The following is a 57,671-nucleotide window of genomic DNA, read 5'->3' as shown; positions in this document are numbered from 1 at the left end:
TCCCGAACACGTCGGGGACGCGACGGGCCATGTCGCGCGAGCGGGGCAGCATCGGGGTCAGCATCAGCAGCGCGGCCGCCAGACCGGCGCTGGGCAGGAACAGCCCGCGCCAGCCGTACTCGGAGACCAGGAGCCCGCCGCCGGCCTGCAGCGTCAGCGCGCCGATCCCGGACGACGCGCTCCACAGAGCCACGGCACCGGCCCGCTTGTTCGCGGGAAGTTCGCCCAGCAGCAGGCCGAGCGAGGCGGGGAACATCAGCGCCGCGCCGACGCCCTGGGCCAGCCGCCCGCCGAGCAGCAGCGGCCACGACGTGGTCGCGATGACCGCCGCGGCGCCGAGCCCGTACAGGGCCAGCCCGAAGGCCAGGACGGTGCGCCTGCCGAGCAGGTCGGCGAAGCGGCCGGCGGTGGCCAGCAGCGCGGCGACGGCGGCGAAGTTGACCGTGCTCACCCAGGTGACCTCGGTCATCGGCAGGGAGGCGGCGATGGGGTCGCCGCTGAGCACGGGGATGGCCAGCGTCGTCGCCGTGCTGTCCGCCATGATCGCGATGACCACGCCACAGGCGATCAGGCGGAGCACGGCGAAGCGTCCCCGGACCCGGGCCCGTGGCCGCGCCACGGGGCCCATGAACGGTCCGGCGACCCGCTCGCCGACGGGGGACAGCGTCATCGCGGCGTCTCCGCGAGGTCCCTGCGGGCGACGGTGACGGGGTCAGGACGGGGGATCTCGGGACGGTTGGGCACGCTGGCCGCGACCATCCGCTCCGTGAGCCCGGTGTAGCGGCCGGGCACCCGCGTGCCGGGCTGTGCCCTGCCGCCGACCAGCGACATGACGACCTGCGAGGCCAGCGTCAGGTGCTCCGCGCAGCGGCGGCTCACCTTGGCCTCCAGCCCGGCGACCTGGGCCAGGCGCAGCCGCAGCGGCTCCAGCGAGGCGGTCCGCTCCAGGCCGTCCAGCTCGGCGAGCCGGTCGGGCCAGCGCAGCTCGCGGCCCAGCCGGGTGCGGACCTCGGTGGCGATCTGGTCGTCGGGGTAGTTCTCCTGGCGCAGCCGCGTGCCGATGGCGAAGGCCGTACGGGCCGTGCGGCCGTAGTCGGCGAGCCGGCCGGACAGCGCCGTGTCGAGCACGCGCACCCGGTGGACCAGTAGTTCGGCGCTCCAGCCGAGCACCATGAGGCGCTCGGGGCTGACCTCGGTGTGCCAGCCGGCCAGCCGCAGCTCGCGGGCCATCCGGTGGTAGTGCACCCAGCGGTCGCCGTTGCCGTCCACCCACACCTCCACGCCGCCGAGCGGCAGGTTGGCGACGTGGACACGCTTGGTGTCGGGAACCACGCGGGCGCAGATGCGCTGGATCACCCGGTCCGGTGCCAGGACGGCCCTGGGCCGCCTGGCGAACCAGGAACCGTTCTGGGTTTCGACGGTCACCTCCGGCCACCTCCTCGCCGGCGACTCTCCAGAACCGTCCGGCTGTCAAGTCTCACTTTCCACGTGTCGCACTGATAGTGACGTCGTGCCGGAAGATGTGTCAACTGGTACTTTTCAATGGGTATGGACAAGAGGCGGGCGGACGCCCGCCGGACCGGGCGCGACACGCTCGCGCCCGGCCTCCCCTACGCTGGGGGCCCTGACGGGCGCGGCAGGAGGTGCGGGGTGGCGAACTTCGCCGAGCGGCTGGACCTGGCGCTGCGCAGGCGCGGCTTCAGTGGCGCCCAGGTGGCCGCCGAGCTGACCAGGGCGGGCATCCCGATCACCCGCGCCTACGTCAGCCAGCTCCGCACGGGCAAGCAGACCAACCCGACGCTCCAGGTGCTGCGCGCCCTCGCCTCCTGTCTCCAGGTCAGCGTGGGCTGGCTGGTGGGGGAGGAGCGTCTGGAGTCGGGCGCCGCCGACGACCCGCGGCTGGGAGGTCTCGCCGGACTGTCCGAGGGCTCACAGGACGTGGTGCGCGGCGTGATCGAGCTGGCCCGCCGGGCCGAGGGCCTGTCCGAGCCGGCCGCCCCGGAGCCCGCGGCGGAGACCCTCGTGCCGGCCCCCGCGCTCGCCGCGCCCCAACTGGCCGCGCTCGGTGATCGGCTGCGCGGGCTCCGGCTGGCCGCCGGCCTGTCGGCCGAGCGGGCCGAGGCCGCCCTCGGCCGGGGCGCCGTCCGGATCGAGGCCGTCGAGGCGGGCCGTGCAGCCCCGCCGCCCGCCCTCGTGGAGCGCCTGCTCGACCTGTACGGCGTGGCCGCGCTGCCGGTCCGCGAACACGTCCTCTCGCTGGCCCGGGGCGAGCGGGAGCCCGCCTGGTGGGACGCCGGCTCGGTCCCCGTCTGGCTGGCCACCACCTACGCCCTGGAGCAGCGGGCCTCGGTCATCCGCACCTACCACCCGCAGACGGTGCCGCCGCTGCTGCAGACCGAGGACTACGCGCGGGCCGCGATCACCGTGGCCGGCCTCGACACGCTCGGCCAGGACTCCCTCGACGCGGCCGTGGGGCTCGTCCTGGCCCGCCAGGAGATGGTGGCCGAGGGTCGCGGCCCGGTCGTGTGGGCGATCATCGACGAGGGCGTGCTGCTGCGCGTGATCGCCGAGCCGCGCGTCCATCTCGCCCAGCTCGACGCCCTCATCGGCCACGCCAAGCGGCCCAACGTCTCGCTGCACGTCGTCCCCATGCAGGATCCCGCCTATCTGCCGCGCACGGGGCCGTTCACGCTGTGGCGTTTTCCGGAGGCGTTCGAGCCCGACATCGCCTGCGCCCACGCCGTCGAGGCCGACGAGCTGATCACCGATCCGGCCGCCGTCGAGGCCTATCACCAGGCGTTCGCCAAGCTCTCGGTCACCACGACCACGCGCGACGAAACGCTCGAGGTGCTGAACACATACCGTGACCGCCTCACCCGGTGAAGATCAGCAATAACCTGGAAACGGATATTTCCTCATTCCGTTTCGCTCCAATGGGTTGTTTTGTTGGGACATTTGGCTCATTTTTAACTTGGTCTTCCGAGTAGGGGTCGAGGCCGGAACTTCCCGATAGAGGTTGTCGAGGGGAAGGGGCGATACGCAAATGCGTCAACGTGCCATCCGAAATTTGGCCAAGCTGAACACGACCCAGGCGCGTATCACCCGTATGCTCGACGCCGCCGCGGGAGGCAAGAACAATTTCGTCGCCGACCGCGAGGCGGTGCGCCGCTACGACGAGGCCGCCCCCGTCACCACCGCAGCGGCGCGGGCCGTGCTCGACTTCCTGGCGCGCGTGGTCAGGCACCTCGCGGCCTGCGGCGTCGACCAGTTCGTCGTCATCGGCAGCGGCGTGCCCAGCGGCCTGCCCACCGGCCGCCAGCTCCACGACCTGGCCCGCCAGGCGCCCGGCCGTCCCGACGCCCGCGTGCTGTACGTGGAGAACGACCCGATGGTGCTGGTCAACGCCCAGGCCACCATCGAGCCGGTCACCGACCTCGTGCGGGTGGTCGACGGGGACGCCGCCCAGATCGAGGACCTGCTCGCCGACCGCGTCGTGCGGACCTTCATCGACTGGGACCGGCCCGTGGGCATGCTGCTGGTCTCCACGCACGGCCTGGACGACGAGGAGGCACGGCACGCCGTCAAGTGCCTGGCCCACGCCGCCGCCCCCGGCAGCTACCTCGCGCTGCTGCAGACCACCTTCGACGGGATCCCGCCGGAGCTGCTGCCCGCCATCGAGGACCTGCTGGCGATGACCCTGCCCGGCCACGTCGTCCGCGGCCGGGACGAGGTCGCGGCACTGCTGGAGGGCATGGAACTGGTGGAGCCGGGGCTGGTGTGGGTCAGCCGGTGGCGGCCCGCCGGCACCACGCCGCCCGCCGACGCCACCCCGCCCGCCGTCTCGGGCAACTACGGCGCCGTCGCCCGCATCGTCTGACCGCCGCGCCCCGCGGCCCGGCGAGGCGTCAGTCCCACCAGAACGACCAGGTGTGCCCCCCGATGATCTGCTCGGCGTAACCCCGCAGGTCGCCCGGCCCCTGCACGACGTTGTCCGGGCAGAACGCCCAGTGCTCGGCCGCCACGTGCAGCGCGTGCTCGGTGTCCACCGGCGGCGCGGCCACGCTCAGCTCCAGCGTGTTGAAGCCCACGCACACCACCCGCGCGCCGAACCTCTCCTCCCAGCTCCGCACCACCGCCGCCAGCGGCACCATCCACTCGTTGTGGTGCAGCGCCCCCTGCCAGCCCATCACGGCCAGCGCGTCGGCGCCGCGGCGGGCCGCCACCAGCCCGAGCGGCATCCCCCGGGCGGCGAGCCGGTCGGCGTACCAGTCGGCCACCTCGCCGGGGTCGGCCTTCGGCACCCCCGGGGCGGCCAGGCCGGGACAGAACGCGCCGTAGGGGTCGAGCTCCTCCAGCGCCCCGGCCGGCATCTGCGCCACCCACTCCTGCCACACCTCGGTCATGAACCCCTCGGCCGTGAAATGGTCGATCTGCGCCGCCTCGTCGGGCACCACCTGCCCGATCGACCAGGGCTGCGCCGACTCGTCGAGCAGCACCGGCCACAGGCCGCTGCCGGCGTGCTCGGCGCGGAAGCCCGCCCACTCCCGGCCGGTCACCGGGACGTCGCTCATCCAGAACGCGGGCCGGACCGGCTCGCCCTGCCCGGTGTAGCCGGCGTCGGGCCAGACGACGTCGCCCGGCGGGAGAGCGGCCGTGAGCGCCCGCCCCCTGCCGCCGTCGGCGAACAGCTGGCACAGCTCCTGCGGCAGCCGGTGATCGTTCATGCCCTACCGTTCCGATCTGGACCCGTCGGGGAGATGGTAATGCCGAGCACCGACACGCCCTCGGGGGCCGGGACATTTGTCCCGCGCGATCCCGGATCGATGAACCTTCTGCGGGAGGGAGGGGGTCCGCGACCGTGGAGTCATGAGAATTCTGCTGGCTACGGCCGTGCTGCTCACCGGATGCGCCACCGGCGCCGGGAGCGCGGTCGCTCGTACGGACACCGCCGATCCCGCGGTCGTCAGGACGGACCGGGGCGCGGTGCGCGGCACCGTGACCGGAGACCACCGCCTGTTCCAGGGCATCCGCTACGCCACCGCGGGCCGCTGGGAGTCGCCCCGCCCCGCTCCCGCCTGGCAGGGCGTCAAGGACGCCACCAAGCCGGGCGCCATGTGCCCGCAGGTCGGCACCGACTACGCCGACACCCGCAGCGAGGAGGAGGACTGCCTCTTCCTCAACGTGACCACCCCAGGCGGGACCCGCCCGGCCGCCGGCGCGCGGCGGCCGGTGATGGTGTGGGTGCACGGCGACGGCGCGGTGGGCGGCGGCCACTTCTCCGACGCCCGCGCGCTGGCCGACAGGGGGGTGGTGGTCGTCACGATCAACTACCGGCTCGGCGTCTTCAACGGCTTCGGGTATCCCGGCCTGCGCGACGCCGGCGCGTACGGCCTGCAGGACCAGCAGGAGGCGCTGCGCTGGGTGCGCCGCAACGCGGCGGCCTTCGGCGGCGACCCCGGCAACGTGACCCTCTTCGGCGTCTCCTTCGGCGGCCTGGCCGTCAACGCCCACCTCACCGCGCCCGCCTCCAAGGGGCTGTTCCACCGGGCGATCCTGCAGAGCTCCCCCGCCATGCTCGACATGCCGGCGGGCAGCATGGTGCCCGGCCTGGAGGCCGTCGAGTCGTTCGGGTACCGGACGCAGGAGGAGGTCACCGCCATGGGGCGGCTGTTCGCCCCGCAACTCGGCTGCTCCGACCTGGCCTGCCTGCGCGCCCTGCCGGTGAAGAAGATCCTGGACGTCCCGCAGATCATGAACGCCTTCCAGGTGTACGCCCACGGCGGCGCCACGCTGCCCACCAGGCCGGACCGGGCGCTGCGGGCCGGGCGCTTCCACCGGGTGCCGGTGCTGGCCGGCGCCACCAAGGACGAGCACCGCATCTTCGTCGGGATGAACTACAACGTGCAGGACAAGACGCCCGACTACCCGGCGCTGGTGCGCACGGCGTTCGGCCGCAGGGCCCCGGCCGTGCTCCGGGCCTACCCCGTCAAGGCGTACGGGTCGCCGAGCCTCGCCTGGGCCGCCGTGCTGACCGACCGCATGTGGGCCCGCGGCACCCACGAGCAGAACACCCTGCTCGCCCGGCACGTCCCCGTCTACGGCTACGAGTTCGCCGACCGGAAGGCGCCGATGTTCCTGCCGTTCGAGACCGACTTCGACTGGGGCGCCTACCACGCGGGCGACCTGCCGTACCTCTTCCCCGAGCGGAAGGTCCGCTTCACACCGGCACAGCGCGGCCTCGCCGACCGGATGGCCGGCTACTGGACGAACTTCGCCCGCACCGGCGACCCGAACGGCGCCGGCCTGCCCGCCTGGCCGCGGGTGAAGGACGGCACGCTGTCGCTGGCCCCGGACGCGGTCCGGCCGATCGACTACGCTGCCGAGCACCGGCTGGGCTTCTGGAAGTAGGCGCACACCCCGTGATCAGGATCATGATCGCCGAGGACCAGGGCATGATGCGCGACGCCCTGGCCCTCCTCCTCGGGCTGGAGGACGACCTGGAGATCGTCGCCCGGGTGCCGTCGGGCGACGCCGTCGTGCCGGCCGCGCTGGAGCACCGGCCCGACGCGGCGCTCCTCGACATCGAGCTGCCCGGCCGCAGCGGTCTCGACGCGCTGCCCGAGCTGCGGGCGGCGCTGCCGGAGTGCGCGGTGCTGATCCTGACGACGTTCGCCAGGCCCGGCTACCTCCGGCGGGCGATGGAGGCCGGCGCCGCCGGGTTCCTGGTCAAGGACGGGCCGGTGGAGGAGCTGGCGGCGGCCGTTCGCCGGGCAGTGGCGGGGGAACGGGTCGTCGATCCGGCCCTGGCCGCCGCCGCGCTCAACGCGGGCCCCAGCCCGCTGACCGCCCGCGAGCGCGACGTGCTCGCGGCGGCGCTCGACGGGTCCACGATCGCCGACGTGGCGGCCCGGCTGCACCTGTCGGAGAGCACGGTGCGCAACCACCTCTCCTCCGCCATCGGCAAGACCCACACCCGCAACCGGATCGAAGCGGCGCGCCTGGCGCGTCACAACGGATGGCTGTAACCCCTTTCGACGCGGTGCTCCGCGACCTCCACGGCGTCCTGCGCCAGGTCGAGCACACTGTCCAGGCCGACATCGAGGCCCGCTACGGGCTGCCCCTGACGGCGACCGGCTCTCCGGCCCGGCCCGCCGCCTAGCCGGCGGCCATGTCGAAGAAGCGCCGCTCCAGCTCGACCGCGCGGGCGAACACGTCGAGCACCCGGCGGCGGCGCGGCTCGTCCATGCCCGCGCCCAGCCGGTCCAGCTCGCCGCGCAGGAACCGCACCCAGCCCCGGAACTCCACCCCGTCGTGCAGCTCGATCCACTCGCGGTGCACGAACCTCTCCGGCAGCGGCGCCACGGCGCGTGACGCCCATCCGAGATACGTCCACTCGGCCACGCACAGCACCGCGACGATCAGCGCGTAGTCCTGCGAGGTGCGGGCCTGGTCCATGAGCCGCCGGAACTCCTCCGTCACCGGCTCCGGCGCCGCCTCCGTGCGCCCGCCCAGCTCGGCCAGCGCCCGATGGAAGTACGTCTTCTCCTCCGTCGTCGCCACCTGCCCCAGGAAACGGCCGTACGGGACCCGCGCCTCGAACGAGTCGGCGCAGGCCACCGCCGCCCCGAGCAGGGCGGTGAAGGAGTCGACGAACTGGAAGTCCTGCTCCAGGTAGCGCCGCATGGCGTCGTCGGCGACGGTGCCGGCGTTGATCGCCATCGCGAAGGGGTGCGTCACCACGGTGGTCCACTCGTCCGCGCACTGCTCGCGCAGCCAGTCGCTGAAGGATCGCTCGCTCACGCGGCCACTGTAGAGGATCACCGCGCGCCGCCGCCGATGGGCGCGCTCCGGCCCGGCCGCCTGTGAGCTCGTTCCCGGCACGATCGCGCCCGGGCGTGTTTCCGGCACGACCGCGCCGACCGTGCCGGAAACGTCAGCGGCCCGGACCGTCAGTAGCCGCCGTACGGCGACCCGCCCGACGACTTCGTGGGGGAGGGGTGCGTGCCCGAGTGCGTCGGCGACGAGGAGGGCGTGGCCCCCTGCGAACCGCCCGAACCGGCCGGCCGGATCAGCCCCAGCAGACCGTGCTTGCCGCCGTCGCTGCCGGCCGCGAACCACAACGCGTTCTCGCCGCCGTTCTCCGCGGTGCCGGTCTCCAGGTCCCACAGGCCGGGCAGCGCGATCGGGCGGCCGTCGGAGCCGCGCAGCGCGCCCAGATGGCGCCCCTGCCGGTAGGCGTGGATGGTGCCGTCGCCGAAGTTGCCGACCAGCAGCGCCCCGGCGTACGCGCCGCGCGGGGCGGCGGTGATCGCCCACGGGGCGTTGAGCCCGGTGCGCGCGATGCGGCCGGTCAGGCGGCCCTCGCCGTTGAAGCGGCTGACGAAGCCCTTGCCGGCGCCGGGGACGGACTTGCCGGTCGCCGGGTCGCGCAGCGCGTACGCCACCCAGATGTTGCCGTTGGCGACGGCGACGTTGAACGGCGAGTAGTTCGACGGGATGTCCGGGTCACGGAACTGCCAGCGCTTCAGCGGGATGCGCCGGAACTCGGAGTTCCAGGCATGGATGCGGCCGCCCGCGAAGTCGGCGGCGAGCAGGTAGTCCTGGTCCTCCGTCTGCACGAGGGCCAGGCCCTTGTAGTCGGCGCCCCGGGTGAACGCCGCGATGACCGCGTTCTTGGGGTCGGCCTCGGCGTTCCAGCCGGTGATCGCGCCGCTGGGGCTGGCGAAGATGAACGTGGCCGGCTTGCCCTTGACGGTGAACCCCTCGGTGGGATTGTGCACCTGCCCGGTCGGCGCGCCGCCCGGGATGGCGACCTCCGTCTGCTCCTTCCGTCCTGTGCCGGAGTACACGGTGGCGGTGCCGGTGCCCGTGCCCGACACCCACAGCGTCTTGCCCATGGCCAGCCCCCACGGGTTGACCAGCTTGGGATCGGTGACGGGGGCTTTGCCCCGGACGTCGGACACGAGGTTCACGACCTCGTACCGTGGCCGGGGGGTGGCGTGTGCGGGGGTGGTGGCGAGAGTGGCGCCCAGAACGACCGCAACAGCGCAGAGTGTGATGATGCGTGGCCGCATCCTTGCCTCCTTGTTAGCGCTTGTGACGCGAGATACGCGGGAGCCGGGTCGCCAGGTTCAGTTATGGTCCGGAAATATCGGCAGATACGTTTCTTACGGGCCGTATGCGGGAGAGGAATGGATATGAACGTGCTGGGAATTGACATCGGCGGCTCCGGCATCAAAGGGGCGCCCGTCGACACGACGGCGGGGAAGCTGATCGAGGAACGTCACCGCATTCCCACCCCGAACCCGGCCAAGCCGGGCCCCGTCGCCGAGGTGGTGCGCGAGCTGGTCGGCCACTTCTCCTGGACGGGCCCCGTGGGAGTGACCTTTCCCGGTGTGGTGCGCGACGGCGTGATCAAGACGGCGGCGAACGTCCACGACTCGTGGATCGGCGTGGACGCGGGCGAGCTGTTCGACGGCGCGGCGGTGCTCAACGACGCCGACGCGGCCGGCATCGCCGAGATGACGTTCGGCGAGGGGCGGGAGCGGCCTGGCACGGTCCTCGTGCTGACGTTCGGCACGGGCATCGGCAGCGCCCTGTTCGTGGACGGCGTCCTCGTGCCCAACACCGAGTTCGGTCACCTGGAACTGCACGGCAAGGAGGCCGAGCGCCGCGCCTCCGACCGCGCCCGCGAGGAGCACGACCTGAGCTGGCAGAAGTGGGCCGAGCGGGTGGAGGAATACCTCAAGCACATGGAGATGCTGCTGTCGCCCTCGCTGATCGTGGTCGGCGGCGGCGTCAGCAAGAAAGCGGACAAGTGGTTGCCGCACGTCCGCCTCGACACGCCCGTCGTGCCGGCCGCGCTGCAGAACGAGGCCGGCATCGTCGGCGCCGCCCAGATGGCCGCCCTGGCGGACTCGGCCGCCCCGCACGGCGCGGACGTGCCGCCGCGCGACCGCTGACCTGCAAGATCGAAAAAGTCGTCCCGGGAAGGCAACCATCGGGCCTCCGCGGGAGTCCAACCTGTGACCGCGACCGTCCACGACGACGACTCTGGGGAGAGTGGGCCCGCCGTGGGCGGTCGCGGTGCAGGGACGACCGTTTGTGCCCCGGCCGGGCCTACTCCCGCCGTCGTAGTACGGCGCATGGTCATCCCTGTGTCGTACGTCAGGTATCTCCCCCAGGGTGACGACCCGGGGGCGGTGCGCGGAGGACGATCTCGTCCATGACTGCCACCGACAAGTCCCCTACGTTCCTGCGTGTCGCGCTCCTCCTGCAGACCCTGGCGCTCCTCCTCCAGGCGGTCACCGCCGGGCTGCTGCTGTCCTCGCCCGGCGGGCGCACGACGCACGCCGCCTCGGCGGTCGCCGTGCTGGTCACGGTGCTGCTGCACCTGGTCGCCGCGCTGCTCGCCCGGCGGTCGGACGTCATCCTGCCCGCCGTCGGCATGCTGGTGATGACGCTGGCGCAGATGGCGCTGGGCGTGCTGCACCTGAAGACGCTGCACGTCCCGCTCGGCGTGCTGATGTTCGGCGGGAGCATGCTGCAGCTCGGCAGGGTCTGGGCGGGCCGCCGCGTCACCGTGGCCACGGCGTGACGATGACCAGGCGGGGGGCGCTGCGCCTGTTCGGCCTGGGCGCGGCGGCGGCGGTCTCGGGCTGCTCGCTGCTGGGCCGCACCCCGCTGCCCCTGCTGCTGACGAGCAGCGCGCCGCCGCCCAAGCCGTACACGGTGCCGCTGCCGTTGCCCGCGGTGGCCAAGCCGCACCGGACCGACGCCACGACCGACTACTACGAACTGGTGCAGCGCGCGGCCGAGGTGGAGATCCTGCCCGGCCTGCGCACCCCCGTCTGGGGGTACGACGGGAGCTTCCCCGGGCCGACCATCCGGGCGCGCAGCGGCCGCCGGACGGTCGTGCGCGTCTCCAACGGGCTCACCGTGCCGACGGTGACCCATCTGCACGGCGGGCACACCCCGCCGGAGTCGGACGGGTATCCCACCGACCTGGTCCAGCCGGGCGCCCGCCGCGACTACGTCTTCCCGCTGGAGCAGCGGGCGGCCACCCTGTGGTACCACGACCACCGCATGGATTACACGGGCCCGCAGGTGTGGCGCGGACTGGCCGGGTTCTTCCTGGTCGGCGACGACGAGGAGGCGGCCCTGCCGCTGCCGGCCGGGGAGCGGGACCTGCCGCTGCTGATCTGCGACCGCTCGTTCGACGCCGACGGCGCCATGCCCTATCCCGCCCGCCCCGACGGGCCCGGTGCCCGCGAGGCGTTCATGGGCGGCGTGCTGGGAGACGTCATCCTCGTCAACGGCGCCCCCTGGCCGCGGCTGGGGGTGGACCGGGCCCGCTACCGGCTGCGGCTGCTCAACGCCTCCAACGCCCGTACCTACGAGCTGGCCCTGTCGCCGGGCGGGAGGCTGGTGCGGATCGGCGGCGACGGCGGGCTGCTCACGGCCCCGGTGGCCGTCGAGCGGGTACGGCTGGCGCCGGGCGAGCGCGCGGACGTGGTCGTCGACTTCGCGGCCCATCGCGTGGGCGACCACGTCGAGCTGCGCAACCTCCTGGGGGAGGGCGCCCAGTCGAGGGTGATGCGCTTCACCGTCGAACGCGACGCCCGCGACGACTCGGCGATCCCGCCGGCGCTGTCCCGCGTCGAGCGACTCGACCCCGCCCAGGCCGCGGTGACCCGCGACTTCGCGTTCACCAGCGGCGACCTGCACGGTCACACCGGCTGGCTGATCAACGGCAAGCCCTTCGACGTCCGCCGCGTCGACGCCCGGCCGAAGCTCGGCCAGGTCGAGATCTGGCGGCTGACCAGCGACGTCGCCCACCCCGTCCATCTCCATCTGGACCACTTCCAGGTGCTGTCCGTCGGCGGCGAACGCCCCGCCGGGCCGCCGGAGTGGAAGGACACCGTCGAGCTGAGGGAGACGCAGACCGTGGAGATCATCACCCGTTTCACCGGCTACCGCGGCCGGTACGTCATGCACTGCCACAACCTCGAACACGAGGACATGGCCATGATGAGCACCTTCGAGGTGGTCTGAGGCCCGACTTCCACGCCTTCCTGACCCGGCTGCCGCACGAGCCGGCCTTCGGCGAGGAGGACACACCGGGCCGGTTCGCAGGAACACCCGCAAGGACAGGACGCTGCGGATCGAGGTCTTCCTGTTCGCGCTGCCGGTCGGCGACGGAAGGGTCCGCCGGGTGGAGTCCGTCACCCGGACGGTGACCGGCGGGGGTGATCGCCGCCTCGCCGGTTTATTGGGATGCGGCCGGGCGGGTGGTCGGGCAGCATGGTGCGTTGGCTCCGGCCGCGCGGGGCTCAAATATCCTGAAAGCAGTATGGGAACCTCTGCGTTGTCCTCTCCACTCACCGAGCTCCAGTCCCGCCTGCCCGAGCTCATGCCCCGTGACCAGCGCCGGCTGCGCCGCCGGCTCGACGGCGCGCGCCGCGTGCGCTCCCGTGAGGCGCGCGAGAAGATCGCGGCGGAGATCCTCGCCGAGGTTGAGCGGGCCGAGCAACGACTGGTACGGCGCCGTGAAGCCGTACCAGTGGTGAAATATCCGGAGAATCTGCCGGTCTCGCAGCGCAAGGACGACATCCTCGAGGCCATCCGCGACCACCAGGTCGTGATCATCGCCGGTGAGACCGGCTCCGGCAAGACCACCCAGATCCCCAAGATCTGCCTGGAGCTGGGCCGCGGCGTGCGCGGTCTGATCGGCCACACCCAGCCGCGCCGCATCGCCGCCCGCACGGTCGCCGAGCGCATCGCCGAGGAGCTCGGCACCGGGCTGGGCGAGGTCGTCGGCTACAAGGTGCGCTTCACCGACCAGGGGAGCGACCGCACGCTGGTCAAGCTCATGACCGACGGCATCCTGCTCGCCGAGCTGCAGCACGACCGGCTGCTGGAGCAGTACGACACCCTCATCATCGACGAGGCGCACGAGCGCAGCCTCAACATCGACTTCATCCTCGGCTATGTCAAGCAGCTCCTGCCCAAGCGCCCCGACCTCAAGGTCATCATCACCAGCGCCACGATCGACCCCGAGCGGTTCTCCCGTCACTTCGGCGACGCCCCGATCATCGAGGTCTCCGGCCGCACCTACCCCGTCGAGGTCCGCTACCGGCCGCTCGGCGACGACGACGACCAGACGCAGGGCATCGTCGAGGCGTGCCGCGAGCTGACCGCCGAGGGGCCGGGCGACGTCCTCGTCTTCCTCAGCGGCGAGCGGGAGATCCGCGACGCCGCCGACGCGCTGGTCAAGGCCGACTTCCGCAACACCGAGGTGCTGCCGCTGTACGCCCGGCTCAGCGCCGCCGAGCAGCACCGCGTCTTCCAGAGCCACACCGGCCGGCGCATCGTGCTGGCCACCAACGTGGCCGAGACGTCGCTGACCGTCCCCGGCATCAAATACGTCGTCGACCCCGGCTACGCCCGCATCTCCCGCTACAGCCACCGCACCAAGGTGCAGCGCCTGCCCATCGAGGCGATCTCGCAGGCCAGCGCCAACCAGCGCAAGGGCCGTTCGGGCCGCACCTCCGACGGCATCTGCATCCGGCTGTACGAGGAGGACGACTTCCTCGGCCGGCCGGAGTTCACCGACCCGGAGATCCTGCGCACCAATCTCGCGTCGGTCATCCTGCAGATGACCTCGATCGGGCTGGGCGACATCGAGGCGTTCCCGTTCGTCGAGCCGCCCGACCGCCGCCAGGTGCGCGACGGCGTCAACCTGCTGCACGAGCTGGGCGCGTTCGACGCGCAGGGCAGGCTGACCCCCGTCGGCCGCAGGCTCGCCGCCCTGCCCGTCGACCCGCGCCTGGGCCGCATGGTGCTGGAGGCCGAGAAGAACGGCTGCCTGCGCGAGGTGATGGTGATCGCCGCCGCGCTGTCCATCCAGGACCCGCGCGAGCGCCCCTCCGACAAGCAGCAGCAGGCCGACGAGAAGCACCGCCGCTTCGCCGACCCCGACTCCGACTTCCTGAGCTACGTCAACCTCTGGCACTACCTGCAGGACAAGCAGAAGGAGCTGTCCTCCAGCGCCTTCCGCAGGCTGTGCAAGGCGGACTTCCTCAACTACCTGCGCGTGCGCGAGTGGCAGGACATCTACAGCCAGCTCCGCCAGGCGCTCGGCGCCCACCCCGGCAGCGCGCCCGCCGACCCCCACAGCGTCCACGTGTCCCTGCTGGCCGGGCTGCTGTCGCACATCGGCGTCAAGGACGTCGTCGACAAGCAGCGCCCCTCCGACGGGCGCCGCCCGATCCAGGAGTACCTCGGCGCGCGGGGCGCCCGCTTCGCCGTCTTCCCCGGGTCGGCGCTGGCCAGGAAGCAGCCGCAGTGGGTGATGTCCGCCGAGCTCGTCGAGACCTCGCGGCTGTGGGCCAGGGTCAACGCCAAGATCGAGCCGGGCTGGGTCGAGCCGCTCGCCCAGCACCTCGTCAAACGCTCCTACTCCGAGCCCCACTGGGAGAAGGACCAGGGCGCGGTCATCGCGCTGGAGAAGGTCACCCTGTACGGGGTCCCGCTCGTGGTCGGCCGCAAGGTCAACTACGGCCGCATCGACCCGGAGCTGTCCCGCGAGCTGTTCATCAGGCACGCCCTCGTCCAGGGCGAGTGGGACAGCCACCACACCTTCCTCCGCGAGAACCGCAGGCTCCTCGAGGAGGTCGAGGAGCTCGAGAACCGCGCCCGCCGCCGCGACATCATGGTCGACGACGAGGCCCTGTTCGACTTCTACGACCAGCGGGTGCCCGCCGACGTCGTCTCCGCCCGCCACTTCGACTCCTGGTGGAAGAAGGCCCAGGCCGCCGACCCCGGGCTGCTGACGTTCTCGCCCGAGATGCTCGTCAACGAGGGCGCCGACGTCAGCACCCGCGACTACCCCGACGCCTGGCGGCAGCTCGGCCAGCGGATGAAGCTGACCTACCAGTTCGAGCCCGGCACCGACGCCGACGGCGTGACCGTCCACGTGCCGCTCCAGGTGCTCAACCAGGTCCGCTCCGACGGGTTCGACTGGCAGATCCCCGGGCTGCGCGAGGAGCTGATCACCGAGCTGATCCGGTCGCTGCCCAAGCACCTGCGCCGCAACTTCGTGCCCGCCCCCGACCACGCCCGCCGGGTGCTGGCCAACGTCCGCCAGGGCGGCGAGCCCCTGCTGGAGGCCGTCGAACGCGAGCTGCTGCGGCTGACCGGCATCCGGGTGCCGCGTGACGCCTGGCGGCTCGACCAGGTGCCCGACCACCTGCGCATCACCTACCGGGTGATCGACGAGCGCCGCCGCACGGTCGCCGAGGACAAGGACCTCGACGCGCTCAAGCGCCGCCTGGCCCCCCGGCTGCGGCAGACGCTGTCGGCCGCGGGCGACGACCTGGAGCAGTCGGGCCTGCACACGTGGAGCTTCGGCACCCTGCCCAAGGTGTTCGAGCAGGGCCGCATGAAGGGCTACCCGGCCCTGGTCGACGACGGCGACGCGGTCTCCGTCAAGATCTTCGAGACGGAGGTGGAGCAGCGCCGCTCCCACTGGCCGGGCACCCGGCGCCTGCTGCTGCTGGGCGTCACCAACCCGGCCAGATCGCTGCTCGGCGGCCTGTCCAACCAGGCCAAGCTGGCGCTGTCGCGCAGCCCCCACGGCGGCGCGGTGGCGCTCTTCGAGGACGTGGTCAACGCCGCCGTCGACAAGCTCATGCTCGACAAGGGCGGGCCCGCCTGGGACCCGGCCGGGTTCGACCGGCTGCACCAGTACGTCCGCGCCGAGCTGCACGACACGGCGGCCGAGGTGCTGGCCAGGGTGGAGCAGATCCTCGGCGTGTGGCACACGGTCGGCACCCGCCTGGGCTCGCTGCGGTCCAGCGCCTCGACCGACGACGTCCGCGACCAGCTCGGCAGGCTCGTCCACCCGGGGTTCGTGACCGCGACCGGCCATCGCCGCCTGCCCGACCTGCTGCGCTACCTTCGCGCGATCGAGCGGCGCCTGGTCAAGCTGCCCGAGGAGCCGTGGCGCGACGAGGAGTGGATGGACCGGGTGCACAAGGTCGAGGACGACTATCACGATGTGCTCGAACGCCTGCACCCCGCCCGGCGCTCGGACCCCGACGTGGTGGAGATCCGCTGGATGATCGAGGAACTGCGGGTCAGCTTCTTCGCCCAGACGCTCGGCACGCCGACGCCGATCTCGGAGAAGCGCATCGCCAAGGCGATGGACAAGCTCACTCCCTGACGGCGCCGGCGTCCCGGTCGAGCCGCTGCGCCGGTCAGCGGACCTCGCCGTACCACTGCCAGCGCCCGCGCGGCAGCCGCGGGACTCCCGGCAGGGCGACGCGGCCGCACGCCCACAGCAGAGTCAGCCCCGGCGGGTGCCCCGCCGGCGCCCCCGGGAACAGCCGCTCGACCGCCTGTTCCGCGAGGTGGTCGGGCGGGGTCCAGTCGAAGCCCAGGGTGCGCGTCAGGTCGTGGGCGTGCACGAGGATCTCCACGGCCCCCATCGCGGCGAAGCCGGTCCGGTCCGAGGCGCCCCACGGGTGGTACGCCCGCACCTCGGGCGCCGTGGCACGCACGGTGTGCGACAGCAGGGTCGCCGCGATGGTGATCGACTCCAGGCGTTCGGCGGCCGGGGCGTGCGGATCGTTGCCCGTGCGCAGCGCGATGTAGCGGTCGGCGGGCCGCGCGACGAGCAGGCCGGCGTACCCCGTCACCCCCAGGGTGACGTGGTCGAGCAGCTCCAGCAGGCTCCAGTCGGTCTCGCCGGCCGGCCGCGACCAGTCCTGGTGCAGCCCCTTCTCCAGTAGCGGGAGCACGTGGGCCGCGGCTTCGGCCGGCAGGTCCGGCCAGGGGGTCGTCACAGCGGGGAACTCCTTCGTCGAGACGTCGTCAGACATGGTCACCGGCCAGGGCCATGGGCAGGCCGAAGGTGCCGAACAGCGCCCGGTCCTCCAGCACCTCGATGCGCTCCAGGCCCGAACCGGTGATCGTCAGCACGTCGATGGTGTAGGCCCGGTACTGGCCGCCGGGCGAGCGGCGGTAGACGCCGAAGCCGGGCCGGCCGTTGACGGAGATCGGCAGCATGCGGCACTCGCCCACGGCCGGGCAGTGCTCCAGGAAGCCCGCGATCGCGCCGCGCCCGCCGAGGACCGTGCCGGCGGGCCGCCGCTCGCACACGGCGTCCTCGGTCAGCAGCCGCACCAGCACGTCGACGTCACCGGTCTCGAACGCCGCGGCGTACTCGCCGAGGAGCCGCCGCAGGCGCAGTTCGTCCACCCCGGCGTCGGCCGGCCCGGCGGGGGCGGCCGGGGTGGCCTGCGCGAGCTGGGCGCGGGCGCGTCGCAGCATGCTGTGCACCGCGCTGCCCGAGGTGCCGAGCAGCTCGGCGATCTCGTTGGCGTGCCAGCTCAGCACGTCGCGCAGGATCAGCACCGCCCGCTGGCGCGGCGACAGGCGCCGCCACACCAGGGTGAGCGCCCGCCGGCGGTCGTCGCGGGTGACCACGATCTCGGCCGGGTCGGCCCACTCGCCGGGCGGGGCGTCCGGGCCCGGCCGCCGTCCGGCTCCGCCGTCGAGGGGGCCGGGCGCGGAGTCGTCGTGCTCGCGGCGCGACCCGGGCAGGCCGGCGGGCACGGGAATCCGCTGCCTGCCGTCCAGCGCGGTCAGGCACACGTTGGTGGCGATCCGGTGGAGCCAGGTCCGGATCGACGAGCGGCCCTCGAAGTCGGCGTACGAGCGCCACGCCCGCAGGTAGGTCTCCTGGACCAGGTCCTCCGCGTCGTGCGCCGACCCCGTCATGCGGTGGCAGTGGGCGAGCAGCTCGGCGCGGAACGGGTTCACGAGCCTGGCGAAGTCCTGGCGGCGCACGGCCTCGGCGGCCGTGGCGGCCCCAGTGGCGGCCCCAGTGGGGGCCTCATCGTCACGAACCCGCACGCCGTCCCCCTGATGACATCTCGATTTCTCTCACCCTTGGTTAGACCATCCTGGCCTCGCCGATTCGTCGCGGGGACCGCGCCCACCCCTGACGTCCGCGCACCGGGACAGATCCGTACAGTTGGGGGCGAACGAGAAGGGGGTCCGATGGCCGGTCCGGTGGTCAAGGCAGTGGTGTTCGACGTCGGCGAGACGCTCATCGACGAGACGCGCATCTGGTCGCGCTGGGCCGAGCGGCTCGGGGTGAGCCGGTTCGTGCTGATGGGGGCGCTCGGCGGGATGGCGGCGCTGGACCGCTCGCACCAGGAGGCGTTCGAGCTGGTCAGCCCCGGCCTGGACATCGAGGCCGAGCTGGCGGCGTGGGAGCGCGACGAGCCGGACGGCCTGCGCAACCACTTCGACGCCGACGACCTCTACCCCGACGTCCGCGACGCGCTCGGCGCCCTGCGGGAGGCCGGATACCAGGTCATCGTCGCGGGCAACCAGCCCGCGCGGGCCTACGACGCGCTGGTCGCGATGGAACTGCCGGCCGACTCGGTGCACACCTCCGAGGGGTGGGGGGTGGCCAAGCCCGCGCCCGAGTTCTTCGCCAAGGTGGCCGCGGTGGCCGGGCGTGAACCCGGTGAGATCCTCTACGTGGGCGACCGGCTCGACAACGACGTGCTGCCGGCCGGCCGGGCCGGCATGCGGACGGCGCTGCTGCGCCGCGGCCCGTGGGGTTACCTGCACGCCGAGCGGCCGCAGGCGAAGGCCGCCGACCTGGTGGCCGACGACCTGCACGCCCTGCTGCCCGCCCTGGAGCGGCTCGGCTGAGTCCGCTCCACGGCCCCGGCCGGTGCGGACCGGGCCGCCGGCGTCACCTGAGCGGCTCGTCCGGCTCGACGCGGACGGCGCGTTCCTCGGCCGACAGGTCGCCGCTGTCGTCGCCCCAGTCCTCACCCACCTCATCCTTCTCCAGGTCCGGGGCCAGGCCCTCGTCGGGCTGGGTGAGGCGGTGCTCCGGCCGCCGGCCGCGCTCCGGGCGGTCGGGCTTCTCCCGCCACAGCCGCTCGTCGAGGGTGTCCTCGTGCTGAGGGTCGTCCTCCTCGATCCGGTGGTTCAGGCCGAGGTCGTCGGTAGCGGCCTCGACCTCGATCTGCTGTTCGTCGGCCAGGCCGTGCCTGTCCGGAGGTAGTTCGCTCATACGCGCCCCCTTACCCAGGAACCTGTCCGAAACGCTGGGATCCGGCCCTCTCCAGCTCGTCCCCGCTCATCTGGGAGCGGCCGGGGGTCGGCTTCCTGGGCCTTCTGGTACAGCCAAGCCTTGGTGGGGCCGCTCGGCCTGGCCGAGCCGTTCTCGTCACCGACCGATCGCCGCGCCGACGAGGGACCGCGGGTCGGCCGCGCCGGCGAGCATCCCGCCGGGCCGCACGTCGATCACGTGGGCGTGGCCGAACATGCTCCCGTACGGCCGGGCGGACACGGGATGGCCGAGCGCCGCCAGCCCGTTCGTCCAGGGCGCGCCCTCCTCGACGTCCACCACCGTGTCGTCGGGGGCGTCCCAGGTGTCGAACCCGGTGCCGCCGGTGCCGAGCCGCCAGCGGGGCGCGGCGACGGCCGGGCCCGGCTCCTCGCCGTGGCGGAGCAGGCGGGCGATGACCTGGAGCAGGATCTGCGGCTGCGCGTCGCCGCCCATCGTGCCGAGGACCGAGCGCAGCGCACCGTCGGGGCGGGTGATCAGCGCGGGCGTCAGCGTGTGCGGCGGGCGGCGGCCGGGGCCGTACTCCGCCGGATGTCCGGGCCGCAGCGAGAAGCCGATGCCGCGGTTGTGCAGGTTGATACCAGTACGTGGCTCGAAGAGCATGCTGCCGAACCCCGAGGCGTTCGACTGGATGAGCGAGACGCCCATGCCGTCGCCGTCGACCACGCACAGGTAGGTGGTGTCGCCCGGCTCGGCCGGCGCCCGCAGGCGCAGCCGCGCGGCCGGGTCGATCAGCGCCCGCCGCCGCGCGATCTCCTCAGGGGCGAGCAGGTCCTTGGCGTCCTCGTGCAGCACGGACAGCCGGTCGTGGCCGCTGACGCGGGCGGCCTCGGCGAGCAGGTGGGCCCAGGACGGATGCGCGGGCGAGGCGGGCAGCTCCAGCCCGTCGGCGATGCCGAGCGCCATCAGCAGCAGGTAGCCCTGGGAGTTGGGCGGCATGGACCACACGTCGTGCCCGAACGCCCGCACCCGCAGCGGGTCCACCCAGTCGGCGGCCGGTGCGGCCAGATCGTCGCGGGTGTACTCGCCGGCGCCCAGCTCCAGCAGGCCCGCGCCGAACTCGCCCAGGTAGAAGCCGTCGCGCCCGGCCACGCCGACGGCCCGCAGGGCGCGGGCCACGCCGGGCCGGCTGACGCGGTCGCCGGGGGCGCGGGCCGCGGTGAAGTCGCCGCCGCCGGGGCGCTGCGCGGCGACGCGGGCGCCGGGGACCATCAGCGGCGAGGCGGGGAAGCCGTCACGGGCCAGCCGGACCGCCGGGGCGAGCAGGTCGGCCAGCGGGAGGCGGCCGTAGCGGGCGTGCAGCGCAGCCCACCCGTCGACGCAGCCGGGCACCGGCACGGACCTGATGTCGTGCAGGTGCGGCATCCGCTCGTGCCCCTCGGCGCGCAGCCCGTCGGGGTCGGCGCCTGACCCGGCTCGCCCGGAGGCGTTGAGCGCCCGGACCGTCCCGCTCCCGCCGTCCCGGCCGGGCGGCTCGTACACCAGGGCGAACAGGTCGCCGCCGAGGCCGCACATGTGCGGGGCGGTGACCGCGAGGACGGCGTTCACGGCGATGGCCGCGTCGGCGGCCGAGCCGCCGCGGTCGAGCACCGCCGCTCCCGCCGCGGAGGCGAGGTGGTCGACGCTGCACACCATGCCGGAGGGGGCGTATCGGGTGTTGTGCACCCCCTGAGGGTACGACCGGCGACCACCGCCCCGGCAGTGGTGCCAGCCAGTTGTCAGACGGGCCGGATGGCCGGTCGCACGTCCTGACGGGTGCGGTCGGCCGGTCGGGTGTCAGACGGGTTCGAGGGGGCGGTCGCGGCTCACCAGCGCCGCGTAGTGGCCGTCGAGGGCCAGCAGCTCGTCGTGGGTGCCGCGCTCGACCACCCGCCCCCCGTCCAGGACGACGATCTGGTCGGCGTCGCGGATCGTGGACAGGCGGTGCGCGATGGTGATCGTGGTGCGCCCCTCGGCGAGCGTGTCCAGCGCCTCCTGCACGGCCCGCTCGGTCTGCGTGTCGAGGGCGCTGGTGGCCTCGTCCAGCACGAGCACCGGAGGGTTGCGCAACAGCGTGCGGGCGATGGCCAGCCGCTGCTTCTCGCCGCCCGAGAACCGGTAGCCCCGCTCGCCGACCAGCGTGTCGTACCCGTCGGGCAGCGCGGCGACGTGGTCGTGGATGCGGGCGGCCCGGGCCGCGGCCTCCACCTCCTCGTCGGTGGCGTCGGGCCTGGCGAAGCGCAGGTTGTCGGCGATCGAGGCGTGGAACAGGTAGGTCTCCTGGGACACCACGCCGACCGTGGCCGCCAGCGCCTCGAACGTCAGCTCCCGCACGTCCACCCCGTCGATGGTGACGCGCCCGCCGGTCACGTCGTACAGGCGGGGCAGCAGGTAGCTGAGCGTGGTCTTGCCCGAGCCGGTCTCGCCGACGACGGCCAGGCTGGTGCCCGCCGGCACGGTGAGGTCCACGCCGGTGAGGGTGGGGGCGTCGCCGTAGGAGAAGTCGACGTGCTCGTAGCGCACCTCGCCGCGCACCCGGGGCAGCGTGCGCGTGCCCGGATGGATGTCGACCGGCAGGTCCAGGTACTCGAAGATGCGGCCGAACAACGCCAGCGAGCTCTGCACCTCCACGCCGAGCCGCAGCAGCGACACGGCCGGCCTGAACAGGCCCACCTGCAGCGTCGTGAACGCCACCAGGGTGCCGACGGAGATGACGCCGGTGTGGCCCACCGCCCAGTAGGTCATCGCGGGCATGGCGGCCATGACGATCTGGATGGACGACTGCCGCCACCGGCCCGCCATGCTGGAGCGCACGCCCAGCTCCGCCAGCTCGTCCGAGGCGCCGGTGAATCGGCGGGTCAGCTCGGGGGAACGGCCCATCGTGCGGCCCAGCAGGATGCCGCTGATCGACAGCGACTCCTGCACCATGGAGGCGAGCACGGCGAGCTTGCGCTGGCGCTCGGCGGTGATGCGGCGGCGCTCGGCCCCGACCTTGCGGCTGATCCACACGAACACCGGCAGCAGCGCCAGCGAGACCACGGTCAGCCGCCAGTCGAGCGCGACCATGGCGACGATCGTGGCGACCACGGTGGTGAGGTTGGAGACGATCGAGGTGGCCGTGGAGGTGACGACCGACTGCATGCCGCCGATGTCGTTGGCGATGCGCGACTGCACCTCGCCGGTCCTGGTGCGGGTGAAGAACGCCATCGACATGCGCTGCAGGTGCTCGTACACGGTGGTGCGCAGGTCGTGCATCACCCGCTGGCCGACCGTGGTGGACACGAAGGTCTGCACGACGTCGAACACGCTCGTCATGACCGCGACCAGGATCATGCCCAGCGCGAGCAGCGCGAGGAGGGTGGCGTCACGCTGCGGGATCGCCACGTCCAGGACCTCGCGCAGCAGGAACGGCGAGGCCAGCGACACCAGCGACGACAACAGGATGAGGGCGCCCACCAGGGCCAGCCGGCCGCGGTAGGCGCGGAAGAGCTTCACGATGCGCCGCAGTGGCGCGCGGGGTTCGTCTGCCAAGCGGGTCCCCTTTCAGATGCCTGCTCAAACGGAGGTTAGCTCATATTTGTTCCCGGCTCTAAGCTGGGGCCATGAACGACCCGGAGCTGTCCGAGCTCCTGCACCTGGTGAGCCGCCGGCTGCGGCACGGCTGGCTGCACCGGCTGGAGCCGCTCGGGCTGAGCCCCGGCCAGGCGCGGGCGCTACGCGTGCTCATCGACGCCGGCCGGCCGCTCAGGATGGTGCAGCTCGCCGACGAGCTGCGGATCGTGCCGCGGTCGGTCACGCCGGTCATCGACGCCCTGGAGGAGGCGGGTCACGTGCGCAGGGAGGTCGATCCGGCCAACCGGCGCTCGACGCTGGTCGTCATCACGCCCTCGGGCCGGGAGGTCTACGAACGGGCCCGCGAGGCACGCAGACAGGCCGGGCAGGACCTGTTCGCGGTGTTGTCGGAGGAGCAGCGCGACCAGCTCAAGGGGCTGCTCGGCGCGGTGGACGCGCAGTTCAGGTAGCACCCGCGCGGTGGACCCGCCCGCCGACGACCGTGGCCAGGCGGTCCGGGCCGGCCAGCAGGGCGCTGTACGGGTAGCGGCCGCGCGCGTCGAACACCGCGAAGTCGGCCCGGCTGCCGGGGCCGAGACAGCCGATCCGGCCGGCGCCGTGGTGCATGCCCAGGGCCCGCGCCCCGCCCAGCGTGGCCGCCTCCACGAGCCGGCGGTCCAGCCCGCGGGTGCGCGACCCGAGCGCCCGCGCCCGCTCCCGGATGCGGCGCGCCTGCTCCAGCAGCCCGTTCACGGCTCCCGGCCCGCCTCCCGCAGCTCCGGGCCCGCCTCCCGTACCCCCCGGCCCGCCTCCCCGCTCCGGTCCGCCCTTCGCGTGCTCCGGTCCGCCTCCCGTGCACAGGGCGACGAGGTTGCCCTCGTCCAGCAGGGCCGGCACGTCGTCCTCCAGGGCCGGCGCGTCGCCGGGCCGGGCAGGGGCGCCGACGGCCACCACGGTCTCGCGCAGTCTGAGCAGCTTGCGCTCGCCGGGATCCAGCGGCCGGGCGCAGGTGGCGTGGCAGTGCGGCCCGAGGGCGCCCGCCTCGTCGAGCGCCACAGCGGAGCGCGCCCCGAGGTCCACCAGCAGGCGCAGCCCGAACGTCCTGGCCAGCACCGCGATGTCCTCCAGGACCACCGGATCCGGTGTGCGGGCGGCGATCCCCACGGCGTGCGGCCGCTCCATCTCCCGCATCGCCGTGATGACGGCGTCGCGCCCGCGCGCCTCCCAGACGTCCTCGTCCTCGCACGTCACCTCGACGTAGCTGACGTCGGTCAGCGCCGCGTGGTCGGCCGCGTCGGCGGGCGCGCCGCGTGCCGGCCCGCCGGGCGTCACGCAGGCGCGGGCGGTGACCCCGCCGGCGAGCGCCTCGGCGGCGGAGGTCGCGGCGGCGGCGTCCACGAGGCCGGGCACGATCATGCCGGGCCAGCGCCGTTCCTCGGTGACGGGGAAGTAGGTCAGCAGGTCGTCCCTCGCGCCCACCTGGAGCACCCGGTCGCCCCGCACGGCCACGGCGCCGTCGCGGACGGGGTCGCCGGTGACGGGCAGCACGAGCGGGGCCGAGTGGAGGACGATCGGCGCGGGCGCGCGCCTGCCGAGGGTCGGCCTGACACGCTTAGCGGGCATCCGCGCTCCTGTAGAAATGTCCCTTTTGGTATTAAACGTGACCCTGACCTGAGCGCGCAATCAGTCGCCCGGCCGCGTCTCCCTGGGCCGGTACCGGCCCGACAGCCGCGCCAGCTTGAGGCTGAGGTGCAGGGCGAGCCGCTCGCCGCCGTCCTTCAGGTCCGTACGCGCCAGCTCCTCCACGCGCTGCAGCCGGTAGTACAGCGAGGTGCGGTGCAGCCGCAGCGCCCGTGACGTGGCGCCCGCGCTGCCCGCCAGATCCAGGTACGTCTCCAGCGTCTCCAGCAGCGGCAGGTGCTGCTCGTCGGCGAGCAGGGGTTCCAGGCCGGGATGCAGATCGTGGTGCGGCAGGTGGGTGAGCATCCGGTACACGCCGAGCCGCGCCCACGCGACCGACCGGCCGAGGCCGGGCACGCGGGCGGCCACCTCGGCGGCGTGCCGTGCCTCCGCGTACGACTCGGCCGCCGCGGCCAGCGCCGGCCGGGACCGCCCGATCCCGACGGCCACCGGCACGGACATCGCCGCGTGCACCTCCTCGGCCAGCGCGCTCCCGGCGGCCGGCGCGCCGGCGGGCGGTGCGGCCAGCAGCACGGCATGGTCGTAGCGCACCAGGTGCAGCGGATGGTGGCCGCTCAGCCGCCGCCGCAGGGCGAGCAGGCCCTGCTCCAGCGCCAGCCGCAGCGCGTCGTCCGGCTCGGCCGCCAGCGGCCTGGCCACGAGCACGGTCACCGGCTGCGCCTGGGGGAAGGCCCCCGCCTCGATGAGCTGGCGGGCCGCGTCGTGTTCGCCCAGCATCAGCCCCGTCACCGCCTCCAGCTCCCGGTGCGAGGCCAGCCCCGTGGCCAGGCTCTCGTGGAACAGCGCCAGGGCCAGCGCGGGGGCCGCGGCGGCGGCCTCGGCGACCTGAGCCCGCGACATGGCCGGGCCGGTGTCGATGAACCACAGGAAGCCGAGCAGCCCGGCCTCGTGCCGTACCGGGACGCAGACCCGCGGCAGCAGGCCCAGGTGGGTCGCTCCGGGCGTCCGCAGCGGGGCGACGGCCTCGTGGATGCCGGCGGCGCCCAGCCACTGGCGCACCTCCTGCGTGGTGCGCCTGCGCAGGATCGAGTCGCGGCGGATGTCGTCCATCGCGCCGCTCTGCTCGCTGTAGACCACGACCCGCTGCAGCCGGTCCTCCAGGAGCAGCGGCCGGCCGAGGCGCGCCGCGAGCTCGTCCACGAGCCGCTGAAGGTCCGCCACCACTCACCTGGATATTTCGACACATGTCGGAAGAAGCACTACAGGTCTTCCCTACAACTGATCGGTGATCTCTGTCAACGCTCGGCTATAGCGTCCGATCCGTGACTGCCCCGACGAAGCTGCTAAAGGGCCTCCTGACGGCCTTAGTGCTGATCCCGGTGAGCCTGGTGGCGACCCCCGCTTCCGCCGCACCCCCCAGCGACCCCGAGCATCCCTGGCGCCAGGACCACTGGCCGCAGACCCAGCCGTGGCAGCGGGACGCGCCCGACGCGCGCGCGTTGCGCGGCCGCCCCACCGGCGGCATCGAGCCGATCGACCCGCAGAACTGGGAGAACCCCGACCACATGACGTGGGCGGACTACAAGAAGATCCCCGGCACCAAGTGGAACGACCCTGCCGCCAAGGGCTCCCAGCGCACCTTCAAGGGCGCGCTCGTGCTGCTCGACTATCCCAACCAGCCGTTCGTGGTGACCCAGCCCAAGGGCTCGACGATCTTCAAGAACCCGAGCGCCGAGGCCCACGACGTCCCGCGCGACCAGGTGGCGAAGTTCTACCAGGACTTCCTCAACACCCCGAACGACCTCAACAAGGGGCACACCATCCACGAGTACTGGATGGAGGACTCCGGTGGCCGCATCGGCGTGGAGCTGACCGGCTTCGGCCCCTACACGATGCCGGGCAAGGACCACGAGTACGCCATGGAGTACCAGGCGGACGCCTGCCCGGCCGGCGACACCTGCAACCGCAACCTGCGCACCGACGGCAACGCCGCCTGGGTCGGCGCGGTGGGGGAGGAGACGGCGGGGCAGTTCGACTTCGTCTTCTACCTCAGCGCCGGCCAGGACGAGTCGTCCACCTGGCAGGAGTTCGGAATGATGAAATTTCCGAACAAGGAGGACGTGACCGACGACTTCGGCCCGCCGGACCCCAGCCTGCCCAACTGGTCCAGGACCCGTTACGTCGACTGGACCTCCTGGCAGGCCGGCTCCACCTTCTGGCCCAACGCCCGCTTCGGCGTCGACTCGGTGCAGGCCGAGAGCTCCGGCATGTCCGTCTACGCCCACGAGCTGAGCCACATCATGGGCGTCGCCGACAACTACAACAACCCGTACGGCACCCCGCTGCGCCGGGCGTACTCCGGCATCTGGGAGATGCTGAGCCGCGGCACGTTCAACGGCCCCGGCGGCCCGCACAGCCGCTGGCTGATCCCGCCCACCTCCGGCTCCTCGATGGGCGCCCAGCACATGCTCCGCAACAAGATCAAGCTGCAGATGGTCGACCAGGCCAACGTGCTGAACCTGTCCCGCGACGCGCTGGACGAGTCGGGCGTGGTCACCGCCAGGGTCACCGCCCGCGCCGTGCAACCCGGCCCGGCCGGCCTGTCCGGTGTGAACATCGCCTTCGGCAGCGGCGACCGCGCCCCCGCCTGCGATCCGCGCACCGAACCGCTGTGCGACGGCGGCGGCTACGACAACTACACCGTCGAGGTCGTGGACCGCATGGGCACCGACTCCTTCACCCCCGACTCCGGCGTCCTGCTGGCCAAGACCAAGGACCAGGACCGCGCCCCGTTCATCTGGGTGGTCGACGCCAACCCGCAGGACATCGGCATGACGGACTACGTGCTGCCCGACGGCACCCGGGTGCCCATCACGATGGGCGACTACCGCCAGCTCTCCGACGCCCTCTTCCACGCGGGTACGGACTCCGGCAGCGAGTACGAGTACGTCGACGAGGCCAACCGCCTGCACTTCTACGTCACCGACATCAAGCGTGACCGCGTGGGCGTGCTCTCCTACACCGTGGCCGTCCGCTCCCTCGACGGGGCCGGCCCGCACCGGCGCGGCGTCAAGGTGCTGCCCGGTGCCGGCGTCCCCGCGGGCAAGGGCGTGTCCACCTGCACCTTCCCGCTGCTCAACACCGGGAGGGCCGCCACCGCGCAGGCCGCCCACCCCGAGGACGTCAGCGCCTACCTCGGCACCGACGTCTACCGGCTCAAGGCCGAGGTGCAGGGCAAGGGCTGGGCCGCCCAGGTGCCCAACGCCCTGGCCGCCGTCGCCTTCGGCAAGCACGCGCCGGTGAAGGTCAACGCCGTGCGCGAGGCCGGCGGTGACCGGTTCGCCACGATCAAGCTCACCGCCGCCTCCGAGAGCGACCCCGGCAGGACGGCGACCGCCACGTGTCGCGTGGTCGGCCTGTAGCCGAACGGGCGGGGTACGGCCTGGCGCGGCCGTACCCCATCGGCTTGAATACGGCGGTAGGGGGTGATCATTGTCCGAGCGGTCATCTGACGAACTGGAGCCCCGGCGCCGCAGGGTGCCCCTCGCCGCCCCGGTGGCGGCCGGACTCGCGGCCGCCGCCGCCAGCGCGCTGGCCGCCTCCCTGGAGTGGGAGCTCCCGCCCGCGGTCAAGATCGGCGCCGCCGTCGCGGCCGCGCTCCTCGTCGGCCTGGCGACCTGGGCGAGCACCAGGCACCATCCGCGCCGCATCGCGCCGCGGGAGCGGTTCCCCCGCGCGCCCGACCAGTGGCCGCCCGTCCCCGAGCACTTCACCGGGCGCACCGAGGCGCTCGCCGAGCTGCGCGGGATCTTCACCGCGCGCCGCCGGGCCAGGGACGTCGCACCGCCGCTGGTCGTCTCCGTGTACGGCCGGGGCGGCGTCGGCAAGTCCGCGTTGATCGCCAGGTTCGGCCAGGAGATCGCCGGCTCGTTCCCCCACGGCCGGCTGCACGCCGACCTGCGCGGCGGCGCCGGCACCCCGGTGCGGCCCGAGGAGGTGCTGATCGGGTTCCTGCGCGCGCTGGGCGTCCGCCTGACCACCGACCCCGGCGGGCTGGAGGAGCTGCGCAGGCTCTGGCTCACCTGGACCAAGGACCACAAGATCCTCATCGGCCTGGACAACGCGCACAACGCCGACCAGGTCAAACCGCTCATCCCCGCCGAACCCGGCTGCGCCGTCCTGGTCACCTCCCGCCAGCCGCTGTTCCTGAACGGCACGCACGACAGCCGCCTCGGGGTCCTCAGCGAGGCGCAGGGGGTGGAGCTGCTGGCCCGGCTGGCCGGCAGCGCCCGCGTCGTCGACGACCTCGACGCCGCCAAGGAGATCGTCCGGCTGTGCGACCACCTGCCGCTCGCGATCAGCATCTGCGGCGGCCGGCTCGCCACCCGGGAGCAGTGGACGCTGCGCGAGATGGCCGGCCGGCTCGCCGACGAGCGCCGCCGCCTCGACCAGCTCGAACTCGCGCCCACCACCGACAAGAGCGTCCGCGCGTCCGTACAGCTCAGCTACGACGACTGCACCGGCATGCAGCGCCGCCTGCTGCGCCTGCTGTCCTCGCTCACCTCGCCCGACGTGCCCGGCTGGGTGGCGGGCGAACTGCTCGACATCTCCGGCCTCGACGGCGCCGACCAGTTGGAGGCGCTGATCGACGCCCAGCTCGCCGAGTGCTCGGGCACCGACCAGACCGGCGCCATGCGCTACCGGCTGCACGACCTGGTCAGGGTGTTCGCCGCCGAGCTGGCCGCCGAGGACGGGGAGGAGCGCCGGCGGGCCGCCGTCGAACGGACGCTGTCCGGGTACCGCCGCCGCGCCGAGCAGGCCGCGCAGGACCGCTGGCCGCAGGACTGGAGCAAGGGCGGCCGCCGCGCCGACGTCGAGGGCCAGGTGCACGCCGGCGACTGGCTCAACGCCGAGCGGCTCTCCCTCGTCGCCATGGTCCACCTGGCCAGGCAGGAGGAGCTGTGGGAGCTGACCTGGGGGCTGGCCCGGGCGTTCTGCTCGCTGTGCCACTCGCTGCGCGCCTACTGGTCCGACTGGCAGGCGATCGCCGAGCTGGGCTGCGAGGCCGCGCTGCGGATGGGCGACCGGCGCGCCCAGGCCATCTCGCTGCTCGACCGCGCCGCCGTCCAGGGCGGGCTCGGCGCGCACGAGCTGGGGCGCGCGGACGCCGAACAGGCGCTGGAGCTCTTCACCGAGCTGGGCGAGTCGTGGTGGGCCGCCAGGGCCCGGCGCGCCGTCGGCATGACGCTGTTCTCCGACGGCCACCTCGACCAGGCCCAGGACCACCTCGTCGGCGCGATCGCCGCCTTCCAGGCCCAGGACGACCTGTGGTGGATGGCCCGCACCCAGCGCAACCTGGCCGAACTGCGCCTGGCCGAGCGGCGCCCCGAGGAGGCCAGGGAACTGCTGGAAGACGCCCTGGCGGTGTTCAAGGACGCGGGCAACCGCTACTCCGAGGCGCAGACGCTGCGCGCGTACGGCGAAGTGCTCGCGGCCCGGGCCCGCGGCCTGCGGCGCGACGGCGACCAGCGGGCCGCGCACGACGGCTTCGTCAAGGCGCACCTCAGCCTCGACCGGGCCGGCGCGATGTTCCGGCAGCGCGGCGAACTGTGGGAGCAGGCGCGCTGCCTGCGCGCGGCGGGCGAGGTCGGCGACCCGTCCAGCGGGCTGCGCGAGCTCGACTTCGTCCGGCGGGCCGAGGAGATCCTCGCCGCCCTCGGCGACTCGTGGGGCGTGGCCCGCACCGCCCTGTCCGCCGGGCGGGCGCTGGCCCGGCTGGGCCGCATCGAGGAGTCCGAACGGGAGCTGCGCCGGGCCGTCCAGGCGTTCGAGGAGCTGGACGACGAGTGGTGGATGGCGCTCAGCCTGCGCCACCTCGGCGAGGCCCACCTCGACGCGGGCGGCGCCAAGGCCGCCCTGGAGCCGCTGCGGCAGGCCAGGGAGATCTACCGCAGCCTCGGCAACGAGGCCGGCATGCGGCGGACCCTCGAACTGCTCAGGAAGGCCGAAACCTAGACGACCGTTTCAGGACCGTGGCTCAGGGCCGTGTCTCAGGACCGTGGCCGGCGCCGGGCGGGCGGCGGTGGCCTGAACGGGTTACGCACCGGCGGAGGCGGCGCGGCGGCGCCCTTCCCCCGGGGCAGCTTGAGCGGGACCGTGGGCGTGGCCGACTCGTCGGCAGGCCACCTCCCGGCCACCTCACCGGCGGGCGGCTGGATGGTCGGCCTGGCAGGGGGCGGGGGCCGGAGCGGGACCCCCGGCCCGGACACGGAGGGCGGCGGGGACACAGAGGACGGCCCAGAGGACGGCCCAGGGGACGGCCCAGGGGACGGCGGGGAAACGGAGGGCGGCCGGGACGGGATCGGGTCGGTGACAGACAGCGGCGACCTCAGCAACTCGCCCGCGGTCCGCCGCGCCTCGTGGATGCTCTCCTCGAACAGCCTGCGCACGTGCTGCGCCTGCTCGCCCAGCCGCCTGATGTGCTCGTGCGCCAGCTCGTCGCGCACGGTGTCGGCGATCAGCCGCTGGTAGTCGGGCGTCCGCGCCGCCAGCGCCTCCAGCCGCTGGTGGGCGTGGAACACCTTGTCGGCACGCAGCACCTGCTTGGCGTACTCCTCCAGGTGGCGCACCCGCTTCGACAGCGACGTCCAGGCCGCGTCCAGGGCCGTCGAGTACGGCTTGACCGCGTCCTCCAGGCCCGGCGGCAGGTCACGCGGCACCAGCCTGCGGTGCTCGGCGTGCATGGCCGACAGCCGCGACAGGCGCTGGGCGATCTGCCACACCTCCTCCGGCAGCGTCACCTGGTTGTCGATCGTGTCGATCAGCCCCGCCTGGTGCACCCGCGACCCCAGGACCGCGTCCACCGCGTTCTGGGCGCGCCGCAGCAGCCGCTGGCAGGGGTAGTCCAGATCCTCCGGCAGCACGAAGTGGGCGGCGTGCTCCTGGGCGACGCGCAGGCTCCTGCGCACCGTCCGGTTGGCGGAGCCCACGACCATCCAGCGCATGAGCCCGATGACGCTCATGGCGAACACGCCGCCGACCACCCCCGGCAGCCCCATCGTGATGAGGACCAGGACGAGCATGAACACGGCGAGGAGCAGCAGCATCGGATCGGCCGGCCGCTCGGGGCGCGCGCCGGTGCGGGCCATGCGGAGCAGGTGCGGGTTGGCGCGGAGCTGGATCGAGATCTCCCGGGGCAGCGATGGATCAATCACCAGCCGTGGGGGCAGAGCGCGCGGATCCATATGTTCATGCTGCGTTATGAGCGACGAATTCGCTCAAAGTTGGCGGACATATAAGGTCAGATCTGATGAACGCGATGACGAGATGGATCGAGCTCGAAGGCGCCGTCAACGTCCGCGACCTGGGCGGGCTGCCCACCCGCGACGGCGGCGTCACCCGTGCCGGCCGGATCTTCCGGGCCGACAACCTCCAGGGGCTGACCGAAGACGACGTCGCCCGGCTGGTCGGCGAGCTGAAGCTGCGCCACGTCGTGGACCTCCGCTCGACGGCCGAGGTCGTCCTCGAAGGCCCCGGGCCGCTCACCCGGGTGCCGGAGGTGACCCACCACCATCTGACGCTGTTCGCCGAGGGCGGCAGGCACACCGACGTCGAGGCCGAGACCATCGACGCCGACCGGGTGCTGCCCTGGCAGACGCGCCAGATGGACGAGGACCTGCGGGTGACCGGGTTCTACTACGGCTACCTGCGTGACAGGCCGGAGGCCGTGGTGGCGGCGCTGCGCGCCATGTCGCTGAACGACGGCGCGGCCGTGGTCCACTGCGCGGCGGGCAAGGACCGCACCGGGGTGCTGACGGCGCTCGCGCTGGAGGCGGTCGACGTCACGCGGGAGGCGATCGTCGAGGACTACGCCGCGACGGGGGAGCGGCTGGAGCTGGTGCTGCGGCGGCTGCGCGGCAGCGCCACGTACCGCGACGACCTCGACTCGCGCCCCGCCGACGACCACATGCCGAGGCCCCGCTACATCGAGCAGTTCCTGTCGGTGCTCGACGACCGCTTCGACGGGCCGATGGGCTGGCTGCGGCGCTACGGCTGGACCTCCGCCGACACGGACGCCCTCCGCACCCGCCTGCTCGACTGACGGCCGGGGGCCGCTCAGCCGAGGGGGACGACGGTGCGCTCCGCCGCCGACAGCCGGGCCGCCTCCAGGACCGTCAGCGTGTCCACCACGCTCTCCGCGCTCACCGGAGGCGGCGCGCCGTCGCGCAGGCACGCCGCCACACCCCGGTAGAAGTCGAGGTAGCGGCCGGCCCGGGTGGGCACCTCGGCGTGCCGCTCGCCGGCGCCGAGCGTGCCCCACCGCTCCTCGGGCTCCTCACCGAACCCGGGCGCGTCGGGCGGCGTCCCGGCGCGCAGCCGCTCCTCCTGCACGTCCAAGCCGTACTTCTCGTACGCCGCCGCCGAGCCGAGGACCCGGAACCGGGGCCCCAGCCGCGCGGCCACGGCGCTGACCCACAGGTGCGACCGGGCGCCGCCGTCATGGACGAGCGCGACGAACGTGTCGTCGTCGGACAGCACGCCCGCGCGGCGCACGTCGCTCTCCGCGTAGACCTCCCGCACCGGCCCCAGCAGCTGGATCGCCTGGTCGACGAGGTGGCTGCCGAGGTCGTAGAGCAGGCCGCCCACCTCGTCGGGGCCGCCGCTCTCCCGCCAGCCGCCCTTGGGCACCGGACGCCACCGCTCGAAGCGCGACTCCAGCCTGAACACCTCGCCCAGCGCGCCGCCGTCCATCAGCTCGCGCACGGTGAGGAAGTCGCCGTCCCAGCGCCGGTTCTGGAACACGGTCAGCATGAGCCCGCCTCCGGCCGCCAGCCGCGCCAGCGCTCGCGCCTCCTCGGCGGTGCGGGCCATCGGCTTGTCGATGACGACAGGCCTGCCCCGTTCGAGCGCCTCGGTGGCGAGGGGCACGTGGGTGCGGTTGGGTGAGGCGACCACCACCAGGTCACACAGGTCCCACAACCCCGCCACGTCCGGCACGACCGCCGCGCCGTACCGGCCGGCGGCGTCCTCGGCCCGCGCGGCGTCACGCGTGACCACCGCCGACAGCTTCAGGCCCGGCGTGGCGTGGACGAGCGGCGCGTGGAAGTACGCGCCCGCGACGCCGTACCCGACCAGACCGACCCGCACCTCGCCGGCGACAGCCTCGCTCATCCCCGACGCTCCCGTCAGTCCTCGTCGCGCTCGGCCAGGAACCGCTCGAACTGGGCGGCCAGCTCGTCACCCGTCGGCATCTGGACGGGCTCGGCGATCAGGTTCTCCCGCTCGGCGCCGCCCGCGAAGGCGTCGTACTGCTGCTCCAGCCCGTTGATCGCCGTCAGCAGCTCGGCCGACGCCTGGATCTGCTCCTCGACCTCCGCGTTGGTGCGCAGCGCCGCCTCGCGCAGCGCGTCCATGGGGAAGACCAGCCCGGTGGCGCGGGTGACCGACTCCAGGGCGGCCACGGCGGCGTGCGGGTACTCGGCCTGCGCCAGGTAGTGCGGCACGTGCACCGCGAAGCCCAGCGCGTCACGGCCCTCGGCGCCCAGGCGGTACTCGATGAGGGAGGAGACGCTGCCCGGCACCTGGACCCGGCCGAACGAGCTGCTCTGGCCGCTGATCAGCTCCGGACGGCTGGCGTGCGGGGTGACGCCCAGCGGGCGGGTGTGCGGGGCCGCCATCGGGATGCCGTGCACGGTGACCAGCCTGCTCACGCCCAGCCGCTCTGCGAGCGTGCCGACGGCACGGGTGAACAACTCCCACTCGCGGTCGGGCTCCGGGCCGGTCATCACGAGGAACGGGGTGCCGGTGGTGTCCTCCGTGACGTGGACGGCGATGCGCGGGCTGTCGTAGTCGGTCCACCTGTCGGTGTCGAAGGTCATGATGGGGCGGCGCGATCGGTAGTCGAGCAGCCGGTCGACGTCGAACGTCGCCACGACCCGGTGCTCCAGCTCGGCCAGCACGTGACCCAACGCGAGGCGCCCGGCCCCGCCCGCGTCGACGAAGCCGTCGAAGTGGTAGAGCAGCACCGGATCGGACAGCTCGGGCACATCTTCGGCGAGCTCGTAGAGATCCGTCGGGTCGAACACGGTTGCACAGCCTTTCCCTAGGTACTTCACTGCTGAAACCCACGGCGAGCCGGAACGATTCCGTTCAGGGCACACTATCGAGGCACAATGGAGAACATGGACGGGGACCCGGAGCTCGAGGAGTTCGCCCCCAGGATGTTCGACCTGGCCAGGACGGGCGAGACCGAGACCCTGCGCGCCTACGTGGAGGCGGGCATCCCGGCCAACCTCACCAACGGCAAAGGTGACACTTTGCTGATGCTCGCGGCATATCACGGTCACGCCGAGACCGTCCGCATGCTCGCCGACCATGGGGCCGACCCCAGCCGGGCCAACGACCGCGGCCGGACGCCACTCGCCGGCGCCGTCTTCAACAAGGAACACACCGTGGTGAGAGCGCTACTCGACGCAGGCGCCGACCCCTACGAGGGCACGCCCTCCGCGATCGACGCCGCGCGCATGTTCGGCGTCGAGGAATGGTTCGACGACTGAAACGCCGGATGCGGGAGAGAAAACTCGCCTGACGCCCTATAGGCATCATCGGCGATCAGCGCGATCATCGGGAGATGGCTAGCTCTACGCATCTGTTCGACGCCACGCCCATCCGCATCCCCCCACTGCGCTGCCCGTTCCCCAGCAGGGTGAACCCGCACGTCTCCGAGGCCAGCGAGGACAGCTTCGCCTGGCTGCTCGAATCGGGCATGCTCAACGAGCCGGACATGCTGGAAAGGTATCGGAGCGCCAGGTTCGGCTGGCTCACCGCCCGCGCCTACCCGCTGGTCGAGCGCGACATGCTGAAGCTGCTCATGGACTGGTGCATCTGGCTGTTCGCCTTCGACGACGGCTTCTGCGAGTCCGAGGACCTCAGCAGGCACACCGCGCTCATCGCCCGAGCCTTACCGCAGATGTTCCGCGTCTTACACGACATCGAAACCGACGAGCCGGTGACCAACGTGTTCGCCCGGTCCCTGCGGGACGTGAAGGCCCGGATCGCCGTCCACGCCAAGCCCGACCAGCTCGACCGGTGGTCCACGGCCACCAAGGAGTACATCTTCGCCCAGGTGTGGGAGGCGGCCAACCGCGAGTCCGACGTGGTGCCCACCCCCGAGGACTACGTGTTCATGCGCCGCCGGACCGGGGCCATGTACCCGGTCTACGCACTCATCGACATCGCCGCCGGCCACCGGCTCACCCCGGACGAATGGCACCACCCCGACATCCGCGCGCTCACCGAACACGCCAACGACCTGGTCGTCTGGGACAACGACCTGTTCTCGTACGCCAAGGAGCGCCAGCACGACAAGGCCCGGCACAACCTCGTCAACGTCCTGATCACCCATCGCGGATGCTCGCTGCAGGAGGCCCTCGACGAGGTGGCCCAGATGCACGACGGCGCCGTGGCGGAGATGGTACGGCTGCGCCGGTCCGTCGAGACCTGGGCGGGCGGCTCGGTGCTGGCGTACGTGGAGGGCCTGGAGCACTGGGTACGCGGCCACATCGAGTATTCCCTCAGCAGCGCCCGCTACGTCCACGCCTGGCCGAGCGACACCAAGTGGACGCAGGCCGACTGACCGCCGGGACGGCCGGCAGGTCTAGGACTGGAGATCCTGCTCGCCCAGCGCCAGCGCGGACGCCTCCTCGAGGTCCAGCCGCATGCCCTCCTCGAACGTCCGCCGGTAGCGGTCGACGCCCAGTGTCCGCTCGCACTCCTTGACGCACTTCTCGTGCTCGACCGTGAGGAACGGCGCCCCCAACTGAGGCAGGCCGGCCGTCCGCCAGTTGGGCTGCAGCGCGCCCAGCAGCCGCGCCGCGAGCTCCACCTCGTCGAGCGCGATGTAGATCCGGGCCGTGGTCTCCAGTGCGATCAGAATGCCCAGCGTGTCGTGGAAATGCCGCTTGATGCGCAGGCTCTCCTGCGCGTTCTCCAACGCCTCCCGCGGGCGGCCGGCCGCCAGGCGCGGAAGGGAGAGCGCCCAGTGCGCGTACGAGCTGACGAACAGCTCACCGCGCTCCCTGCAGACCTGCAAACAGTCCTTGAGCAGCGACTCGGCCTCGTACAGCTCGCCCTGGGACGACAACACCATCGACAGTTCGACGATCGCGGGCAGCAGGCCCGGGTTGAGCTCCTTGTTGTCGGTGTTGAACTCGATCGCCACGCCGAGCAGCGCGCTGGCCTTCTGCAGGTCGCCCTGCAGCAGCGCGGCCGTGCCCTGCATCTTGGAGGCCAGGATCACCGCCTTGGAGTCGCCCACCCGGACCGCCTCGGTGCTGCACTGCTCGGCCGCCTCCAGCGCGCCGACGCTGTCGCCCTGGGCGCTGCGCACGTACGACAGCACCCACAGCGCCTTGCAGCGGTCCTTGCTCGCGCTCGGATTGGCGTCGAGGGCGCGCTCCAGGTACAGGCGGCCCTCACGGGCGAAACCACAGCAGACCCACATGAACCACAGCGACGACAGCAGCGTGAGCGCCAGGGGCGTCTCGCCGGGCGTGCGCAGCGCGTGTTCGAGGGCGGCGCGGACGTTGTCGTGCTCCTGCCGCATCCTGATGAACCAGTAGATCTGCCGAGGCCCCGACCAGGCGTCCTCGCTGCGACGGGCCAGGCTCAGGTAGTACTCCAGGTGCTTGTGGCGCATCCGCTGGCGCTGGCCGAGCTTGTCCAGCCACTCCTCGCCGTACTCGGCGAGCGTGTCGATCAGCTTGTAGCGCACCCCGGCGTGGTTGCTGGTGATCAGCAGCACGGACTTCTCCACGAGCCCGGTCACCAGGTCGGTGATCCGCTCGGCCGGAAGCTGCTCGTCGGCGCAGACGGCCCGGGCCGCGTCGAGCTCGAAGTCGCCGGCGAACACCGACAACCGTGCCCACAGCAGCCGCTCCGCCGGATCGCACAGCTCGTGGCTCCAGCCGATCGCCGCCCGCAGCGTCTGATGCCTCGGCAACGCCGTCCGGCTGGCTCCCGCCAGCAGGCTGAACCGGTCGGTCAGCAGCCCGAGGATCTGCTCGACCGACAGGGCCCGCAGCCGCACCGCCGCCAGCTCCAGGGCCAGCGGAATGCCGTCGAGCCGGCGGCACAGCTCGGCCACCGTGCCGATGTTGTGCTCGTCCAGCACGAAGTCGGGCACCACCGCGCCCGCCCGCGCCGCGAACAACTGGACCGACTCGTTGGTGAACAGGCTCTCGGCCGGATCGTCACCGGGCACCTGCAGCGGCGGCACCGGCACCACGTGCTCGTACGGCAGGTGCAGCGACTGGCGGCTGGTGGCCAGCACCTTGAGGTTGGGGTTGCTGTTGAGTAGTTCCTCGACCAGCTCGGCGCAGCCCTGCACCAGGTGCTCACACGTGTCGATGATGAGCAGCATCTGCCGGTCGGCGACCCAATCCGACAGCGTCTCGGACGCGGCCCGCGACGACTGGTCGGCGATGCCCAGCGCGGAGGCGATCGTGTGCTTGACCATGCCCGCGTCCTGCAGCCTCGCCAGGTCGGCGAACCAGACGCCGTCGGCGTACTGGGCGCGGACCTGGTGGGCGAACCTCAGCACCGTGCGTGACTTGCCGACGCCGCCGATCCCCGTGACGGTCACCAGCCGTGACTCGCCGAGGTGACGCTTGAGGTTGGCGAGAAGACGCGTCCTGCCGACGAAGCTGGTGAGCTCGGCCGGCAGATTGCCTTCTCGTCGCCAGCCTGACGGAGTGGCCATGGGCAAGCCTCACGGGGGTTAGGCGACACCTGCCTTCGCATCGTACCCCTGGAGATCCCGCCTGTCCGGCTGCTCGTGTGGCGGCCGGGTCAGGTTTGTCCTTCTCGGTAGCATGTATGCCGTGAGTGATTTCTTCCCTGAGCAGACTGCCGACGACACGGACCTCGGCTGGGGCGACTGGCGCGAGGCCGACCCCGACGGCTTCTACCTGGAGAACAAGCCCCCACACTGGTCCTGACCAGCCCGCACGTCTCCGGTCGGTGACCCGGCCGTCTGGTGGGCGCCCCGAGCCGGGGCGGCCCGGGGCGGCGGGGGTCAGCTGACCACGTCCTTCTTCCGGAAGCGGCGGAAGGCGATGGCGATGAGGATGGCCGCGTACGTCACCGAGACCGAGGCGCCCTTGATCATCCCGCTCCAGTCGAGCTCGGGCGCGAGCGCGTCCAGCCAGGCCGTGTTCCAGAACGTCGGCAGGAACTCCCGGAGCGACCCCAGTGCCTCCACCGCCTGCAGGATGGTGCTCACGATCCACAGCCCCACGGCCCCGCCCACCGCGCCCAGGGGCGAGTCGGTGGCGGTGGAGATGAGGAACGCCAGCGCGGCGACCACGAGCTGGCTCACCAGCGCGTAGCCGATCACGATGCCGAACCGGGGCAGCACGTCGAGCGCCGCGATCGTCTCGCCGGTGCCGGGCACCTGGATGTCGTGCCAGCCGAACGCCAGGGTGCCCGCGACCAATGCCATCAGCGGCAGGCAGATGATCGCCGTGGCGGAGTACCCGAGGGCGACGATCAGCTTCTGGCGCAGCAGCCGGTCCCGTGGCACCGGCGCGGCCAGCAGGTAGCGCAGCGACGACCAGCTCGCCTCGCTGGCCACCGTGTCACCGCAGAACAGCGCCACGGCGACGACCAGCAGGAAGTTCGCCGACACCGACAGCACGAACGCGCCGAAGTTGAGGCCGCTCGCCGACGCCAGGTCGGAGATGCGCAGTGACGTCTGCCGGTCCCCGCTGGCCTGCGGTCCGAACTGGAACGCCACCACGAGGATCCACGGCAGCGCCATCAGCAGCCCGAACATGACGAGCGTGCGACGGCGCTTGAACTGCCTGACGATCTCGACCTTGAGCGGGAGCGTCCGGCGGGGCGCGTAGCCGTTCGCGGCGGTCACGATTTCTCTCCGATGAGGTCGAGGAACACGTCTTCGAGCCGGGGCCCGTGGCCGTTGGTGGAGATGGCGCCGCTCAGCAGCACCGACACCGGGCCGGCCGAGACCAGCCGCCCTCTGTGCATGACGACGACGTGGCTGCAGGTCTGCTCCACCTCGGACAGCAGGTGACTGGACACGATCACCGTCCGGCCGTCGCGCGCGTAGCGCTTGAGCACCTCGCGCATCTCCCTGATCTGGGGCGGGTCGAGCCCGTTGGTGGGTTCGTCGAGCACCAGCAGGTCGGGCAGGCCGAGCATGGCCTGGGCGATGGCCAGCCGCTGCCGCATTCCCTGCGAGTAGGTGCGCACGGCCCGATCCAGCGCCTTGCCCAGACCGGCGATCTCGAGCGCCTCCTCGACGTGGGCGTCCGCGACCGGCCGGCCGGTGGCGGCCCAGTAGAGCTCGATGTTCTCGCGCCCGGACAGGTGCGGCAGGAACCCGGCTCCCTCGACGAACGACCCGAGCCGCGACAGCACGGGCGCCCCCGGCACCACCCGGTCGCCGAAGATGCGGATCTCGCCGGCATCCGGCTGGATGAGGCCCATCATCATGCGCATCGTGGTGGTCTTGCCGGCGCCGTTGGGCCCGAGCAGCCCGAGGACCTGGCCCCGCTCGACGCGGAACGACAGCCCGTCGACGGCCAGCTCACCGTTGCGGTAGGCCTTGGTCAGCCCGCTGATGTCCAGCGGTACGTCCGGGTCGCCGAGCACGCCGCCCGCGCTCTCCGCGCTCTTGCCCGCGAGCACCTCGCTGCCGGTGTCCGGACGGGAGCCCGCGAGGGCGGGCCGGAGGCGGGAGCGGCGGGCCGGGTTGCGGCCCGTCGCCAGCAGGACGCCCGCGAGGACGACGGCGGCGAACGGCAGGGCCCACACCCACCAGTCCACCCCGGCGGCGGGCGCCGCGAGGGCGGCGACCGTGGGGACGGTCAGCGCCGGTGCGACCAGGCCGACCTGGTAGGACGCCGCCTCGGCAGGCGTGGCGTAGCCCATGTCCGTGGTCGCCACCGTGAGCCGCAGCCGGTGCCCGACGGCGAAGGCGTGGTCGACGGCGGGCAGGGTGACCGTGGCCTCGACGCTGTCGGCGCCCTCTGGGATCGTCACCCGGAACGGCGCCACGAGCCCGGCCGGCAGTGTGGGCGGCTGGAAGCTGTCGGAGACGTCGAAGAGCTTGGCGAACAGCGTCACCTGCCCCTTGCCCGACACCCTGAGCCTGACGGTCGGGCTGCCCGTGAGCTGGAGCGGAGCGGTCAGCGTGGGTGAGTCGAAGGAGGCGCTCTGGCCGGGCATGTCGAGCGAGAAGCTCGTGTTGCCCTGGCCGCCGCCGAGCAGGCCGCTCACCCCGGGCACGGTGGAGATGGACGCGGGGGAGCCGCCGGGCGGGTTGACGATGTTCTGCTGCGGGCCGGCGAGCGTGACCTGGGTCGTGGCGGTGCCGCCCAGGCCCGGGTAGGCGCCGGCCTCCGGGTGCAGGCGGATGCGCTGGCGGGTGCCCGGGTCGCGGCCGCCGTCACGGGTCACCGTGAACGGCTTGGCGACGGGGGAGCCGTCACGCTTGAGGTGGTGGCCGAACCAGGCGCTCGTCTGCTCGTGGAGCCAGTCGGCCTCGCCGTTGCCGCCGTCGTGGCCGCCGTCGAACCACGTGATGCTCACCGGGGTGCCGGCGGCGGCGATGGCCCTGGCGTTGGCGTCGGCCTGGCCCAGCGGGAACAGCGAGTCGCGCTGCCCCTGGACGAGCAGCGTCGGCGCCTTGATCCGCCCCGCCACCGTCACCGGGCTGGACTTGCGCAGCAGCGTGACCGCTTCGGGCGTGGCCCGCCCGGTCTCGGCGACCTTCTGGTAGATGTCGCAGATCTCGGGCAGGAACCGGCCGCACCGCGCCTCCTCGACCGACAGCGGTTGCGGCTGCTGCGTGAGGGCGCCGAGGCCCTGGGTCTCCAGGCCCTGGACCGCGCCGCCGCCCCGGCCGAAGAAGAAACCGGCCCACATGCGCTTGAACACGCCGTTCTCGGGGCCCGAGCCGGTGGCGTCGGGAAAGAGCGAGTCGGCCAGGTCGGCCCACGTGATGGAGGGGACGATCGCGTCCACGCGTTGGTCATGAGCCGCGGTCATCAGCGCGATCGATCCGCCGTAGGAGCCGCCCGCGATGCCCACGCGCGGATCGCCCGTGGCGTCGAGCTGCACCTCCGGCCGCTTGGCCAGCCAGTCGATCAGCTGCTTGACGTCCTTGACCTCGTAGTCGGGGGAGTTGAGCGCGATCTGACCGCTCGACCGCCCGAACCCGCGCGCGGACCAGGTCAGCACGGCGTAGCCGTCCTGCGCCAGCCGGGCCGCCTGGCCGCGGACGCTCTGCTTGCTGCCACCGAAACCGTGGGCGAGCAGCACGGCGGGCGCCTTCTCACCGCCCGGCGGCGCGAAGAAGGTGGCGTCTATCTCCACACGCTGGTCGTCGGCGGGACCGTCGACCACGGTGATTCTCTGGTCCTGACCCCGCACCTCGGGCGCCGACGGCCAGACGAACCAGCCGGCCACGGCGACGAGGGCGAGCACCGCGACGATCGCGGCCACACGTTTCATGGCGGTGAGCCTACTTTCCGCACCTGAGAGATCGCTGAGACGGACGACGGGGCAGCCCGGCGGACGTGCAGGCGGTCGTCACGGGACGCGGGCGCTTCACGGGACGTGCAGGCGGTCGTCACGGGACGCGGGCGCTTCACGGGACGTGCAGGCGGTCGTCACGGGACGCGGGCGCTTCACGGGACGTGCAGGCGGTCGTCACGGGACGCGGGCGGTTCACGGGACGTGCGGGCGGTCGTCGTCACGAGACGTGCGGGGGATCGTCACGGGGCCTGCGGACGATCGTCACAGGAAGCGCTTGGGTGGTTACAGGGCGCGTTGAGGTCGTCGCTGGTGAGGGGAGGGAACCAGGGGTGGCCGGGACCGTGGGCGGCGGGGGAGAGGCGGGGGTGGCCGGGCGATGGTGGGCGGTGGGGGAGAGACGCGGCCCGGCCAGGGATCGTGGGTGGTGGGGAGAGGCGCGCATCTCCGTCGCCGGGGTCAGGCGAGGATGGCGTAGACCGTGGACGCCTGCGCCGCGGGCTCGGTCGCGCCGTCCGGGGTGAGCGTGATCTCGGAGAAGGCCAGCGTCCGGCCGAGCTTCGTGATCCGCACCTCGATCAGCACGTCCTTGCCGATCACCGGTCTCTGGAACGTCGTGGACTGCTGCACGGTGGTCATCGGCACGAAACCACCCCTGGCCGAGGAGACCGCGATCACGGTGGCGGTGTCGGCGGCGGCCATCATGGCCTGGCCGCACAGCCCGCCGCCCTCTCTGGCCAGGGCGTCGGACCAGGGCAGCCGCACCACCGCGTGCCGCTCGCCGGTCTCCTCGACCCGCAGCCCGAGCTGCTGGATCCACGGCGCGAAGTAGTCATGGAGGATGGCGTCGCCTTCTTCTGGAGTCACGCGCTCATGATGCACGGTGGAGGCCACGAGCGAGGAGGGGGCGCGACTTCCTGTGGACGACTTCCGGCCCGAGGAGCCCGCTGTGGACGACCTGTCCCCGCCACCAGAGGTGGCGGACGTCTTCCTGCCCGCCACGTACGCCCGGGGCGTCCCGTACGAGCTGTTCGCGCGGCTCAGACGGGAGGCGCCCGTCTGCCGCGTGCCGGAGCCGGCCGTCGGGCCGTGGAAGGAGGGGCCGGGTTACTGGGCGGTCTTCCGGCACGCCGACGTCAAGCACGTCCTGCGCACCCCCGGCGACTTCTCCTCCCACCTCGGCGCCACCCAGATCCGCGACCCGGACATCCCGGCCGACCTGGCGTTCGTCCAGGCGATGATGCTCAACACCGACCCGCCCGGCCACTCCAGGCTGCGCCGGATCGTGGCCGCCGCCTTCACGCCGCGCGCCGTCCGGGCCCTGGAACGGACGATCGCGGATCGGGCCGCGTCGCTGTTCGCCGCGGGCGAGTGCGACTTCGTGGAGGTCGCCGCCGATCTGCCGGTGTGGACGCTCGCGCATGTCATGGGCGTCCCCGGCCGGGACCGGCGGCTGCTGTACGACTGGGCGTCGCGGGTGATCGGCTACCAGGACGACGAGTACGCCGGCCTGTCCACGGCCGACGTCGCGAAGCTCACCCCGATGGGCCGCCTGGCCGTCGCCTCCCGGCCCCGGCCGAGCCCCGGAGCGAACCCCCGGTCGCGGGCGGCGCTGCGCGACATGTTCGCCTACGCTCACGCGCTCGCCCAGGCGCCGCCGGATCGCGAGTCGGTCATGTCGGCCATGCTGCGGGGCGGCCTCACCGAGGCGGAGTTCGAGAACATGTTCTTCCTGTTCGCCGTCGCGGGCAATGAGACCCTGCGCAACGGCATCCCCGGCGGCCTGCTCACGCTGCTGGAGCACCCCGGCGAGCTCGCCAGGCTGCGCCGCGACCCGTCGCTGCTCGGCCCGGCCGTGGAGGAGATGCTGCGGTTCTGGCCGCCGGTGATGGACTTCAGGCGCACGGCGACGCGCGAGCTGACCCTGGGCGGGCGGCTCATCCGGGCGGGGGAGAAGGTCGTCGTCTACCACGCCTCCGCCAACCGGGACCCGTCCGTCTTCCCCGATCCCGACCGGTTCGACATCGCCCGCACTCCCAACGACCACGTCAGCTTCGGATTCGGCCCGCATTTCTGCCTGGGCGCCCACCTGGCCCGCGTGCAGCTGCGCGCGGTGTTCGCCGAGCTGCTGACCTGGGACGTCACGCTCGCGGGCGAGCCCGTCCGGCTGACCTCCAACTTCCAGAACGGGCTGAAACACCTCCCCGTACGTCTCCGGCGGCGCCCCTGAGCGGGAGCTCCAGATCCGGACAAGTGTCCGATTCCTCCAAAAGCGCACTCTTCTCCCGTGGACGGCGCGGCGGATGACCGTAAGATGCTCGCCGTGAAGGCACCAGCATTCGTCAAAGACGCCGCCACCTGGGCCCAGCCCCACTGGACCAGAGGGCCGGCGGGGCGTGAGACGCCGCACGACCTGTTCCGGGTCCTTTACTACGGCTGGCTGGTCGCGCTCACGCTCAAGCTGCTCGGCTCGGCGTGGGACGTCTCGTGGCACTTCAAGTGGCTGCGCGACGACCTCGCGCCGCCCCACCTGCTCAACTCGGCGGGCACGGCCCTGGCGCTCGCGCTGACCGTCATCCACGGCTACACCGGCTTCGGCGTCGACCGGGCGGCCCTCAGGCTGATCCAGTGGGGCACCGGCATCTTCCTGGTGGCGGTGCCGCTCGACCTGATCAACCACCGGGTCAACGGCCTCGACATCACCTCGTGGAGCCCGTCGCACATCATGCTCTACGTTGGAACGTTCTTCATGATCGCCGGCGTGATCCGCGGCTGGTTCATGAGTGCTCCGCCGGGCAGGGAGCGCACGGTGGTGCTGGGTGCGTTCTTCGCGTTGTTCCTGGAGAACGTCCACTTCCCGGAGCAGCACCAGGAGTACGGCATCCTGTCGATCGGCGCCTGGGACAACAACGCCACCTACGCCGAGCCGATCCTGCTGCGGTTCGCCGCCGAGCAGATGGGCCGCCCCATCGACCGGGTGATGATGACCGGGTTCGCGCTGCCGGTGCCCGACGTGCTCTACCCGGTCTACGCGGTCGTCGCCACCGTGTCGGTGCTGGTGGTGGCGCGGATGATGATCGGCAGGTTCGGCGCGGCGACGCTGGTGGCCGCCGGCTACGTGGGCTTCCGCACGCTGGCCTGGCCGCTGCTCACGTTCACCGGGTTCCCGCCGTCGGCCGTGCCGTTCTTCCTCGTGGTGGCCGGGCTCTGCGTGGACCTGGCGTTCGCGGTGCGGATGCCGGTGGCGCGGGCCGTGCTGGGGTCCGCCGGGGTGACCGCCGCCGCCTATGGCGCCCTGGTCGCCCAGAGCGCGCTCATGGGCCCGGTGTACGGCCTGCTCACGGGCCACGAGGACCTGGCGGGCACCCCGCCCCTGGCGACGGCGTCGGCCGTCTGGGCGGGGGCCGGGCTGCTGGCGGTGTGGCTGGCCTGCGAGTGGTGGTCGCGCCGTCAGCCGATCGAGGCGCGGGTGATCGCGACCGCCACGCCGTAGGACAGGCCCATCACGGCCAGTTCGGCGCTCGCCCAGGCCACGACGGCCGTGGTGGCGCCCCGGCGGACGGCGGGCAGCAGCCGAAACCTGATGTGCGCGGCCAGCGGCACCAGGAGCGCCACCAGGGCCAGCTTGGCCACCACCAGCAGGCCGTACTCACTGGTCACGATCGCGCCCGGCAGCTCCACGCCGGGGGTGAGGGCCATCGTGCCCAGACCCGTGATCAGCCCCGACAGGCCGACGAGCAGCAGGCAGACGGTGGCGATCCTGGAGAAACGGGGCAGCACGACGGAGAGGAGGTCGCCGCGCGGCGCGACGAACACCATGATCGCGGCCAGCCCGCCGGTCCAGGCCGCCGCGCCCATCACGTGGATCTCCATCGAGATCATGATGGGGTCGTGCCAGACCGAGTTGACGGCGTGCCCGGTCACCGGGATGGGCAGCAGCCCGAAGAGGGCGACGATGATCCGCAGCTCGGCGGGCACTTTCTCGCCGAACCGCACCGCCATCAGGCCGATGCCCGCCGCGGCGAGCGCGCAGGCGGCGCTGAACAGCAGGCCCTGCCCGGTGCCGACGGTGTCGACGTAGCCGGCGATCATGCCGAGCGTCGGCACCCCGCCGGGGTTGAGCTCCGCCGTCTGGAACACGATCGTCAGCAGCGCGCTGACGGCCCACGCCCACGCGGCGGTGACGGTCAGGGGACGCACCCGGCGCATGACGGGCTCGGTGCGCTCGGGAGCGTCGAAGCCGAGCAGCTTGGGCAGCAGGCTCAGGCCGACGACCGCCACGGCGGCGATGTCGAGCGCCACCCGGACGACGGGCAGCCCGAGGTCCACGACGGGGCCGGGCATGGGGATGCCGGGAACGGCCTCCTGGGCGGTCAGCGTGCTGGCGACCACGGCGGCGACGACCGCGCACACCGCGAACACGCCCGCGGGGAGCCGGCCCCCGGAGCGTTGCCGCACGGGGACGGTGACGGTCACGCGCCCGCCCCCTCACCAGGCGGGGTGGCGGTCCTGGCGGCGCCCTCCGGCCGAGCGTCGGCTTGCGGCTCGGTGGGGTGCGGCCCGGTGGTGTCCGGCGCAGCTGTGGAAGGGGCGGCGGGCTGCGACGCGGTGTCCGGGGTGGGGACGTCGTGGGGGCCGGGGGAGGGGCGTGCGCGGCGCAGGGCCACGGCGGTGCCCGCGGCCAGCAGCAGGAGCGCTCCGACGATCCAGACCACGGCCATGCCCGCTCCGCCGTTGGCCGCCGCCTCGTAGACCTCGGCCCGCTGTGCGTCGTCGGCCGGCAGGGGAGCGGCGGTCTGGGGGTCGGGTGCGGGGCGTCCCGAGGGGGCGGCCGTCGCGGCGGTGTCCTGGGGACGGTCCGTGGCCTGGGGATCGGCCGCGCCGGACGGGGGCGCGACGGCGGCCCGCAGGGTGAAGGTGATCTTGCCGGTGACCGGGTGGCCGTCGGCCGACAGGATGCGGTAGCCCACCGTGTACGCGCCGTTCGCCGGCAGCGGCCGCACCTTGACCGACACCTTCTCGGCCGCCACGACCGCCTCACCGTCAGCCCACGCCGCCCCGTCGGGACCGGTGACGCCGACCTGGGCGTAACCCTGGCGTACCGGCTGGTCGAACACCAGCGTGATGCGGGTGGGCGCGGACGACAGCGTCGCCCCGTCCTTCGGGTCGCTGCCGACCAGCACGTTGTGCGCCAGAGCCGGGGCCGGGAGCCCCGCCGCGGCGCACGCCAGCACCAGGACCGTGAGTAGCCGCCTCACCGATCACTACCTTCCGTCAACACATCGCAAACCCGTCTATGGTCGCATCCGCGCAGGACCCGTTCGGCGGTGCGGCCCCCTCCCGCGCCCGATCACGGCGAGGCGGCGGCCGTCGCCCACCTCACCCGGGAGCCCGGTGACGGGCGTACGGTGCTCGACCCGGGCCGCGGCCCCGGAACGGTGGCGATCCCGCCGGCCCGCGCACGCGCGCCGGATGCCGGCCGGTCACAGGTCAGCCGGTCACAGGTCGGCCGGTCTCACCCCCACCTCCGCGGCGGCGGCCGTGCGGACGAGCTGGTCGGCTCGGCGTCGCGACAGCGCCTGCGGGTGCACGTGGATCTGGATCGCCAGCCCGTCGATCAACGCGAAGATCCGCCAGCTCGACGCCTCGGGGTCGGCGCAGGCGAAGTCGCCGGTGCGCACCCCGTCGTCGATGATCGACCGCATCAGCAGCCGGCCCTGCTGGTCGAGGCGGCGGGAGATCTGCTCCAGGTCGTGGCTGCGGATCGACTCCGCCCAGGCGTCGATCCACAGCCGCCAGCCGTCCGGCGCCGCGCCCGGCGAGCAGCGCCGCAGCAGCGTGCGCAGGCGGTCGAGCGGCGGCCGTTCGAGCCGCTCGATCGACTCCAGCGCGGTGCGGTGGATCTGGGCCGCGTAGGCGAACGCCTGGGCGAAGAGCTGTTCCTTGGTCTCGAAGTGGTAGAACAGCAGCGCCTGGCTCACTCCGGCGGCACGGGCGATGTCCAGGGTCCTGGTGTGCCCGAACCCCCGCTCCGCGATCACCTCACATGCCGCCTTGAGCAAGTCCTCACGCCGTAATCGACTGAAACCTGATGTCACAGCGGGCCACTCTAACTAGTGGCCAGAGGAGGAGTAAGGACAAAACGGGCGGGGCTATGGGAGCGTTACCACCGAGTTCGGTCAGTTGTCCCTCGCCGGTAGCCGCAGCATGAACCGGGCGCCGCTGTCGCTGTCCTCCAGCGTGAGGGTGCCGTGGTGGGCCTGGGCGATGTCCCGGGCGATGGACAGGCCCAGCCCGGTGCCCCCGGCGTCGCGGTTGCGCGAGGCGTCGAGGCGGGTGAAGCGCTGGAAGACGAGCTCGCGCTGCTCGGGCGCGATGCCGCCGCCGTCGTCGAGGACCTCCAGGATGGCGTGGCTGTCGATGCGCCGGACCGTGACGATGACCGTGGACTCGGCGTGCCGCTCGGCGTTGTCGAGGAGGTTCGTCAGCAGCCGGGCGAGCTGCAGCCGGTCACCGGTGACGCGCACGCCCGGCTGCAGGGTGGCGATGACCTTCTTGGAGCGCGACCGCGCCGTCTCGGCGGACACCAGTTCGGCCAGGTCGAGGGGCTCGCGGGTCATCGGGGCGCCGGCGTCGAGCTTGGTCAGGGTCAGCAGGTCGGTCACGATGGCCTGCAGCCGGTCCAGGCTGGCCAGCAGGGCCTTGCCGATCTCCGTCCAGTCGGCGTCGCCGGGATGCAGCATGGCCTCCTCGACCTGGGCGCGCATCGCGGTGATGGGGCTGCGCAGGTCGTGCGAGGCGTCGGAGGCGAACCTGCGCTGCTGCTCCACCGCCGCCTCCAGCCGGTCGAGCGTCTGGTTGGCGGTCTCGGCGAGCGACCGGATCTCGTCGGCCTTCTCCGACACCGGCAGCCGCATGCCGAGGTCGCTGGTGGTGATCTCGGCGAGCTTGTCGCGGATCTCTCCCACGGGGTTGAGCGTCCTGGCCACCACTCGTGACGTGCCGAACCAGGCCAGGGCCACGAGCAGCGCCGACACCCCGGCCAGGGCGACGAGCACGCCCGGATGGACGTACCAGGGCACCAGGTCGTCCGCGGCGTACACCAGCCAGTCGCCGTCCTGCTCGTACACCCGGAAGACCGACAGGAACTCGCACCGTCCGGGGAAGTACGGCAGGTCGCAGACCACGGAGGAGCGGTGGGCGCTGAACTCGCCGGGCAGCATCGTGCTCATGCGCGGCAGCCCGGCGAGGTTGGGGGTGGAGGCCATCACCTGTCCGGAGTCGTCCACGACCTGTACCCCGTCCAGGTCGCTGGTGATCACGGTGGGCAGCTCGCCGCGCTTGACCAGGTGGACGACCTCCAGCCCGGTGTTGATCACCTGGGTCTTCCGGTAGTCACCGGCGCTGCTGTGCAGGGCGTACAGCACGAACCCGTTGATCACGAGGCTGAGCAGCGCCGCGGCTGTCGCGGCGAGCAGAGTCAGCCGCGTGCGGATGGATGTGCCGAACCGTGCGATCACGCCTTTCCCCCCGGTAATCAGGTGATCACACTAGGTCGCCCAAGCTCTAATTAACGGAGATTCGACGACAAATCCGGATAAAACGTGCAGGACATTCAGCGCTAGGCGTCTCGCGCAGGGCTGGCTATTGTAAGTGAACACTGATGCCCCAGGAGGCGATGTGAACCTCGACGCGTACCGGCGCGCCGCCCGCGCCTGGCTGCAGGCGAACACGCCCTCCCCGGAGCCACCGGGCGACGACGGTGCCGACGGCGGCGTCGCCCGGGCCAAAGAGTTCATGGCCAAGCTTTATGACGCCGGATACTCGGGCATCACCTGGCCCAGGCGCTGGGGCGGGCAGGGACTCACCCAGGAGGAGGAGCGTGCCTTCGCCGCCGAGGCGCGGCACTTCGCCCTGCCGACCTACGTCTTCTCCATCGGGCTCGGCATGACCGGGCCCACCCTGGTCGACCGGGGCACCGACGAGCAGCGCGAGCGCTTCGTCCGGCCGCTGCTGCGCGGCGAGGAGATCTGGTGCCAGCTCTTCTCCGAGCCGGGCGCCGGCAGCGACGTGGCCGCGCTGCAGACCAGGGCCGTACGCGACGGGCAGGGCTGGCTGGTCAACGGCCAGAAGGTGTGGACGTCGGTCGCCCAGCAGGCCGACTGGGGGCTGCTGCTGGCCCGCACCGACGTCGAGGCGCCCAAGCACAAGGGCCTGACCATGTTCGTGGTGGACATGCGCCATCCGGGCGTGACGGTCAGGCCGTTGCGTGACATGACCGGCCGCGCCCACTTCAACGAGGTGTTCTTCGACGACGTCCCGATCCCCGACGAGCACCGGGTGGGCGAGGTGAACGACGGATGGAGCGTCGCCGTCACGACCCTGTTGCACGAGCGGCTGTCGATCTCCGCCGGCGTCGGCATGAGCGGCGGCGAGGACGACCCGTCCGGGCTGGAGGCGCTGCGCCGGACGGCCGACACGACCGACCCGCTGGTCCGTGACGAGCTCGTCGAGCTGTACATCCGCTCGCGCGCCCTGGCGCTGTTCAACCAGCGCCTCGCCCAGGAGGCCGAGGCCGGGGCCTTCCCCGGCGCCCGCGGCAGCGTCGCCAAGCTGCTGCTGGCCGAGCTGACCATGTTCCGGGCCGACCTCGCGACCCGGCTGGCCGGGCCGGCCAGCGTGGTCGGCGGCGACCCGCTCTCCCACGCCATCAGCCTCGCGCCGGCCATGTCGCTGGGCGGCGGCACCAACGAGATCATGCGCAACATCATCGGGGAGCGCGTGCTGGGGCTGCCGCCCGGGCCGCGCGTGGACAAGACCGTGCCGTTCAAGGACCTGAAGGTGGGGACGCAGGAATGACGCTCGCACAGGGCAGCCTCGCAGACGGCAGGCTCGCACACGGCAGGGTCGTGCCGGGCAGGCTCGCACACGGCAGGGTCGTGCCGGGCAGGACGGAGGGCTGGCGGTGAAGCTCGTGCTCGGCGAGGAACAGCGGCAGCTCCGCCAGGCCGTCCGGTCCTTCCTGGCGGCGGCCTCGCCGCCGCCCAAGGCGCGCGACGGCTACGACCCGGCCGTCTACGCCCGCCTCAACGGCGAGCTGGGCCTGTCCGGCCTCATCGTGCCCGAGGAGTACGGCGGGGCGGGCGCGGGCTTCGCCGAGCTGGCCGTCGCGCTGGAGGAGACGGGCGCGGCGCTGCTGCCCGGCCCGTTCCTGGCCACCGTGTTCGCCACGATCGCGCTCACCCGGGTGCCCGACAAGGACCTGCTGGCCGGCATCGCCGAGGGCCGCCTCACGGCGACCCTCGCCCGGTCGCCCGGCGGCGCCGGTCACCTCGCCGACGTGACGGCCGCACCGGCGCCCGGCGGTGGCGTGGCCGTGCACGGCGAGCTGACGCAGGTGCTGAGCGGCATGGAGGCGGACGTGCTCGTGGTGCCCGCGCTCACCGGCGACGGCGCGGTGCTCGTGGCCGTGGATCTGACAGCCGGCGACCTGACGGCCGGGGGAGTCACGCGCACCCCGCTGGAGACACTCGACGTCACGCGCGGCCAGGCGCACGTGGAGCTCGACGGGGCGCCCGGCCGGGTGCTCGGCACGCTCCCGGCCGGCGACGGAGTAAGCGACGGCGTCGGCGACCGGATGGCGGTCGCGCTGGCGGCCGAGCAGCTCGGGGTGCTGCGCGGGTCGCTGGAGGCCATCGTCGCCTACGCCAAGATCCGCGTGGCGTTCGGCCGGCCCATCGGCTCCTACCAGGGCGTCAAGCACAAGCTGGCCGACATGCACGGCAAGCTCGAACAGGCCGAGTCCATCGTCCGCTACGCCGCCTGGGCCGCCGACGCCGCACCCGGCGAGCTGCCGGCCGCCGCCGCGCTCGCCCAGGCGTACGTGGGACGCGCCTGCTTCGAGGTGGCCCGCGACCACCTGCTCCTGCACGGCGGTGTCGGCTTCACCTGGGAGCACGACGCCCACCTGTTCTACAAGCGGGCCAAGGCCGACGAGGTGCTGCTCGGCCCGCCCCGCGTCCACCGCGCCCGCCTCGCCGGCCTGCTGGAGCTGTGATGGGCGCCGACCCGCCGAGCGGCTTCTACGCCATCGCCGCCGCCGACCCGGACCGCCCGGCGCTGATCGACGACGACGGCACCCGCCACACCTACGGCGAGCTGCTCGCCCTGGTTCACCAGGTCTCCCACGGACTGCGGGCGCGCGGGCTCGGCACCGGCGACGTGGTCGCCGGGGTGCTGCCCAACGGCGTCGAGGCCGTCGTCCTGCTGATGGCCACCGGGCAGATCGGCCTGTACTACGTGCCGGTCAACTGGCACCTGACCGAGCCGGAGATCGCCTACATCCTGGCCGACTGCGACGCCAAGCTGGTCGTCGCCGCCCCCGAGTACGCGGGCAAGGTCCCCGGCGCCGAGCCGGGCGTCCGGGGCCTGGCCGAGGGGCAGCCCACGACGGCGCCCGCCGGGCGCACCGCCGGGGCCGTCATGTGGTACACCTCCGGCACCACCGGCTTCCCCAAGGGAGTGCGGCGCGCGCTGCCCGGCACCGAGCCGGAGGCGATCGTCCCGCTCTACACCTGGTTCCTCGGGGAGGTGGTCGACCTGACGCCGGGCGACGACGTCCACCTGGTGACCTCGCCGATGTACCACTCGGCGCCGTGCGCCCACACGCAGTTCGCGCTGCACCTCGGGCACACGGTGGTGATCACGCGCCGGTTCGACCCGGAGCACGTCCTGGACCTGGTCGAGCGCCACCGGGTGACGAACGCGATGATGGTGCCGACCATGCTGCACCGCATGCTCCGGCTGCCGCGGCAGGTGCGCGAGCGGTACGACGTGTCCAGCCTGCGGCAGGTGATCCACACGGCCGCCGCGTGCCCGGTGGAGGTCAAGCGGCAGATCATGGACTGGTGGGGGCCGGTGCTGTACGAGTACTACGGCTCCACCGAGTCCACCATCGCCTTCGCGGTCAAGCCGCACGACTGGCTGGCCAGGCCCGGCACCGTCGGGCGGCCCGCGCCCACGTTCGAGGCGAGGATCCTGGACGAGGACGGCCGGGAGGTGCCTCCGGGCGAGCCGGGCCTGATCTACGTCAAGTCCGGCCTCGGCCGCTTCGAGTACCACAAGGACCCCGCCAAGACGGCGGCCAGCATGCGCGGCGAGTGGTACGCCCCCGGCGACATCGGCTACCTCGACGAGGACGGCTTCCTGTTCCTGTGCGACCGGCGCACCGACCTCATCGTCTCCGGCGGGGTGAACATCTACCCCGCGGAGATCGAGGCGGTACTGCTCGACCATCCGGCGGTGGCCGACGTGGCCGTCATCGGGGCGCCGGACGAGGAGTGGGGGCACACGGTCGTCGCGATCGTGCAGCCCGCCGGCGGCGCCGAGCCCGGCCCGGAGCTGACCGCGGAGCTGCTCGCCCACTGCGCGCCGCGCCTGGCCAGGTTCAAGCACCCGAGGACGGTCGTCTACCGCGACAGCCTGCCGCGCACCCCGACGGGCAAGCTGTCGCGCTCCCGCGTCCGCGAGGCGTACCTGGCGGGCCTAGCGGGCCGCTGAGAACACCAGGTCCTCGGTGTAGCGGCCGTCGCCGAGGTAGAACGACGTCGCCAGCGTGCGGGCGGTCGTGTCGAACACCGTGCTCCAGAGCGTCCGGAACGGCGACTCCGGGATCTCGCCCTGCCGGACCGCGCGCAGCCCGTCGCGCAGGTCACGCTCCGACATGGTCACGCCCTTGCTGCGCTCGTGCAGCGTCCGGATCCGGTCGAACGTGCCGAACGTCCGCTCGTTGTCGGCGGGCAGGCTCATCGGGTCCGGGTGCAGGTGCAGCAGGTGGTTGGTGACGCACAGCGGCGCGTCGCCGCACTCGATGACGTGCTCGCCGCCGTCCCTGCCCCGCTCCCACACGAACGCCCCGCCGTGCGCGTCCGCGACCAGGTAGTGCAGGGGGACCCCGTGGTCGTACTGCTTGGCCTGCAGCAGCGCCTGCTTGGCCTGCTCGACGTTCTCGCAGGTGTCCAGGACGTACCGGGGGAGCTGGACGGCGCTGACACCCACCTGGGGGGCGGCGTCCTCGGACGGGGTGGCCTGTTCGAAGTCGGCGATGAGCAGCATGACGGCGAGCCCCGCCTCGTTCATGCCGTCCATGCAGCCGTCGAGGTCGGACATGGTGACGACGGTGGCGGCCAGGCCGTCGTCCGGTCGCGTGGTGATGACGTACGGGCGGGAGGCCATCGGCAGCTCACCCGCCTGGGGCTCCTGGCCGAGGATCTGGCTCGTGGAGAGCGTGAAGAAGTCGTAGTTGCGCGCCGCCCGGCCGTGGCCGTCGGCCGACGCGGACGGCGGGCACCACAGGGCCGAGCAGCCCGAGCCGCGCGGGACGAAGGTCAGCCCGTCGAGGGCCATGTCGTCCTGGTCGGGATCGAGGCCGAGCGCCGCGGCGGCGCCGTCCAGGCGGGCGTGGTGCTGGGGCCAGTTGTGTTCGAACCACGTCCGCCGGGCCCGGTTGACGGCCGGGTTCACGGGGACGGGCGCCCAGCCGAGCCGCCGGGCCTCCTCGGTGAGGGCCCGGCCGATCTCGACCTGGGTGCCGGTGAGCGTGAGGTGGTGCACGATCTGGAAGTCGTCGCGGGTGCCCGCGATCTGCGTCAGCTGCATGCCGTCACAGTGGCGCCCGGCGCTGACCGCGGCCTTACCGGCCGCTGACGGCGCCCCCCGCGCCCCCCGCGCCGTCGCCCGCCCCGGCCCTCCCGCCGTCACCGGGATCGTCACCCGCGTCGCCCCGGGTTCCGGCCGCGCGGCGGTAGCGCTCCGACAGCCGCAGCACGGCCCGCGCCAGCTCGGGCGGGTCGAGCACCTCGAAGTCCACGTCCAGGAAGCCCACCCAGACGGCCATGCCCGTCAGGTCCTCCCCGCCGAGCCGCAGCAGGCAGGTGCGCTCGTCCACCGGCTCGACCTTCAGCTCCGCCGGCAGGTGGCTCACCTGCTCGGCGGGGGCGTGCAGCAGCACCGTCCCGCGGTGCCGCCACATGGCCGTGTTGACGCCCCGCTCCACCCACGCGGCCATGTCGCCGCCGCCGGGCAGCTCGCGGGGGGTGAAACGCGGCCCGGACGGGACGCGTGGCGTGAGCCGGTCCACCCGGAACGTCCGCCAGTCGTGCCGCCCGACGTCGTAGCCGACGAGATACCAGCGTCCGCGCCGGTGCACCAGCCGGTACGGCTCCACCTCGCGGACCGTCGCGGTGCCGTCGTGGCCGGTGTAGTCGAAGCGGAGCCGTTCGTGGTCGCGGGCGGCGTTGGCGATGGTCGTCAGCACGTCGGGCGCGACGGACGGCGCCTGGCCCGGGATCTGCACGGTGTAGGCGTTGAGCGCGCTCACCCGGCGCCGCAGCCGCGACGGCAGGACCTGCTCCAGCTTGGCCAGGGCACGCACCGAGGTCTCCTCGATGCCCTCGACGCCGCCGCCCGCCGCCCGGCCGAGCCCGACCGCCACCGCCACGGCCTCCTCGTCGTCGAGCAGCAGCGGCGGCAGCGCGGCGCCCGCCCCCAGCCGGTAGCCGCCCGCCACGCCCGGTGTGGCGTGCACCGGGTAGCCGAGGCTGCGCAGCCGTTCGACGTCGTTGCGTATGGTGCGGGTCGTGACCCCGAGCCGGTTGGACAGCTCCGGGCCCGACCATTCCCTGTGCGCCTGCAGCAGTGACAGGAGCTTGAGCAGACGGGCCGAGGTTTCCAGCATGCCGCCAGTCTGCCCGCTATCGCGGAAGGACCGCTTCCGCGTTCACGACGAGCTTGCCGAGGTGGTGGCCGGCCTCGCTGCGCCGGTGCGCGTCCGCGGCCCGCTCCAGCGGGAACACCTCGGCGACGGGTAGCCGGACGGCACCCGCGCGGACCAGCGGCAGCACCTCGCCGAACACCTCCTCCAGGGGAACCCCCGGCGACCCGGCGGAGAAGACCGCCCCGTGCCGGGCGGCGCCCGCCGGATCGGCGATCGTCACCACCCGCGCCGGGTCGCCGGTGAGCCGGACCGACAGCTCAACCACGTCCCGGCCCGAGGCGTCCAGCACCAGGTCGACCGGGCCGGGCAGCCGCTCCTCCAGCCCGTCGCCGTAGGTCACCGGGAGCACGCCGAGGCCGCGCAGGAACGCGTGGCGCCGTTCGCTCGCCGTGCCGACGACCCGGGCGCCGCGGGCGCGGGCGAGCTGTGCGGCGACCAGCCCGACGCCGCCCGCCACGCCGTGGATCAGCAGCGTCCGGCCCGGCCCCGCGCCGAGCAGGCCCAGCGCCCGGTAGGCCGTCTCGGCGGCCACGGGCAGCGCGGCCGCCTCCTCGTCCGGCAGCCAGTCCGGCCTGGCCACCAGCTCGCCGGCGTCGGCCAGCGCGTGCGTGGCCAGCGCCCCCGACGGGACCCGGCCGAACACCGGCTGCCCCACCTGCCAGCGCGTCACGTCCGGCCCGACGGCGTCGATCGTGCCCGCCAGCTCGATGCCGGTGCCGGCCGGCCCGGCCGGCGGCGGCCCGAACAGGCCGGCGCGGATCTTCCAGTCGACGGGGTTCACCCCGGCCGCCCGGACCGCGACCCGCACCTGGCCGGGGCCCGGCTCCGGCAGCGGCACCTCCTCCAGCGCAAGCACGTCCGCGTCGCCGTGGCGGCGATGGCGCACCGCCTCCGCGGCGACCAGCAGCACCGCCTTGCCGACCAGTTCGCGGTCGGCGAGCGCGGCGTGCGCCCGCGCCGCCTCCCGCAGCGGCACGGCCATGCCGACGACCGTGGACAGCCTGCCCGCCGCCGCCTCGGCCAGGGCCCGCCCGGCGAGCCGCCGGAACTCCGCGGGCGTGAACTGCACCTGCTCCATGCCGACCAGCCGAACCCCGCGTCGCTCGGCCAGCGCCGGGTCGACGGGAGCGGGAGAGCCGCTCGGCACGCCGTAGGCGAAGAACGCCCCGCCCTGTACGACACGCTCGAACGCCGCCGCGCCCACCTCGCCGCCGACGCCGTCCAGCACGACGTCGAACCCGCCCTCGACCTCGTCGTAGCCGGCCGCCCGTGACGCGCCGAGCCGCCGGGCCGCCGCCTGCTTGGCCGCGCCCCGGGCGGCGGCCGTCACGTGCGCGCCCGCCGCCGCGGCGAGCCGTACCAGCGGCAGGCCGAGCGCGCCGCCCGCCCCCGTCACCAGCACGCGCGCGCCCGGCTTCAGCTCGGCGGCGTCGATCAGACTCAGCGCCGCGGGCCCCACCTGGACCAGCGCCGCGGCCTCCCGCAGCCGCAGCCCGTCCGGCACCGCCACCAGCGTCTCCACCGCGGCCACCGCCTGCTCGGCGTACCCGCCGCCCGGCAGCAGCGCCGCGACCCGCCGGCCGACCCAGGACGGGTCCACGCCCGGCCCGGCCGACAGGACGCGGCCCGCCACGCCGGTGCCCGGCACGTACGGCGGCTCGTTCGGGAACCACTCCCGGCCCCATCCCGAGCGCAGCTGCGCGTCCAGCGACATGACGTCCACGACCGCCACGCCGATCACCACCTGCCCCGGCCCAGCGACGGGGTCGGGCGCGTCACGGACCTCCAGCACCTCGGGGCCACCGAACCTGCTCACCACGATCGTTCTCATGGCCCCGAGTCTGCTTCCTCAAGTCTGGTTGAGGTCAACCGAAGAGCTTCTGCGCCTGCTGGATCACCGTCAGCACGGTCAGCGTGCCGAAGAAGAGCACCGACCAGACCAGCGCGGCCAGCCGGTACGACCTGATCCTGATGGCGGCGGGCAGCGCCCTGCGGTTGAGGATGATCAGC

The 57,671-nt window shown here is 73.0% G+C and carries 48 protein-coding genes (2 of these 48 running past the window's edge); 21 read left to right on the top strand and 27 right to left on the bottom strand.

The features are described from left to right. Together FHU36_RS29245 and FHU36_RS29240 are read right to left on the bottom strand one after the other, a co-directional pair. A protein-coding gene (locus FHU36_RS29245; RefSeq protein WP_185086982.1) for an MFS transporter crosses the window boundary here: on the bottom strand, window positions 1–670 show its 5' end (the start). It extends 920 nt beyond the left edge of the window; the window shows 670 of its 1,590 coding nt (coding positions 1–670); the start codon lies at window positions 668–670; the stop codon falls past the left edge of the window. Next, complete coding sequence (locus FHU36_RS29240; protein WP_185086981.1) at window positions 667–1,425, bottom strand: hypothetical protein; 759 nt, start codon at window positions 1,423–1,425, stop codon at window positions 667–669. The genes FHU36_RS29245 and FHU36_RS29240 overlap by 4 nt, the downstream gene beginning before the upstream one ends. 225 nt (window positions 1,426–1,650) lie before the next feature. On the opposite strand from FHU36_RS29240, the gene FHU36_RS29235 reads away from it, so the two are divergent. Both FHU36_RS29235 and FHU36_RS29230 read left to right on the top strand, forming a co-directional pair. Next, entirely contained in the window at window positions 1,651–2,883 is a 1,233-nt protein-coding gene (locus FHU36_RS29235; RefSeq protein WP_185086980.1) for a helix-turn-helix domain-containing protein, read from the top strand. 184 nt (window positions 2,884–3,067) lie between these two features. Further along, the gene (locus FHU36_RS29230; RefSeq protein WP_246502598.1) at window positions 3,068–3,877 is read left to right on the top strand and encodes an SAM-dependent methyltransferase; all 810 of its coding nucleotides are present in this window, start codon (window positions 3,068–3,070) and stop codon (window positions 3,875–3,877) included. A gap of 28 nt (window positions 3,878–3,905) precedes the next feature. Here FHU36_RS29230 and FHU36_RS29225 read toward each other — a convergent pair whose 3' ends face one another. Next, window positions 3,906–4,724 carry a DUF4253 domain-containing protein gene (locus FHU36_RS29225; protein WP_185086978.1) on the bottom strand — a complete coding sequence of 273 codons (819 nt, stop codon included), beginning with the start codon at window positions 4,722–4,724 and terminating at the stop codon, window positions 3,906–3,908. A 142-nt stretch (window positions 4,725–4,866) separates the two neighbouring features. On the opposite strand from FHU36_RS29225, the gene FHU36_RS29220 reads away from it, so the two are divergent. Genes FHU36_RS29220 through FHU36_RS29210 form a run of 3 tightly spaced genes read left to right on the top strand, consistent with a single transcriptional unit; the run spans window position 4,867 to window position 7,159 of the window. Then, window positions 4,867–6,408 (top strand): carboxylesterase/lipase family protein, encoded by a 1,542-nt coding sequence (locus tag FHU36_RS29220; protein WP_185086977.1) that lies wholly within the window; start codon window positions 4,867–4,869, stop codon window positions 6,406–6,408. 11 nt (window positions 6,409–6,419) lie between these two features. Beyond that, window positions 6,420–7,025: a response regulator transcription factor gene (locus FHU36_RS29215; RefSeq protein WP_185086976.1), complete on the top strand. Its 606-nt coding sequence runs from the start codon at window positions 6,420–6,422 to the stop codon at window positions 7,023–7,025. Further along, complete coding sequence (locus tag FHU36_RS29210; protein WP_185086975.1) at window positions 7,016–7,159, top strand: hypothetical protein; 144 nt, start codon at window positions 7,016–7,018, stop codon at window positions 7,157–7,159. Before FHU36_RS29215 ends, FHU36_RS29210 begins: the two co-directional genes overlap by 10 nt. On the opposite strand, the gene FHU36_RS29205 is transcribed toward FHU36_RS29210, so the two are convergent. After that, complete coding sequence (locus tag FHU36_RS29205) at window positions 7,156–7,800, bottom strand: TenA family protein (protein WP_312891905.1); 645 nt, start codon at window positions 7,798–7,800, stop codon at window positions 7,156–7,158. The two genes, FHU36_RS29210 and FHU36_RS29205, sit on opposite strands and share 4 nt — an antisense overlap. 149 nt (window positions 7,801–7,949) lie before the next feature. Next, window positions 7,950–9,074, bottom strand: coding sequence for a TIGR03118 family protein (locus FHU36_RS29200; protein WP_185086974.1), 1,125 nt, complete (start codon window positions 9,072–9,074; stop codon window positions 7,950–7,952). Between the two features lie 123 nt (window positions 9,075–9,197). Here FHU36_RS29200 and ppgK point away from each other — a divergent pair, with 123 nt between their 5' ends. From ppgK to hrpA, 4 genes are all read left to right on the top strand, one after another. Next, window positions 9,198–9,962, top strand: coding sequence for a polyphosphate--glucose phosphotransferase (ppgK, locus tag FHU36_RS29195; protein ID WP_185086973.1), 765 nt, complete (start codon window positions 9,198–9,200; stop codon window positions 9,960–9,962). Between the two features lie 263 nt (window positions 9,963–10,225). Next, window positions 10,226–10,597 (top strand): hypothetical protein, encoded by a 372-nt coding sequence (locus tag FHU36_RS29190; RefSeq protein ID WP_185086972.1) that lies wholly within the window; start codon window positions 10,226–10,228, stop codon window positions 10,595–10,597. Between the two features lie 2 nt (window positions 10,598–10,599). Beyond that, on the top strand, window positions 10,600–12,054 hold the full coding sequence (locus tag FHU36_RS29185; RefSeq protein ID WP_185087721.1) for a multicopper oxidase family protein: 1,455 nt from the start codon (window positions 10,600–10,602) through the stop codon (window positions 12,052–12,054). A gap of 298 nt (window positions 12,055–12,352) precedes the next feature. Next, complete coding sequence (hrpA, locus tag FHU36_RS29180) at window positions 12,353–16,225, top strand: ATP-dependent RNA helicase HrpA (RefSeq protein WP_185086971.1); 3,873 nt, start codon at window positions 12,353–12,355, stop codon at window positions 16,223–16,225. Window positions 16,226–16,259: 34 nt separating this feature from the next. Here the strand turns inward: hrpA and FHU36_RS29175 are convergent, their stop codons facing one another. Continuing rightward, a complete protein-coding gene (locus tag FHU36_RS29175) occupies window positions 16,260–16,847 on the bottom strand; it encodes a DinB family protein (protein ID WP_185086970.1) in 588 nt (195 codons plus the stop codon). A gap of 28 nt (window positions 16,848–16,875) precedes the next feature. Then, complete coding sequence (locus FHU36_RS29170; RefSeq protein WP_185086969.1) at window positions 16,876–17,919, bottom strand: RNA polymerase subunit sigma-70; 1,044 nt, start codon at window positions 17,917–17,919, stop codon at window positions 16,876–16,878. A 147-nt stretch (window positions 17,920–18,066) separates the two neighbouring features. Between FHU36_RS29170 and FHU36_RS29165 the strand changes: the two genes are divergently transcribed. Continuing rightward, the gene (locus tag FHU36_RS29165; RefSeq protein WP_185086968.1) at window positions 18,067–18,732 is read left to right on the top strand and encodes an HAD family hydrolase; all 666 of its coding nucleotides are present in this window, start codon (window positions 18,067–18,069) and stop codon (window positions 18,730–18,732) included. A 43-nt stretch (window positions 18,733–18,775) separates the two neighbouring features. Here the strand turns inward: FHU36_RS29165 and FHU36_RS29160 are convergent, their stop codons facing one another. The 3 genes from FHU36_RS29160 to FHU36_RS29150 all read right to left on the bottom strand — a co-directional run bounded on the left by FHU36_RS29160 (window position 18,776) and on the right by FHU36_RS29150 (window position 22,669). Beyond that, window positions 18,776–19,102, bottom strand: a complete 327-nt coding sequence (locus tag FHU36_RS29160; protein WP_185086967.1) for a DUF5709 domain-containing protein — start codon at window positions 19,100–19,102, stop codon at window positions 18,776–18,778. A gap of 156 nt (window positions 19,103–19,258) precedes the next feature. After that, the gene (locus FHU36_RS29155; RefSeq protein ID WP_185086966.1) at window positions 19,259–20,824 is read right to left on the bottom strand and encodes a gamma-glutamyltransferase family protein; all 1,566 of its coding nucleotides are present in this window, start codon (window positions 20,822–20,824) and stop codon (window positions 19,259–19,261) included. Between the two features lie 111 nt (window positions 20,825–20,935). Beyond that, entirely contained in the window at window positions 20,936–22,669 is a 1,734-nt protein-coding gene (locus FHU36_RS29150; protein ID WP_185086965.1) for an ABC transporter ATP-binding protein, read from the bottom strand. A 71-nt stretch (window positions 22,670–22,740) separates the two neighbouring features. On the opposite strand from FHU36_RS29150, the gene FHU36_RS29145 reads away from it, so the two are divergent. Further along, window positions 22,741–23,160, top strand: coding sequence for a MarR family winged helix-turn-helix transcriptional regulator (locus FHU36_RS29145; RefSeq protein WP_185086964.1), 420 nt, complete (start codon window positions 22,741–22,743; stop codon window positions 23,158–23,160). Here FHU36_RS29145 and FHU36_RS29140 read toward each other — a convergent pair. After that, complete coding sequence (locus FHU36_RS29140; RefSeq protein WP_185086963.1) at window positions 23,153–24,313, bottom strand: amidohydrolase family protein; 1,161 nt, start codon at window positions 24,311–24,313, stop codon at window positions 23,153–23,155. The two genes, FHU36_RS29145 and FHU36_RS29140, sit on opposite strands and share 8 nt — an antisense overlap. A gap of 60 nt (window positions 24,314–24,373) precedes the next feature. Next, on the bottom strand, window positions 24,374–25,552 hold the full coding sequence (locus FHU36_RS46575; protein ID WP_185086962.1) for a PucR family transcriptional regulator: 1,179 nt from the start codon (window positions 25,550–25,552) through the stop codon (window positions 24,374–24,376). A gap of 101 nt (window positions 25,553–25,653) precedes the next feature. On the opposite strand from FHU36_RS46575, the gene FHU36_RS29130 reads away from it, so the two are divergent. Both FHU36_RS29130 and FHU36_RS29125 read left to right on the top strand, forming a co-directional pair. Then, entirely contained in the window at window positions 25,654–27,753 is a 2,100-nt protein-coding gene (locus FHU36_RS29130) for a M6 family metalloprotease domain-containing protein (RefSeq protein ID WP_185086961.1), read from the top strand. A 70-nt stretch (window positions 27,754–27,823) separates the two neighbouring features. Continuing rightward, complete coding sequence (locus FHU36_RS29125; protein WP_185086960.1) at window positions 27,824–30,346, top strand: ATP-binding protein; 2,523 nt, start codon at window positions 27,824–27,826, stop codon at window positions 30,344–30,346. 35 nt (window positions 30,347–30,381) lie between these two features. On the opposite strand, the gene FHU36_RS29120 is transcribed toward FHU36_RS29125, so the two are convergent. Next, entirely contained in the window at window positions 30,382–31,575 is a 1,194-nt protein-coding gene (locus FHU36_RS29120) for a hypothetical protein (RefSeq protein WP_185086959.1), read from the bottom strand. Window positions 31,576–31,649: 74 nt separating this feature from the next. Here FHU36_RS29120 and FHU36_RS29115 point away from each other — a divergent pair, with 74 nt between their 5' ends. Continuing rightward, window positions 31,650–32,432 (top strand): tyrosine-protein phosphatase, encoded by a 783-nt coding sequence (locus FHU36_RS29115; protein WP_312891904.1) that lies wholly within the window; start codon window positions 31,650–31,652, stop codon window positions 32,430–32,432. Window positions 32,433–32,446: 14 nt separating this feature from the next. On the opposite strand, the gene FHU36_RS29110 is transcribed toward FHU36_RS29115, so the two are convergent. Together FHU36_RS29110 and FHU36_RS29105 are read right to left on the bottom strand one after the other, a co-directional pair. Next, window positions 32,447–33,502 carry a Gfo/Idh/MocA family oxidoreductase gene (locus FHU36_RS29110; protein WP_185086957.1) on the bottom strand — a complete coding sequence of 352 codons (1,056 nt, stop codon included), beginning with the start codon at window positions 33,500–33,502 and terminating at the stop codon, window positions 32,447–32,449. A 14-nt stretch (window positions 33,503–33,516) separates the two neighbouring features. Further along, window positions 33,517–34,416 (bottom strand): proteasome assembly chaperone family protein, encoded by a 900-nt coding sequence (locus FHU36_RS29105; protein WP_185086956.1) that lies wholly within the window; start codon window positions 34,414–34,416, stop codon window positions 33,517–33,519. Window positions 34,417–34,503: 87 nt separating this feature from the next. On the opposite strand from FHU36_RS29105, the gene FHU36_RS29100 reads away from it, so the two are divergent. Together FHU36_RS29100 and FHU36_RS29095 are read left to right on the top strand one after the other, a co-directional pair. Beyond that, window positions 34,504–34,887 carry an ankyrin repeat domain-containing protein gene (locus FHU36_RS29100; protein WP_185086955.1) on the top strand — a complete coding sequence of 128 codons (384 nt, stop codon included), beginning with the start codon at window positions 34,504–34,506 and terminating at the stop codon, window positions 34,885–34,887. Between the two features lie 74 nt (window positions 34,888–34,961). Further along, window positions 34,962–35,966: a terpene synthase family protein gene (locus tag FHU36_RS29095; protein ID WP_185086954.1), complete on the top strand. Its 1,005-nt coding sequence runs from the start codon at window positions 34,962–34,964 to the stop codon at window positions 35,964–35,966. A 21-nt stretch (window positions 35,967–35,987) separates the two neighbouring features. Here FHU36_RS29095 and FHU36_RS29090 read toward each other — a convergent pair whose 3' ends face one another. From FHU36_RS29090 to FHU36_RS46570, 4 genes are all read right to left on the bottom strand, one after another. After that, a complete protein-coding gene (locus FHU36_RS29090) occupies window positions 35,988–38,090 on the bottom strand; it encodes an ATP-binding protein (RefSeq protein ID WP_185086953.1) in 2,103 nt (700 codons plus the stop codon). A gap of 315 nt (window positions 38,091–38,405) precedes the next feature. Continuing rightward, window positions 38,406–39,254 (bottom strand): ABC transporter permease, encoded by an 849-nt coding sequence (locus FHU36_RS29085; RefSeq protein WP_185086952.1) that lies wholly within the window; start codon window positions 39,252–39,254, stop codon window positions 38,406–38,408. Then, window positions 39,251–41,866 (bottom strand): alpha/beta fold hydrolase, encoded by a 2,616-nt coding sequence (locus tag FHU36_RS29080; protein ID WP_185086951.1) that lies wholly within the window; start codon window positions 41,864–41,866, stop codon window positions 39,251–39,253. Before FHU36_RS29080 ends, FHU36_RS29085 begins: the two co-directional genes overlap by 4 nt. 480 nt (window positions 41,867–42,346) lie before the next feature. Then, the gene (locus FHU36_RS46570; RefSeq protein WP_185086950.1) at window positions 42,347–42,754 is read right to left on the bottom strand and encodes a PaaI family thioesterase; all 408 of its coding nucleotides are present in this window, start codon (window positions 42,752–42,754) and stop codon (window positions 42,347–42,349) included. 16 nt (window positions 42,755–42,770) lie between these two features. Between FHU36_RS46570 and FHU36_RS29070 the strand changes: the two genes are divergently transcribed. Beyond that, entirely contained in the window at window positions 42,771–44,117 is a 1,347-nt protein-coding gene (locus tag FHU36_RS29070) for a cytochrome P450 (protein ID WP_312891903.1), read from the top strand. A gap of 93 nt (window positions 44,118–44,210) precedes the next feature. Next, on the top strand, window positions 44,211–45,380 hold the full coding sequence (locus FHU36_RS29065; protein WP_312891902.1) for a hypothetical protein: 1,170 nt from the start codon (window positions 44,211–44,213) through the stop codon (window positions 45,378–45,380). Here FHU36_RS29065 and FHU36_RS46565 read toward each other — a convergent pair. The 4 genes from FHU36_RS46565 to FHU36_RS29045 form a co-directional block, all read right to left on the bottom strand. Beyond that, a complete protein-coding gene (locus FHU36_RS46565; RefSeq protein ID WP_185086948.1) occupies window positions 45,338–46,363 on the bottom strand; it encodes a CopD family protein in 1,026 nt (341 codons plus the stop codon). The genes FHU36_RS29065 and FHU36_RS46565 overlap by 43 nt on opposite strands. Further along, complete coding sequence (locus FHU36_RS29055) at window positions 46,360–47,145, bottom strand: copper resistance CopC family protein (protein ID WP_185086947.1); 786 nt, start codon at window positions 47,143–47,145, stop codon at window positions 46,360–46,362. Before FHU36_RS29055 ends, FHU36_RS46565 begins: the two co-directional genes overlap by 4 nt. A gap of 240 nt (window positions 47,146–47,385) precedes the next feature. Beyond that, complete coding sequence (locus FHU36_RS29050; protein ID WP_185086946.1) at window positions 47,386–47,985, bottom strand: TetR/AcrR family transcriptional regulator; 600 nt, start codon at window positions 47,983–47,985, stop codon at window positions 47,386–47,388. Between the two features lie 81 nt (window positions 47,986–48,066). Further along, window positions 48,067–49,407 carry a sensor histidine kinase gene (locus FHU36_RS29045; RefSeq protein WP_312891901.1) on the bottom strand — a complete coding sequence of 447 codons (1,341 nt, stop codon included), beginning with the start codon at window positions 49,405–49,407 and terminating at the stop codon, window positions 48,067–48,069. A gap of 160 nt (window positions 49,408–49,567) precedes the next feature. Here FHU36_RS29045 and FHU36_RS29040 point away from each other — a divergent pair, with 160 nt between their 5' ends. From FHU36_RS29040 to FHU36_RS29030, 3 genes are all read left to right on the top strand, one after another. Next, window positions 49,568–50,746 carry an acyl-CoA dehydrogenase family protein gene (locus tag FHU36_RS29040; RefSeq protein ID WP_185086945.1) on the top strand — a complete coding sequence of 393 codons (1,179 nt, stop codon included), beginning with the start codon at window positions 49,568–49,570 and terminating at the stop codon, window positions 50,744–50,746. 106 nt (window positions 50,747–50,852) lie between these two features. Next, window positions 50,853–51,944 (top strand): acyl-CoA dehydrogenase family protein, encoded by a 1,092-nt coding sequence (locus tag FHU36_RS29035; RefSeq protein WP_185086944.1) that lies wholly within the window; start codon window positions 50,853–50,855, stop codon window positions 51,942–51,944. Then, window positions 51,944–53,446: an AMP-binding protein gene (locus tag FHU36_RS29030; RefSeq protein WP_185086943.1), complete on the top strand. Its 1,503-nt coding sequence runs from the start codon at window positions 51,944–51,946 to the stop codon at window positions 53,444–53,446. The genes FHU36_RS29035 and FHU36_RS29030 overlap by 1 nt, the downstream gene beginning before the upstream one ends. On the opposite strand, the gene FHU36_RS29025 is transcribed toward FHU36_RS29030, so the two are convergent. The 4 genes in view from FHU36_RS29025 to FHU36_RS29010 are tightly spaced (at most 34 nt apart) and all read right to left on the bottom strand, a layout consistent with a single transcriptional unit that may run on beyond the window. Next, entirely contained in the window at window positions 53,432–54,544 is a 1,113-nt protein-coding gene (locus tag FHU36_RS29025; protein WP_221496615.1) for a C45 family autoproteolytic acyltransferase/hydrolase, read from the bottom strand. The genes FHU36_RS29030 and FHU36_RS29025 overlap by 15 nt on opposite strands. A 34-nt stretch (window positions 54,545–54,578) precedes the next feature. Next, entirely contained in the window at window positions 54,579–55,622 is a 1,044-nt protein-coding gene (locus FHU36_RS29020) for a helix-turn-helix transcriptional regulator (RefSeq protein ID WP_185086942.1), read from the bottom strand. A gap of 16 nt (window positions 55,623–55,638) precedes the next feature. After that, entirely contained in the window at window positions 55,639–57,492 is a 1,854-nt protein-coding gene (locus FHU36_RS44970; protein ID WP_246502597.1) for a zinc-binding dehydrogenase, read from the bottom strand. A 34-nt stretch (window positions 57,493–57,526) separates the two neighbouring features. Beyond that, on the bottom strand, window positions 57,527–57,671 hold the 3' portion of the coding sequence (locus tag FHU36_RS29010; protein WP_185086941.1) for an Nramp family divalent metal transporter. It continues 1,286 nt past the right edge of the window; only the last 145 of its 1,431 coding nucleotides appear in the window; its start codon lies beyond the right edge, outside the window; the stop codon is at window positions 57,527–57,529.

Origin of the sequence: Nonomuraea muscovyensis, assembly GCF_014207745.1 — a bacterium.
Lineage (GTDB): Bacteria > Actinomycetota > Actinomycetes > Streptosporangiales > Streptosporangiaceae > Nonomuraea > Nonomuraea muscovyensis.
This window is presented reverse-complemented; position numbering and strand designations above follow the sequence as displayed.

What these genes read in the sequence shown, in the direction of transcription:
- ppgK (WP_185086973.1), top strand. Translation starts at nt 9,198, where the DNA reads ATGAACGTGCTGGGAATTGACATCGGCGGCTCCGGCATCAAAGGGGCG.
- FHU36_RS29225 (WP_185086978.1), bottom strand. Translation starts at nt 4,724, where the DNA reads ATGAACGATCACCGGCTGCCGCAGGAGCTGTGCCAGCTGTTCGCCGAC.
- FHU36_RS29090 (WP_185086953.1), bottom strand. Translation starts at nt 38,090, where the DNA reads ATGGCCACTCCGTCAGGCTGGCGACGAGAAGGCAATCTGCCGGCCGAG.
- FHU36_RS29160 (WP_185086967.1), bottom strand. Translation starts at nt 19,102, where the DNA reads ATGAGCGAACTACCTCCGGACAGGCACGGCCTGGCCGACGAACAGCAG.
- FHU36_RS29200 (WP_185086974.1), bottom strand. Translation starts at nt 9,074, where the DNA reads ATGCGGCCACGCATCATCACACTCTGCGCTGTTGCGGTCGTTCTGGGC.
- FHU36_RS29095 (WP_185086954.1), top strand. Translation starts at nt 34,962, where the DNA reads ATGGCTAGCTCTACGCATCTGTTCGACGCCACGCCCATCCGCATCCCC.
- FHU36_RS29220 (WP_185086977.1), top strand. Translation starts at nt 4,867, where the DNA reads ATGAGAATTCTGCTGGCTACGGCCGTGCTGCTCACCGGATGCGCCACC.
- FHU36_RS29190 (WP_185086972.1), top strand. Translation starts at nt 10,226, where the DNA reads ATGACTGCCACCGACAAGTCCCCTACGTTCCTGCGTGTCGCGCTCCTC.
- FHU36_RS29120 (WP_185086959.1), bottom strand. Translation starts at nt 31,575, where the DNA reads ATGGATCCGCGCGCTCTGCCCCCACGGCTGGTGATTGATCCATCGCTG.
- FHU36_RS29145 (WP_185086964.1), top strand. Translation starts at nt 22,741, where the DNA reads ATGAACGACCCGGAGCTGTCCGAGCTCCTGCACCTGGTGAGCCGCCGG.
- FHU36_RS29185 (WP_185087721.1), top strand. Translation starts at nt 10,600, where the DNA reads ATGACCAGGCGGGGGGCGCTGCGCCTGTTCGGCCTGGGCGCGGCGGCG.
- FHU36_RS44970 (WP_246502597.1), bottom strand. Translation starts at nt 57,492, where the DNA reads ATGAGAACGATCGTGGTGAGCAGGTTCGGTGGCCCCGAGGTGCTGGAG.
- FHU36_RS29100 (WP_185086955.1), top strand. Translation starts at nt 34,504, where the DNA reads ATGGAGAACATGGACGGGGACCCGGAGCTCGAGGAGTTCGCCCCCAGG.
- FHU36_RS29025 (WP_221496615.1), bottom strand. Translation starts at nt 54,544, where the DNA reads ATGCAGCTGACGCAGATCGCGGGCACCCGCGACGACTTCCAGATCGTG.
- FHU36_RS29140 (WP_185086963.1), bottom strand. Translation starts at nt 24,313, where the DNA reads ATGCCCGCTAAGCGTGTCAGGCCGACCCTCGGCAGGCGCGCGCCCGCG.
- FHU36_RS29020 (WP_185086942.1), bottom strand. Translation starts at nt 55,622, where the DNA reads ATGCTGGAAACCTCGGCCCGTCTGCTCAAGCTCCTGTCACTGCTGCAG.
- FHU36_RS29210 (WP_185086975.1), top strand. Translation starts at nt 7,016, where the DNA reads ATGGCTGTAACCCCTTTCGACGCGGTGCTCCGCGACCTCCACGGCGTC.
- FHU36_RS29115 (WP_312891904.1), top strand. Translation starts at nt 31,650, where the DNA reads ATGACGAGATGGATCGAGCTCGAAGGCGCCGTCAACGTCCGCGACCTG.
- FHU36_RS29110 (WP_185086957.1), bottom strand. Translation starts at nt 33,502, where the DNA reads ATGAGCGAGGCTGTCGCCGGCGAGGTGCGGGTCGGTCTGGTCGGGTAC.
- hrpA (WP_185086971.1), top strand. Translation starts at nt 12,353, where the DNA reads ATGGGAACCTCTGCGTTGTCCTCTCCACTCACCGAGCTCCAGTCCCGC.
- FHU36_RS29165 (WP_185086968.1), top strand. Translation starts at nt 18,067, where the DNA reads ATGGCCGGTCCGGTGGTCAAGGCAGTGGTGTTCGACGTCGGCGAGACG.
- FHU36_RS29080 (WP_185086951.1), bottom strand. Translation starts at nt 41,866, where the DNA reads ATGAAACGTGTGGCCGCGATCGTCGCGGTGCTCGCCCTCGTCGCCGTG.
- FHU36_RS29030 (WP_185086943.1), top strand. Translation starts at nt 51,944, where the DNA reads ATGGGCGCCGACCCGCCGAGCGGCTTCTACGCCATCGCCGCCGCCGAC.